Origin of the sequence: Amycolatopsis sp. NPDC051106, from assembly GCF_040682775.1 — a bacterium.
GTDB lineage: Bacteria > Actinomycetota > Actinomycetes > Mycobacteriales > Pseudonocardiaceae > Amycolatopsis.
On sequence record NZ_JBFBBQ010000065.1, the window covers coordinates 1 to 47,850 of the forward strand.

Annotated in this window: 49 protein-coding genes; 33 read left to right on the plus strand and 16 right to left on the minus strand. The window is 70.4% G+C overall.

Annotation, left to right across the window (positions count from 1 at the left end):
- Positions 1-262: 262 nt before the first annotated feature.
- The 5 genes from AB0M83_RS34980 to ugpC all read left to right on the plus strand — a co-directional run bounded on the left by AB0M83_RS34980 (position 263) and on the right by ugpC (position 5,356).
- Positions 263-787: a general stress protein gene (locus AB0M83_RS34980; RefSeq protein ID WP_364523700.1), complete on the plus strand. Its 525-nt coding sequence runs from the start codon at positions 263-265 to the stop codon at positions 785-787.
- Positions 788-1,042: 255 nt separating this feature from the next.
- On the plus strand, positions 1,043-2,365 hold the full coding sequence (locus tag AB0M83_RS34985; protein WP_364523702.1) for an ABC transporter substrate-binding protein: 1,323 nt from the start codon (positions 1,043-1,045) through the stop codon (positions 2,363-2,365).
- Positions 2,362-3,333: a sugar ABC transporter permease gene (locus AB0M83_RS34990; protein WP_364523704.1), complete on the plus strand. Its 972-nt coding sequence runs from the start codon at positions 2,362-2,364 to the stop codon at positions 3,331-3,333. The genes AB0M83_RS34985 and AB0M83_RS34990 overlap by 4 nt, the downstream gene beginning before the upstream one ends.
- Complete coding sequence (locus tag AB0M83_RS34995; RefSeq protein ID WP_364523706.1) at positions 3,333-4,172, plus strand: carbohydrate ABC transporter permease; 840 nt, start codon at positions 3,333-3,335, stop codon at positions 4,170-4,172. Before AB0M83_RS34990 ends, AB0M83_RS34995 begins: the two co-directional genes overlap by 1 nt.
- A 2-nt stretch (positions 4,173-4,174) precedes the next feature.
- The gene (gene ugpC, locus AB0M83_RS35000) at positions 4,175-5,356 is read left to right on the plus strand and encodes a sn-glycerol-3-phosphate ABC transporter ATP-binding protein UgpC (protein WP_364523708.1); all 1,182 of its coding nucleotides are present in this window, start codon (positions 4,175-4,177) and stop codon (positions 5,354-5,356) included.
- 62 nt (positions 5,357-5,418) lie between these two features.
- Here ugpC and AB0M83_RS35005 read toward each other — a convergent pair whose 3' ends face one another.
- The 4 genes from AB0M83_RS35005 to AB0M83_RS35020 form a co-directional block, all read right to left on the minus strand.
- Positions 5,419-5,991, minus strand: a complete 573-nt coding sequence (locus AB0M83_RS35005) for a dihydrofolate reductase family protein (RefSeq protein ID WP_364523710.1) — start codon at positions 5,989-5,991, stop codon at positions 5,419-5,421.
- Positions 5,992-6,005: 14 nt separating this feature from the next.
- Positions 6,006-7,202 carry an RNA polymerase sigma factor gene (locus tag AB0M83_RS35010; protein WP_364523711.1) on the minus strand — a complete coding sequence of 399 codons (1,197 nt, stop codon included), beginning with the start codon at positions 7,200-7,202 and terminating at the stop codon, positions 6,006-6,008.
- A complete protein-coding gene (locus AB0M83_RS35015; RefSeq protein WP_364523713.1) occupies positions 7,202-7,561 on the minus strand; it encodes a YciI family protein in 360 nt (119 codons plus the stop codon). Before AB0M83_RS35015 ends, AB0M83_RS35010 begins: the two co-directional genes overlap by 1 nt.
- 112 nt (positions 7,562-7,673) lie before the next feature.
- Entirely contained in the window at positions 7,674-8,570 is an 897-nt protein-coding gene (locus tag AB0M83_RS35020; RefSeq protein ID WP_364523715.1) for a hypothetical protein, read from the minus strand.
- A 262-nt stretch (positions 8,571-8,832) separates the two neighbouring features.
- On the opposite strand from AB0M83_RS35020, the gene AB0M83_RS35025 reads away from it, so the two are divergent.
- Entirely contained in the window at positions 8,833-9,030 is a 198-nt protein-coding gene (locus AB0M83_RS35025) for a PspC domain-containing protein (RefSeq protein ID WP_284747428.1), read from the plus strand.
- Here the strand turns inward: AB0M83_RS35025 and AB0M83_RS35030 are convergent.
- From AB0M83_RS35030 to AB0M83_RS35040, 3 genes are all read right to left on the minus strand, one after another.
- Entirely contained in the window at positions 9,014-9,268 is a 255-nt protein-coding gene (locus AB0M83_RS35030; RefSeq protein ID WP_364523785.1) for a DUF397 domain-containing protein, read from the minus strand. The genes AB0M83_RS35025 and AB0M83_RS35030 overlap by 17 nt on opposite strands.
- 14 nt (positions 9,269-9,282) lie before the next feature.
- Positions 9,283-10,119 (minus strand): helix-turn-helix transcriptional regulator, encoded by an 837-nt coding sequence (locus tag AB0M83_RS35035; RefSeq protein ID WP_364523717.1) that lies wholly within the window; start codon positions 10,117-10,119, stop codon positions 9,283-9,285.
- Positions 10,120-10,205: 86 nt separating this feature from the next.
- The gene (locus AB0M83_RS35040; RefSeq protein WP_364523719.1) at positions 10,206-10,871 is read right to left on the minus strand and encodes a TetR/AcrR family transcriptional regulator; all 666 of its coding nucleotides are present in this window, start codon (positions 10,869-10,871) and stop codon (positions 10,206-10,208) included.
- Between the two features lie 119 nt (positions 10,872-10,990).
- On the opposite strand from AB0M83_RS35040, the gene AB0M83_RS35045 reads away from it, so the two are divergent.
- The 3 genes from AB0M83_RS35045 (at position 10,991) to AB0M83_RS35055 (ending at position 13,793) form a co-directional block, all read left to right on the plus strand.
- Positions 10,991-12,490 carry an MFS transporter gene (locus AB0M83_RS35045; RefSeq protein WP_364523721.1) on the plus strand — a complete coding sequence of 500 codons (1,500 nt, stop codon included), beginning with the start codon at positions 10,991-10,993 and terminating at the stop codon, positions 12,488-12,490.
- Between the two features lie 65 nt (positions 12,491-12,555).
- Complete coding sequence (locus tag AB0M83_RS35050) at positions 12,556-13,050, plus strand: SigE family RNA polymerase sigma factor (RefSeq protein ID WP_364523723.1); 495 nt, start codon at positions 12,556-12,558, stop codon at positions 13,048-13,050.
- On the plus strand, positions 13,050-13,793 hold the full coding sequence (locus AB0M83_RS35055; protein ID WP_364523725.1) for a hypothetical protein: 744 nt from the start codon (positions 13,050-13,052) through the stop codon (positions 13,791-13,793). The genes AB0M83_RS35050 and AB0M83_RS35055 overlap by 1 nt, the downstream gene beginning before the upstream one ends.
- On the opposite strand, the gene AB0M83_RS35060 is transcribed toward AB0M83_RS35055, so the two are convergent.
- From AB0M83_RS35060 to corA, 3 genes are all read right to left on the minus strand, one after another.
- A complete protein-coding gene (locus AB0M83_RS35060) occupies positions 13,790-14,629 on the minus strand; it encodes a chromosome partitioning protein ParB (protein WP_364523727.1) in 840 nt (279 codons plus the stop codon). The two genes, AB0M83_RS35055 and AB0M83_RS35060, sit on opposite strands and share 4 nt — an antisense overlap.
- Positions 14,626-15,276, minus strand: coding sequence for a metallophosphoesterase (locus AB0M83_RS35065; protein ID WP_364523729.1), 651 nt, complete (start codon positions 15,274-15,276; stop codon positions 14,626-14,628). Before AB0M83_RS35065 ends, AB0M83_RS35060 begins: the two co-directional genes overlap by 4 nt.
- Before the next feature lie 179 nt (positions 15,277-15,455).
- Positions 15,456-16,538 (minus strand): magnesium/cobalt transporter CorA, encoded by a 1,083-nt coding sequence (gene corA / locus AB0M83_RS35070; RefSeq protein WP_364523731.1) that lies wholly within the window; start codon positions 16,536-16,538, stop codon positions 15,456-15,458.
- A 332-nt stretch (positions 16,539-16,870) separates the two neighbouring features.
- Between corA and AB0M83_RS35075 the strand changes: the two genes are divergently transcribed.
- Complete coding sequence (locus tag AB0M83_RS35075; RefSeq protein WP_364523733.1) at positions 16,871-17,374, plus strand: MaoC family dehydratase; 504 nt, start codon at positions 16,871-16,873, stop codon at positions 17,372-17,374.
- A gap of 25 nt (positions 17,375-17,399) precedes the next feature.
- Complete coding sequence (locus tag AB0M83_RS35080) at positions 17,400-18,494, plus strand: DUF2332 domain-containing protein (RefSeq protein ID WP_364523735.1); 1,095 nt, start codon at positions 17,400-17,402, stop codon at positions 18,492-18,494.
- A 724-nt stretch (positions 18,495-19,218) separates the two neighbouring features.
- On the opposite strand, the gene AB0M83_RS35085 is transcribed toward AB0M83_RS35080, so the two are convergent.
- The gene (locus tag AB0M83_RS35085) at positions 19,219-19,632 is read right to left on the minus strand and encodes an NUDIX domain-containing protein (RefSeq protein ID WP_364523737.1); all 414 of its coding nucleotides are present in this window, start codon (positions 19,630-19,632) and stop codon (positions 19,219-19,221) included.
- A gap of 195 nt (positions 19,633-19,827) precedes the next feature.
- Here AB0M83_RS35085 and AB0M83_RS35090 point away from each other — a divergent pair, with 195 nt between their 5' ends.
- The 7 genes from AB0M83_RS35090 to AB0M83_RS35120 all read left to right on the plus strand — a co-directional run bounded on the left by AB0M83_RS35090 (position 19,828) and on the right by AB0M83_RS35120 (position 26,351).
- Positions 19,828-19,992, plus strand: a complete 165-nt coding sequence (locus AB0M83_RS35090) for a hypothetical protein (protein ID WP_360687940.1) — start codon at positions 19,828-19,830, stop codon at positions 19,990-19,992.
- 21 nt (positions 19,993-20,013) lie between these two features.
- The gene (locus AB0M83_RS35095) at positions 20,014-20,574 is read left to right on the plus strand and encodes a PH domain-containing protein (RefSeq protein ID WP_364523739.1); all 561 of its coding nucleotides are present in this window, start codon (positions 20,014-20,016) and stop codon (positions 20,572-20,574) included.
- Positions 20,575-20,614: 40 nt separating this feature from the next.
- Positions 20,615-21,487, plus strand: coding sequence for a PHP domain-containing protein (locus tag AB0M83_RS35100; protein WP_364523741.1), 873 nt, complete (start codon positions 20,615-20,617; stop codon positions 21,485-21,487).
- 2 nt (positions 21,488-21,489) lie between these two features.
- The gene (locus tag AB0M83_RS35105; RefSeq protein ID WP_364523743.1) at positions 21,490-22,119 is read left to right on the plus strand and encodes a MarC family protein; all 630 of its coding nucleotides are present in this window, start codon (positions 21,490-21,492) and stop codon (positions 22,117-22,119) included.
- Between the two features lie 125 nt (positions 22,120-22,244).
- Positions 22,245-24,722: an alpha-L-rhamnosidase C-terminal domain-containing protein gene (locus tag AB0M83_RS35110; protein ID WP_364523745.1), complete on the plus strand. Its 2,478-nt coding sequence runs from the start codon at positions 22,245-22,247 to the stop codon at positions 24,720-24,722.
- Between the two features lie 249 nt (positions 24,723-24,971).
- A complete protein-coding gene (locus AB0M83_RS35115; protein WP_364523787.1) occupies positions 24,972-25,823 on the plus strand; it encodes a PD-(D/E)XK nuclease family protein in 852 nt (283 codons plus the stop codon).
- A 12-nt stretch (positions 25,824-25,835) separates the two neighbouring features.
- Positions 25,836-26,351 (plus strand): hypothetical protein, encoded by a 516-nt coding sequence (locus AB0M83_RS35120; protein ID WP_364523747.1) that lies wholly within the window; start codon positions 25,836-25,838, stop codon positions 26,349-26,351.
- Between the two features lie 16 nt (positions 26,352-26,367).
- Here the strand turns inward: AB0M83_RS35120 and AB0M83_RS35125 are convergent, their stop codons facing one another.
- Complete coding sequence (locus AB0M83_RS35125; RefSeq protein ID WP_364523749.1) at positions 26,368-27,690, minus strand: hypothetical protein; 1,323 nt, start codon at positions 27,688-27,690, stop codon at positions 26,368-26,370.
- 24 nt (positions 27,691-27,714) lie between these two features.
- Positions 27,715-29,187 (minus strand): DEAD/DEAH box helicase, encoded by a 1,473-nt coding sequence (locus AB0M83_RS35130; RefSeq protein WP_364523751.1) that lies wholly within the window; start codon positions 29,185-29,187, stop codon positions 27,715-27,717.
- Between the two features lie 13 nt (positions 29,188-29,200).
- Here AB0M83_RS35130 and AB0M83_RS35135 point away from each other — a divergent pair, with 13 nt between their 5' ends.
- The 4 genes from AB0M83_RS35135 to AB0M83_RS35150 all read left to right on the plus strand — a co-directional run bounded on the left by AB0M83_RS35135 (position 29,201) and on the right by AB0M83_RS35150 (position 31,395).
- Positions 29,201-29,332, plus strand: a complete 132-nt coding sequence (locus AB0M83_RS35135) for a hypothetical protein (protein ID WP_364523753.1) — start codon at positions 29,201-29,203, stop codon at positions 29,330-29,332.
- A gap of 408 nt (positions 29,333-29,740) precedes the next feature.
- Positions 29,741-30,394, plus strand: coding sequence for a ferritin-like fold-containing protein (locus AB0M83_RS35140; protein ID WP_364523755.1), 654 nt, complete (start codon positions 29,741-29,743; stop codon positions 30,392-30,394).
- Positions 30,395-30,513: 119 nt separating this feature from the next.
- Positions 30,514-30,744: a DUF3107 domain-containing protein gene (locus AB0M83_RS35145; RefSeq protein WP_013223016.1), complete on the plus strand. Its 231-nt coding sequence runs from the start codon at positions 30,514-30,516 to the stop codon at positions 30,742-30,744.
- A 195-nt stretch (positions 30,745-30,939) separates the two neighbouring features.
- A complete protein-coding gene (locus AB0M83_RS35150) occupies positions 30,940-31,395 on the plus strand; it encodes a pyridoxamine 5'-phosphate oxidase family protein (protein ID WP_364523757.1) in 456 nt (151 codons plus the stop codon).
- Between the two features lie 101 nt (positions 31,396-31,496).
- On the opposite strand, the gene AB0M83_RS35155 is transcribed toward AB0M83_RS35150, so the two are convergent.
- Together AB0M83_RS35155 and AB0M83_RS35160 are read right to left on the minus strand one after the other, a co-directional pair.
- Positions 31,497-31,814: a DUF4873 domain-containing protein gene (locus AB0M83_RS35155; protein ID WP_364523759.1), complete on the minus strand. Its 318-nt coding sequence runs from the start codon at positions 31,812-31,814 to the stop codon at positions 31,497-31,499.
- Positions 31,811-32,575 carry a TetR/AcrR family transcriptional regulator gene (locus tag AB0M83_RS35160; protein WP_364523761.1) on the minus strand — a complete coding sequence of 255 codons (765 nt, stop codon included), beginning with the start codon at positions 32,573-32,575 and terminating at the stop codon, positions 31,811-31,813. The genes AB0M83_RS35155 and AB0M83_RS35160 overlap by 4 nt, the downstream gene beginning before the upstream one ends.
- 55 nt (positions 32,576-32,630) lie before the next feature.
- On the opposite strand from AB0M83_RS35160, the gene AB0M83_RS35165 reads away from it, so the two are divergent.
- Together AB0M83_RS35165 and AB0M83_RS35170 are read left to right on the plus strand one after the other, a co-directional pair.
- Positions 32,631-33,539 carry a diiron oxygenase gene (locus AB0M83_RS35165; RefSeq protein WP_364523763.1) on the plus strand — a complete coding sequence of 303 codons (909 nt, stop codon included), beginning with the start codon at positions 32,631-32,633 and terminating at the stop codon, positions 33,537-33,539.
- Positions 33,536-34,456 (plus strand): alpha/beta hydrolase, encoded by a 921-nt coding sequence (locus AB0M83_RS35170; protein WP_364523765.1) that lies wholly within the window; start codon positions 33,536-33,538, stop codon positions 34,454-34,456. The genes AB0M83_RS35165 and AB0M83_RS35170 overlap by 4 nt, the downstream gene beginning before the upstream one ends.
- An 84-nt stretch (positions 34,457-34,540) precedes the next feature.
- On the opposite strand, the gene AB0M83_RS35175 is transcribed toward AB0M83_RS35170, so the two are convergent.
- Positions 34,541-35,167: a TetR/AcrR family transcriptional regulator gene (locus tag AB0M83_RS35175; RefSeq protein WP_284747451.1), complete on the minus strand. Its 627-nt coding sequence runs from the start codon at positions 35,165-35,167 to the stop codon at positions 34,541-34,543.
- A 76-nt stretch (positions 35,168-35,243) separates the two neighbouring features.
- On the opposite strand from AB0M83_RS35175, the gene AB0M83_RS35180 reads away from it, so the two are divergent.
- The 9 genes from AB0M83_RS35180 to nirD all read left to right on the plus strand — a co-directional run bounded on the left by AB0M83_RS35180 (position 35,244) and on the right by nirD (position 47,708).
- Positions 35,244-36,257, plus strand: a complete 1,014-nt coding sequence (locus tag AB0M83_RS35180; RefSeq protein WP_364523767.1) for an alpha/beta fold hydrolase — start codon at positions 35,244-35,246, stop codon at positions 36,255-36,257.
- A 79-nt stretch (positions 36,258-36,336) separates the two neighbouring features.
- The gene (locus tag AB0M83_RS35185; RefSeq protein WP_364523769.1) at positions 36,337-37,488 is read left to right on the plus strand and encodes a DUF3152 domain-containing protein; all 1,152 of its coding nucleotides are present in this window, start codon (positions 36,337-36,339) and stop codon (positions 37,486-37,488) included.
- Positions 37,489-37,595: 107 nt separating this feature from the next.
- Entirely contained in the window at positions 37,596-38,771 is a 1,176-nt protein-coding gene (moeZ, locus tag AB0M83_RS35190; RefSeq protein ID WP_364523771.1) for an adenylyltransferase/sulfurtransferase MoeZ, read from the plus strand.
- A 143-nt stretch (positions 38,772-38,914) separates the two neighbouring features.
- Complete coding sequence (locus AB0M83_RS35195) at positions 38,915-39,712, plus strand: TIGR02569 family protein (RefSeq protein ID WP_364523773.1); 798 nt, start codon at positions 38,915-38,917, stop codon at positions 39,710-39,712.
- Between the two features lie 285 nt (positions 39,713-39,997).
- A complete protein-coding gene (locus AB0M83_RS35200; protein WP_364523775.1) occupies positions 39,998-42,046 on the plus strand; it encodes a molybdopterin oxidoreductase family protein in 2,049 nt (682 codons plus the stop codon).
- Positions 42,043-43,470, plus strand: coding sequence for an FAD-dependent oxidoreductase (locus AB0M83_RS35205; protein ID WP_364523777.1), 1,428 nt, complete (start codon positions 42,043-42,045; stop codon positions 43,468-43,470). The genes AB0M83_RS35200 and AB0M83_RS35205 overlap by 4 nt, the downstream gene beginning before the upstream one ends.
- Entirely contained in the window at positions 43,467-44,858 is a 1,392-nt protein-coding gene (locus AB0M83_RS35210; RefSeq protein WP_364523779.1) for a nitrate/nitrite transporter, read from the plus strand. Before AB0M83_RS35205 ends, AB0M83_RS35210 begins: the two co-directional genes overlap by 4 nt.
- Position 44,859: 1 nt before the next feature.
- Positions 44,860-47,367 (plus strand): nitrite reductase large subunit NirB, encoded by a 2,508-nt coding sequence (gene nirB / locus AB0M83_RS35215; RefSeq protein WP_364523781.1) that lies wholly within the window; start codon positions 44,860-44,862, stop codon positions 47,365-47,367.
- Positions 47,364-47,708 (plus strand): nitrite reductase small subunit NirD, encoded by a 345-nt coding sequence (nirD, locus tag AB0M83_RS35220; RefSeq protein WP_364523783.1) that lies wholly within the window; start codon positions 47,364-47,366, stop codon positions 47,706-47,708. Before nirB ends, nirD begins: the two co-directional genes overlap by 4 nt.
- Positions 47,709-47,850: the final 142 nt, after the last annotated feature.

Sequence of the window (47,850 nt, forward strand, 5' to 3'; positions counted from 1 at the left end):
CTACCGAAGCCGCGTAACCTGTTTCGAGAATGGAGAGTCCACATGGGACATGCGTCTGGCGCCAGGAATGAGTCATTCACTGCGTTCGCGAAGCCCGGCCCGCGGCCCGGGCGAGATACCGGGGGTGGGACCGGTGGCGGCTGGACCCGGGCCTCGCCGGGAGCGGGCGCGACCACTGGCTCCGGCCTTTCGGGGTAAGCGGCTCGCACGGTCCGGGCGTTCTTGACAAGATGGACGCCCGAGACCCACGAGTGCGCAGGTGATGATGGTGAGTAGTCCCTTCGGCGGGAACCGGGCACCCGGGAACCTGCCACGCTTGCCGACCCCGCCGACCGGCTGGCCGATCGGGTCGTACGCGACCTACGGCGAGGCGCAGCAGGCCGTCGACTTCCTCGCGGACAGCGAGTTCTCCGTCAGCGACGTCACGATCGTCGGCGTGGACCTGATGCTCGTCGAACGCGTCATCGGGAAGCTGAGCTGGGGACGCGTGCTCGGCACCGGGGCCGTCTCCGGCGCCTGGTTCGGCCTGTTCGCCGGGCTGCTGCTCGGGCTGTTCGTCAACCAGGGCTTCGCGTTGCAGCTGCTCACCGGGCTCGTGCTCGGCGTGCTCTCCGGCCTGATGTTCGCGGCCATCGGGTACAGCATGTCGCGCGGGCGGCGGGACTTCTCCTCGGCGAGCCAGCTCGTCGCCGGCCGCTACGACGTCCTGTGCCAGCCGCGCTCGGCCGAGCGGGCCCGGGAGCTGCTGGCCAAGCTGGCGCTCAAGCCGCCCTCGGCCAACATCTGAGGGAAACCCTGGAAAACCCGGCCAATACCAGGGGAAAATCACAGTTCAGTCTGCGGTGGGCTGAATCGTTACCGATACTGCTTGCGGGGTGTGATCGCCCGGCATAAGTTGTCCGACACCAGTCGGGCGGCCCCGCCTTGCCAGCGTGGCGGCCCGAGCACTAGCACGTCGGGGTGCTGGCGCGGTTCGCCTCATCGCGCTGTGGTGCCCACCGGGCACCGCGGTATCCGGCGTGCACGCGGGTGAGGAGGCCTTATGGGGAAGAGGATCGGCGCGGGCAAACGGGGGCGATCGCCCGGCCGTACCGCGGTCCTGCTGGGGGCAGGGGCTTTGGTGACCGGCATGCTGGCCGGTTGCGGTTCGGGTGGCGGGCTGAAGATCAACGTCTACTACGCGCCCGAAGACAGCTTCCAGAAAGTCGTCGACAACTGCAACCAGGCGGCCGGCGGTCGCTACGAAATCGTCTACAACAAGCTGCAGCGCGGGTCGGACGACCAGCGGCTGCAGATGGCCAGGCGGCTCGCCGCGGGTGACACCGCGATGGACGTCCTGGGCCTCGACGTGACCTGGGTTTCGGAGTTCGCCGAAGCCGGGTGGATCGACGAGTGGAAGGACCAGAACAAGGCCGCGGCGTCCGAAGGCGTCCTGGACGGGCCGCTGGAAACGGCGACCTACAACGGGAAGCTCTACGCGGCCCCGAAGAACACGAACATCCAGCTGCTCTGGTACGACGACCGGATCACGCCGACCCCACCCAAGACGTGGGACGAGATGATCCAGAAGTCGAAGGAGCTGAAGGCGCAGGGCAAGCCGTACAGCATCGTCTTCACCGGCGCGCAGTACGAAGGTCTGGTCGTCTTCTACAACACGCTCGTGGAGTCGATGGGCGGGCACATCCTGTCCGACGACGGCAAGTCCGTGGTGATGGACGACGGCGCGGTCAAGGCACTGGCGCTGCTGAAGCAGATCACCGCGTCGGGGATCACCGACCCGTCGCTGACCAACTCGAAGGAGGACGACGTCCGGCAGACGTTCCAGCGCGGCGACGCCGCGTTCGAACTGAACTGGCCGTTCGTCTACGCCTCCTACGCGAAGGACAAGGCGTCGGACGTCCAGCACATGAAGTGGGCCGTCTACCCCGAGGCGCAGGCCGGTACGCCGGCCAAGACCACCATCGGCGGGTACGACCTCGCGATCAGCTCGCTGTCGGCGCACAAGCCCGAGGCGTACGAAGCGGCGTTGTGCCTGCGGAGTGCGGAGAACCAGAAGTTCTCGGCGATCAACGACGGTGTGCCGCCGACCATCGAATCGGTGTACCACAACGACACGCCGCTCGACCCGTCGAAGCCGGCGGGTGACGACAACCCGAACATGGCGATCAAGTACCCGATGCGCGACTCCATCCTGGACGCGCTGAAGGACGCCGCCGTCCGGCCGCTGACCCCGGCGTACCAGAACATGTCGACGGTGATGTCGAAGGTCCTGTCACCGCCGGCCGAAATCGATCCGAAGGCCACCGCGGACAAGCTGCGCGAGCAGCTCAACGACGCGCTCCAGTCGAAGGGAGTGATCCCGTGACCGTCCAGGACTCGAGCCCGGCGGACACTTCCGGGGCCACGGTCGCCGAGGAGGCGACGTCCCGCAAGAAGGGCAAACCCGCACTGTCCGAAGGGAAGAAGGCCGAGCGGAAGCTCGGGCTCTGGCTGTGCGCGCCCGCGTTCTTCGTGATGATCGCGGTCACCGGCTACCCGATCGTCTACTCGATCTGGCTGTCGCTGCAGCGGTACGACCTGCGGTTCCCCGCGCAGCAGGAGTTCGTCGGCTTCGACAACTACGGGGCCGTGCTGACCAACTCGTACTGGTGGACGGCGTTCGGCACCACGATGTTCCTGACCGTGGTGTCGGTGGCGATCGAGTTCGTCCTCGGCATGGCGCTGGCGCTGGTCATGCACCGGACGCTCGTCGGGCGCGGCCTGGTCCGCACGGTCGCGCTGATCCCGTACGGCATCGTCACGGTCGTCGCGGCGTTCTCGTGGTACTACGCGTGGACGCCGAAGACCGGCTACCTGGCGAACTGGCTGGCCGCGGACGCGGCGCCGCTGACCGACCAGTGGCCGTCGATGTTCATCATCATCGGCGCCGAGGTGTGGAAGACCACGCCGTTCATGGCGCTGCTGCTGATGGCCGGCCTCGCGCTGGTGCCGGACGACCTGCTCAAGGCCGCGGCGATGGACGGCGCGAGCGCGTGGCAGCGGTTCACGAAGGTGATGCTGCCGGTGATGAAGCCGGCGATCCTCGTGGCGCTGCTGTTCCGCACGCTCGACGCGTTCCGGATCTTCGACAACATCTACGTGCTCACCGGTGGCGCGCAGGACACCGGGTCGGTGTCCATGCAGACCTACGACAACCTGGTCAAGGGGCTCAACCTCGGGATCGGGTCGACGATGGCGGTGCTGATCTTCATCACCGTGGCGATCATCGCCTTCATCTTCATCAAGGTGTTCGGCACGGCCGCACCGGGTTCGGACGACGGGGGTAAGCGCTGATGGTGATGGGAACCGTCACGACGGGCCGCAAAGTCAGGTGGGGCCTGGTCGACATCCTCGTGCTGGTGTTCGCGCTGGTGCCGGTGCTCTGGGTCGTTTCGCTGTCGTTCAAGACCAAGGACACGCTGACCGACGGGTCGTTCATCCCGCAGTCGTGGACCTGGCAGAACTACGCGGACATCTTCCAGACGTCGGAGTTCCTGCTGGCGCTGGTCAACTCGATCGGCATCGCGATCATCTCGACGGTGATCGCGGTGGTGCTGGGCACGATGGCCGCGTACGCGATCGCGCGGCTGGAGTTCCCCGGCAAGCAGCTGCTGGTCGGGCTTTCGCTGCTGATCGCGATGTTCCCGCAGGTGTCGCTGGTGACGCCGCTGTTCAACATCGAGCGGAACCTCGGGCTGTTCGACACCTGGCCCGGCCTGATCCTGCCGTACATCACGTTCGCCCTGCCGCTGTCGATCTACACGCTGTCGGCGTTCTTCCGGGAAATCCCGTGGGAGCTGGAGAAGGCGGCGAAGATGGACGGCGCGACGCCGGCCCAGGCGTTCCGGAAGGTGATCGCGCCGCTGGCCGCGCCGGGTGTGTTCACCACCGCGATCCTGGTGTTCATCTTCTGCTGGAACGACTTCCTGTTCGCCATCTCGCTGACGTCGACCACGGCGTCGCGCACGGTGCCGGCGGCGCTGTCGTTCTTCACCGGGTCCTCGCAGTTCGAGGACCCGACGGGACAGGTGAGCGCGGCCGCGGTCGTCATCACCATCCCGATCATTGTGTTCGTGTTGTTCTTCCAGCGTCGCATCGTGGCGGGGCTGACCTCCGGTGCGGTGAAGGGGTAGTCATGGCTGAAATCGTCCTCGACAAGGTGTCGAAGAAGTACCCCGACGGCGCGCTCGCGGTGTCCGAAGTGGACATCACCATCGCCGACGGCGAGTTCATCATCCTGGTCGGCCCGTCCGGCTGCGGGAAGTCGACGACGCTGAACATGGTGGCGGGCCTGGAGGACATCTCCTCCGGCGAGCTGCGCATCGACGGCAAGCGCGTCAACGAGAAGGCCCCGAAGGACCGGGACATCGCGATGGTGTTCCAGTCCTACGCGCTCTACCCGCACATGAGCGTCCGGGAGAACATGGCGTTCCCGCTGCGGCTGGCGAAGGTCGACGACAAGACGGTGCGGGCGAAGGTGGAGGAAGCCGCGGCGATCCTCGACCTGAACGCGCACCTGGACCGCAAGCCGGCCAACCTCTCCGGTGGCCAGCGGCAGCGCGTTGCGATGGGCCGGGCGATCGTCCGGAACCCGAAGGCGTTCTTGATGGACGAGCCACTGTCCAACCTGGACGCCAAGCTCCGCGGCCAGATGCGGACGTCGGTGTCGAAGATCCAGAAGCAGCTCGGCACGACGACGCTGTACGTCACGCACGACCAGACCGAAGCCATGACCCTGGGCGACCGGGTCGTGGTGCTGCGCGGCGGTTTCGTGCAGCAGATCGGCTCGCCGCAGTTCCTCTACGACAACCCGGCCAACCTGTTCGTCGCGGGGTTCATCGGCTCGCCGTCGATGAACTTCGTGCCGGCCACGCTGGAGAACAACGAGCTGCACAGCCCGCTGGGCACCACGCCGCTCACCGACCGGGTCCGGCGGCTGGTGGAGAAGGCGGGCGCGCCCCGCGAGGTGCTGGTCGGCATCCGGCCGGAGCACTTCGAGGACGCGGCGCTGGTCGAGGCCGGGCAGAAGACGGGCGGCGGCACGTTCACCGCGCACATCGACGTTCTGGAGTCGATGGGTTCGGAGAAGTTCGCCCACTTCACGCTCGAAGGTGAGACGGCGACCTCCGCCGAGCTCGCCGAGCTGGCCGCGGACAGCGGTTCGGCCGACGTCCCGGGTTCGGAGTCCCAGATCGTGGCCCGCCTTTCGGCGGAGTCGTCCGCGAAGGAGAACTCGGACCTCGAGATCTGGTACGACGCGGACAAGATCAAGCTGTTCGACCCGGCCAACGGCAAGAACCTCACCTACGAGGACTAGCCCGCTGTCCTGAAGGGCACCCTCATGGCTCTCAAGGCCGTGAAGGTGCCCTTCAGGGCGTTTCAGGGGTGCAGGGTCGGGCGGTAGACGAGCTCCTGGATGTTGCCGTCGAGCGTCCGGGTCTCGAGGAGCTCGAGGTCGAAGTCCTCCGCGCCGGCGAAGATGGGCCCCTCGCCGGTCTTGCCGGTGATGACCGGGTAGAGCGTCACCTGGACGCGGTCGACCATGCCGGCGGCCAGCAGCGCGCGGTTCATCGCCAGGCTGCCGTGCGAGCGCAGCGGCACGTCGGACTCCTTCTTGAGCCGGGCCACGACGTCGACGGCGTCACCGCTCAGGATGGTGGCGTCCGGCCAGCCGAGCGGGTCTTCGAGGGTGTTCGACACCACGGTGGCCGGCAGGTTGTGCAGCCGCGCCACCCACGGGTCGAGGTCGTCCTCGGGAACGGCGCTCAGCATCTCGGCGGTCATCCGGAACGTGGTGGCGCCGAAGACGATCCGCTGCTCCTGCTCGTACTGGGCGAGGCGGTGCGCGAGCAGCTCGGGGCCCTGCTTGCCCCAGTAGCCGCCCCAGTCGCCGTGGTGGTCGCCGAAGCCGTCGAGGCTGCAGAAGACGTCGAAGGTGTAGGTCGCGGTCATGGTGAATCTCCTTTTCAGTGATTTGTCGAAGCCAGGCGCGCTCGCCGGGTCTCCAGGAAGGTGCGTTCGGTTTCGTTGCCGGCCAAGGCGATCGCCTCGTCGTAGGCGGCGACCGCTTCGGCGGTCCGGCCGAGCCGGGTGAGGAAGTCGGCCCGGGTGGCGGGCAGTAGGTGGTAGCCCGGCAGGTCCAGGTGTTCGAGGGTGGCCAGCGCCAGCGCCGGACCGTGCACCTCGGCGACGGCGACCGCGCGGTTGAGCGCGACGACCGGCGACGGGTTCTGCGCCAGCAGCTGGTCGTAGAGCGCCAGCACCTGCGTCCAGTCGGTCGACGGCCCGTCGGTGTGCACGGCGTTGATCGCCGCCTGCAGCTGGTACGGCCCCGGCCGGTTGCGGCGCAGGCACCGCCGCACCAGCGCGTGCCCCTCGGCGATCAGCTCCCGGTCCCACCGCGACCGGTCCTGCTCCGCGAGCACCACCAGCTCACCCGACGGGCTCACGCGGGCGGGCCGCCGGGCTTCGGTGAGCAGGAGCAGCGCCAGCAGCCCGAGCACCTCCGGCTCGTCCGGCATCAGCTCGGCCAGCGCCCGCGCCAGGCGGACGGCGTCGGCGCACAGGTCCGTCCGCAGCAGCTCCCCGGACGTCGACGCGTAGCCCTCGTTGAAGATCAGGTACAGCACGGTGAGCACCGAGGCCAGCCGGCCGGGGAGCTCGGCGGCGTCCGGCACCCGGTAGGGGATGCCGGCGTCGCGGATCTTCTTCTTCGCGCGGACGATCCGCTGCGAGATGGTCGCTTCCGGCACGAGGTAGGCGCGCGCGATCTCCGGCACCTCGAGCCCGCCGAGCAGGCGCAGGGTCAGCGCGGTCTGCGCGAGCGGCGAAAGCGCGGGGTGGCAGCAGGTGAAGATCAGGCGGAGCTGGTCGTCGCGCACAGGTCCCACCTCCTCCAGCTCGTCGGATTGGTGCAGCAGCAACGCCTGCGCGTGCCGGGCTTCGCGGGTGGACTCCCGGCGCAGGCGGTCGATCGCCCGGTTGCGGGCGGTGGTCACGATCCACGCGCCGGGGTTGGGCGGCAGCGTTTCGTCCCACTTCGTGACGGCCACCGCGAACGCGTCCTGCACGGCTTCCTCGGCGAGCCCGATGTCCCCGAGGAGGCGCGTCAGCGTGGCCACGCACCGGCCGTACTCCGCCCGGTAGACGCCGTCGAGGTCCATCAGCGCCGGCGCGAACCGTCGTCGAACGGACGCACTTCGATCGGCTGCTCGCAGGCCAGCGAGCATTTCTCGGCCCAGACCAGCGCCTGGTCGAGGTCGTCGGCCTCGATCACCCAGAACCCGCCGAGCTGTTCCTTCGTCTCGGCGAACGGGCCGTCGGTGAGCGTGGTCGTGCCACCCGGCGTGCGGACGACCGTGGAAGCGTCCGAGTGCTGCAGGCCGCCGACGAACACCCACACCCCGGCGGCCTTCATCTCGTCGGTGACCTTGCCGGTGCGGGCCAGCTGGGCCTGCACGGCTGCTTCGGACTCCGGCGGCGCGCTCTCGTCGAGCTGGACGGCCAGCAGGTACTGCTTCATCTCGGGCTCCTTCCTCCGGGAGACCGCTCGTGCCGGTCTCTCACCTTGGCTACGAACCGGCTCGGCGCCGTTCGACAATCCCGGGAGAAAAGTTTCGAGAAAAGGTGCCGGGCTACGCCACGGGCAATCGCGGGAGGATCGCGTTCGCCGCGGTACGGGCCAGCGCGCACGTGCCGTCGCCGGCCGTGCCCGCCGTCTCCACCACGCTGAGCTCCGCCAGCTCGCGACGGCCCGGCAGGCCCCGTGCCGGCTGCGTGGTGTCGACCAGGCAGAACGCGCCCGCCACGCGGACCCGCGCCTCGCGCCCGCCCACCGGCTCGGCGGGAGTCGTCGGCTCGTCGGTTTGCACCGTCAGCTTGAGGCTCACCTTGCCGCGGATGCAGCTGTGCCCGGACAAGCCGGTCGTCGGCCGGCTCCCGGCGCCCGCGACGGCGTCGAGGTCGGGACTGTCCAGCATCGCGCAGGGCGCCACGAGGCCCCACGAGCGCTCCGGGAACGTCAGCCGCCGCACCTTGTTCGCGGTGACCGCGGTCAGCACCGAGCCGACGGCCGCGTCCGCGACCCCGCAGCGGGCGGCCTGGTCGGTGCCGCCGTCGGTGACCGAGAGGTCGAGCCGGTTGCCGTCGGCGAAGGTGATGGCGCGGGTGCAGGCGCTGTGGTCGTTGAACATCGACTGCTGCACCGCGACGCCGTCGGGCACCGCGCCTTCGTAGGAGTAGGGCTTGATGTTCGGGTCGGAGTCGAAGGCCAGCGGCCCGACGAGGATCGTGCGCCCGCCGGCGTCGGCCCGGCAGGTCTCGAACGTCGGGGTGACGACCGCGCCGGGCGCGACGGCGGGCACGTCGAGCAGGCTGCAGTAGTCGACGGTCTCGAAGTCCCCGAGCGCGGCCGACGCGGTCAGCGGCGTCGGCCCGGACGACGGTTCGGGAGCGGCCTGGGTCTTCGCGCACCCGGCGGCGAGCAGGGCGCAGAGCATGGCGACGACCAAGGACTGCAGACGCGGGTACACGGTGTGCAAGTATCACCGCATCGAGCGGAAAAACCAGCCCTGACGGGGACATCTCTCATTGTTTTTCGCGCCCGGTCACGAGAACGCGCTGGTCACCGGATTCCACGCCGGTTTCCCGGGTTTCGCCGGGCCTGCCGAACGATTTTCGCTTTTGCCATCCCCTAAGGGAAGGATCCTTCCCACGAGCGATGCGGAAGCGGGTACTCCGGTGGTGAAGTGGAGATATCGGAAGTTCTCCGAAGCACGAGGAAAGGGAAAGACGATGAGCGCACCGGTCACCACCCGACGGCTGTCCCGTCCCCGCTACGGCCGCATGATCGGCGGTGTGTGCGCGGGTCTCGCCCAGCGATGGGGCATGAAGACCAGCACGGTGCGGCTGCTGGCCGTGCTGTCGTGCCTGCTGCCCGGGCCGCAGTTCGTGGCCTACCTGATCATGTGGGCGATCATTCCGTCCGAGTGACGGCGGTGGCGACGGTGCCGAGGAAGCCGCGCCAGGCAGAGGCGTCGACGGCGAAGTGCGGGCCGGAGGGATCCTTCGAGTCCCGCACCGCCACGGCGGTGGGAACGAAGGCGACCTCCACGCAAGCAGTGTTCTCATTGCCGCTGTAGCTGCTCTTGCGCCACGCAAAGGCGACCTCGACGCAGGCGGTGTTCTCGCCCTGGCTGTAGCTGCTCTTGAACCAGCTCGCCTTGCTCAGGTCCACAGCCCACCTCAACCGCTCATCTCGTTGGCCAGCCGGAAAACGAGGTCCCTCGACTCGCCTTTGCCGAGCGCCATCTTACTCAGCTTGCCGAACTGCCGGATGAGCTCGGAGACCTGGGTCGGCTTCACCAGCTGCAGGCTGCCGCCCGCGTGATCCACGTAACCGAGGTCGCTGATGGTGTCGTCCGGGAACCGCAGCACCGAGAACGCTCCCCGAAGGCCCGGGTGCACTCCGATGTCCGCCGGAAGCAACTGCACCTGCACATTGTCGAGCTCGGAGAGCTCGACAATGTGCAATAGCTGCGCCACCAGGGCGCTCGGCTTCGCGATCCGCCGGTGCAGGGCCACCTCGTCGATGATGGTGTGGAGGAGCAGCGGTTCCTCGGCGTGCAGCCGCTTCGCACGATGCATGCGCACGTTCAGGTTCCGGTTGCGTTCGCGAGTGCCGCTCTCGGCGAAGAAGGCGGCGGCGTAGTCCTCGGTCTGGAGCAAGCCGGGCACCGATGCCAGCTCGAAGTTCCGCACCGAGACCGCCTCGGCCTCCAGCGCCGGATAGCTGTTGACCGACACCCCCTCGATCCGGTTCTGGTTGGGCCGCCGCGCCTCTCGCGCGATCTCGACCAGCTCCGCCAGATCGTCCTCGGGCACGCGGTAGAGCTCCGCCATCGCCCGGGCGTGCAGCGGGTGGATCGCCCCCTGCCCCTTCTCCAGCCTCGACAGCGTGCTCTTCGAAATGTCGAGGTCACCGCCGGCCTGTTCCAGCGTCAGGCCCGCCTTTTCTCGCCAGGCCTTGAGCTCCCGGCCCAGCTGCAGCCGTCGAATCGCCGGAACGCTGTAATACGCCAACCCGCGCACCTCCCCGTCGCCATGATCGCGCGGGCAGCAGTGTCCGGGCGGGAGGGCGGCGCCGGGATCCCGCGCCGATCACCCCATCAGGGGCGCCAGCAGGACATCGCTTCGTCGACTTCGTCCACGTCGAGCGGCGGGTGTGGCAGCTCCGACGGCTTGCCGGGCTGCGCGCGCAGCCCGTCCAGGAGCATCGCGAGGCAGCGGCGCCACAGGTCCGGCTCCACCGCGGACGTGAACTCGATCGCCGAGCCGACCATCATGTGCAGCAGGGGGATGTCCGTCGGGGAGAAGTCGGGCCGCAGGCCGCCCGCCTCCTGGGCCCGTTCGACGAGCCTTGTGATCAACGGCACCATGCGGGCCTTCGCGTCGGCGACGTGCTCGTGGCCGAACTTGTTGGACAGCATGATCTCGCGCAGGCCGCGGTCGCCGGAGTGGAGCTCGATCGACTTCCAGGTGAAGTCGACGAACGCCTGCCAGGCGTCTTCGGCCTTCAGCGCTTTCTCGGCGAGGTCGCCGATCTCCTCCATCCGCTCGGCGAACATGGCCTCGACCAGGTGTTCCTTGCTGGGGAACCGGCGATAGACCGTGCCGACGCCGAGGCCGGCGTGGTGGGCGATGTCGTCGAGCGTGGCCTCGAGGCCCCGGCGTCCGAAGACTTCGCGGGCCGACGCGAGGATGCGGCGGCGGTTGAGTTCGGCGTCGCGCCGCAGCGGCCGCGCCGGTGCGGCGGGACCTGCGTCCCGTGTCATGCGTCCCAGTCTACCAATGAAGTAGAGGCACCTTCTCCGGTTCTTGTGTACCTTGGGTCGCGTAAGGGGAGATACCTACTCCACATAGCTTCCTGATCACTCCCAGTGAGGGGACACCCATGTCCGAATCCACGCTCGTCGTCGCGCCGTCGGGGGACGCGCGCGCCGCCGAGAACCCCCACCACGCCAGACGGTGGCTGATCCTGGTGATGATCGGCCTGGCGCAGCTGATGGTCGTGCTGGACGCGACCGTCGTGAACATCGCGCTGCCGTCCGCGCAGGTAGACCTGGGCTTTTCCAACGACGCCCGCCAGTGGGTCGTCACGGCTTACGCGCTCGCGTTCGGCAGCCTGCTGCTGCTCGGCGGGCGGCTCGCGGACCTCTTCGGCCGCAAGAACGCCCTGCTCGTCGGCCTGGCCGGCTTCGCCGCGGTGTCCGCGCTCGGGGGCGCGGCGACCAACATCGAAATGCTGCTGATCGCCCGCGCGGCGCAGGGCGTGTTCGGCGCACTGCTCGCGCCGGCCGCGCTCTCGCTGCTCACCACGACGTTCACCGACCCGAAGGAACGCGGCCGCGCGTTCGGCGTGTTCGGCGCCATCGGCGGTGGCGGCGCGGCGGTCGGGCTGCTGCTCGGCGGCGTGCTCACCGAGTACCTCGACTGGCGCTGGTGCATGTTCGTGAACATCATCTTCGCCGTCGCCGCGTTCGTCGGCAGCTCGGTCCTCCTGAGCAACCAGAAGGACGCCGGCCCGCGCCCGAAGCTCGACCTGCCGGGCACGGTCACCGCGTCAGCCGGTCTGTTCGCGCTGGTCTACGGCTTCGCGAACGCCGAGTCGGACTCGTGGTCGGCGGTCTCGGTGTGGGGCTTCCTCGCGGCCGGCGTCGTGCTGCTGGGCGTGTTCGTGTGGCTGCAGCAGCGCGTCTCGCACCCGCTGCTCCCGCTGCGCGTGCTGCTGGACCGCAACCGCGGCGGCTCGTACCTGGCGATGTTCCTGCTCGCCATCGGCATGTTCGCGATCTTCCTGTTCCTGACGTTCTACGTGCAGCAGAACCTGCAGTTCACGCCGATCCAGAGCGGCCTCGGGTTCCTGCCGATGGTCGCGACGCTGATGCTGGCCGCCACGACGGCGACGGCCGTCCTGCTGCCCCGCTTCGGCCCGCGTCCGCTGGTGCCGACGGGCATGGCGATCGCGGCGGTCGGGCTGTTCTGGCTGAGCGGCATCGGTCTCGACAGCACGTACGCGTCCGGCGTGCTCGGCCCGCTGCTGGTGATGGGCTTCGGCATCGGCCTGGCGATGGCGCCGGCGATGAGCGTCGCGACGTTCGGCGTCGAGGCGCGCGACGCGGGTGTCGCGTCGGCCGCGGTCAACACGATGCAGCAGGTCGGCGGCTCGATCGGCACGGCGCTGCTCTCGACGCTGGCCGGCAACGCGGCGACGTCGTACCTCGCGGGCAAGGTCCCGACGCCGCAGCTGGCGGCCGAGGCGTCGATCGAGAGCTACACGACGGCGTTCACCTGGGCCGCGGTGATCTTCGCGGTGGGCGCGGTGCTCAGCGGCCTGCTGCTGCGCCCGGGCGTTCCGAAGGGCGAAGCCGCCCCCGGTGCCGTCCACATGTGATTTCGCTTGAACCTTCCCGGCCCTCCGCGCACTAGTAACACTGAGAACGTGCGAAGGAGGGCCGGGTGGGGGCGTCGAGAGACCTCGATTTCAGCGAGTACTTCGCCGCGCGGGTGCAGCGGTTCCGCCGGGTGGCCTTCGCCTTCTGCGGTGACTGGCACGCGGCCGAAGACCTGGTCCAGGCCATGTTCGTGCAGCTGTACCGGCGCTGGCGGCGGGTGCGCCCGGACACCGTCGACGCGTACGCGCGGCGCATCCTGCTGAACCTGTTCCTGGCCGGCCGGCGGACCTCGGGCCGCGAGTACGTGACGTCCGTGGTGCCGGAACGGGAGTCGCCGCCGGGCCGCGACACCCCCGTGCGGCTCGACGTCGAACGCGCGCTGGCCGACCTCACGCCGCGCCAGCGCGCGATGGTCGTGCTGCGGTTCCTCGAAGACCTCCCGGTGGCGGAGGTCGCCTCGCTGCTCGGCGTCGCCGAGGGCACGGTCAAGTCCCAGACGGCCCGCGGGGTCGAAGCCCTGCGCGCGGTCCTGCCCGCGCCGACGGCGGAGGAGCGGTGATGGAAGACGTCCGGACCGCGTTGACGGCCTACGTGACCGAAGGCGAGCCACCGCTGGGTCTCTCCGAAGACGCCGTGCTCTCGGCGGCCCGCCGATCGCGCCGGCAGCACCTGCTCACGGGCGTGGTGGCGCTGGTCGTGGTGGTGCTCGCGCTGGGCCTGGCCGTGGTGGTGCTGCCGCACCGGGATCCGGTGGCCGCACGGCCGTGCCCGTCGGCGTCGGACACGCGTTCGGCGCTGGTCGACCGGCTGAGCTGCGTCATCGGCCACGCCGTCCGGTCGATGCTCGACCCGGCCGCGCAGATCACGCGCTTGACGATCCCGGGGGAGGCCCCGCCGGAAGACCCGTTCCACCTGATCGCGGACCCCGCCGGGGACGCGCCGCGGGACGCGTTGTTCCACCTGGGGGTCCGGGTGACCGACGCCCGGGGTTCCGGCTCGGTGTACGTCGTGATCGTGCCCAGCGCGAACTCGGGCGGGCCGCCGTGCGAGGAACCGGGGGAGCTCCTCTGCCGCCGGGAACAGACACCTCAGGGCGTGCTGTGGCTGTCGACGCTGCGCTCCGGCGACGTCTTGACCCACCGCGTGGCACTGGCCACCTCGGGCGCGGTCGTGCAGTTTTCGTCGAACAACAGCGGGGTGCTGGAGCGCGCGGGCGTGAGCCTGCCGGCGCAGCGCCCCGACCCGGCGCTGACACTGGCCCAGGTGCGGGAACTGGCGTTGACCCCAGGCCTGGACTTCTAAGGGCGCCGGGACCGCAGCTGCTCGATCACGTCGTCGTCCCAGCGGTGCGTCCGGATCAGGCGGTAGCGCTCCGCCGCCACCCACATGTACGCCTCCGCCTCGGTGCGCTCGCCGATCAGGTCCGCCTGCCGCAGCATGCCGACCACCGGGACGAACTCCTCGTCGAACCAGCGCTGCGCGATGCTCGCCCGGTCGCAGAACTTCCCCTCGTCCTGCATCAGCCGGAAGCCCCACGCCTCCACGTGTTCGCCCAGCTTCGCGTAGTCCCACGGGTCCGACACGATCACCGACGCCCGCGCGTGGCCGGTCAGCGGCACCCGCTCCAGGAACAGCCGCCGGTAGTCCTTGACGATCAGGTCGCCGCGGTGGCGGATCCCGCTCGGGTCCAGTTTGGTCCGGACGACCGTCACCGACGCCTCTATTGTGGACAGTCCCTGGGCGATCGCGACCGAGACCCGGTGGTGGCCGTCGATGATGAAGTGCAGCTCGCCCACGCGGTACACCTCGATCGGCGGGATCTCCTCGCCGCGGCGGGCCGCCAGCGCCAGGCGTTCCCAGCGCTCGCGGACCCGGCCTGATGTCGGGCGGAAGCGGCGGTCGAAGTCGCGGCTGCGGTCGACCGTGCCGGCGATCGAGTCCAGCTTGATCACCCGCAGGCCGATCCGGCTCTCGCCGAGGTAGCCGAGCGCCTCCACCACCTCGTGGAACGGCAGCATGATGTTGACGTCGTCGGGCTCGCGGCGCAGCCACGTCGAGAGCCGCGAGAGCACCTGGCCCCGGCGCGCGCGGAGGAAGTCGTTCTCCGCGTCGGCGCGGGGGAACCCCGTCTCTTTCATGAGAACTCCATGATCCGGTGGCCCACCACGTTGCGGATCCGGGTTTCGCCGACGACCCGGTCCGGCACCGGCTCGCCGTGGGGGTGGATGTGCCCGTGCAGCAACCACTTCGGGCGCAGCACGTCGATCGTCCGGTGCAGGCACGCGAACCCGCGGTGCGGCGGGTCCGCCCGGTCGCCGAGGTCCAGCGGCGGCGAGTGCGTCAGCAGGATGTCGACGTCACGGCCGTCGCGGCGGCGCCGCCACTTCGCGCGCCGCACCAGGCCACGGGCCCGGCGGGCCTGCTGGCGCTGCGTCCACTGGTTCGGCCCGTCGTTGTAGCGGATCGAGCCGCCGAGCCCGGCGACCCGGAGCCCCGCGACGTCGACGACCCGGCCGTCGGCGTTGACCCCGCCCGCCGGGCCCGGCCAGGCCGTGGGGAAACCGTCCTTCATGGACAGCCCGCCGTAGCGCGTGTAACCGCTGAGGTCCGGGTCGTGGTTGCCGGGCACGAACACGCACGGCGCGTCGAGCGCGCTGGCGAGGAACGCGAGGTAGTCGTAGGGGAGGTCGCCGGCGCCGATGACGAGGTCGACGGAGCAGCCGCGGACCGCGTCGGTCCACAGCCGCTCGTCGACCTCGTCGGAAACGACCAGCGCTTTCGGCACGCACCCAGGGTACGACGTGCGGGCGTCACTTCATGCCGTGCGCGAACCCCGGGTCGGCGACGATGACGAAAGTGATGACGACGATCCACAGCACGCTGAGCGCGAGCGCCCAGAACTTCAGGTTGGACAGCATCCGGGACATGGCGGTTCTCCGAACATTCCGGTGGGGAAGAGGGGGACTAGAGCCAGCCGTTCTTCCGGAATATTCGGTACAGCAACAGGCAGATCGCCAGGATCACCGTGATCACCAGCGGGTACCCGAACTTCCAGTGCAGCTCGGGCAGGTAGTCGAAGTTCATCCCGTAGATGCCCGCGATCATCGTCGGCACGGTGATGATCGCCGCCCACGACGTGATCTTGCGCATGTCGGTGTTCTGCTGCAGGGAGATCTTCGCGACCGTCGCGTCGACCAGGGTGGACAGCAGCTCGTCGAACGCCGCGACCCGCTCGGACACGGTCGTGAGGTGGTCGGCGACGTCGCGGAAGTAGGAGCGGACCTCGTCCGGCACCAGCCGCGTGTAGCCCTCGGCCAGCCGCTGGACCGGCGTGGCCAGGGGCATCACCGCCCGGCGCAGCTCCAGCACCTCCCGCTTCATCAGGTAGATCTGCTCGGCGCTCACCTGCGACCGGGGCGCGAAGACCTGCGCCTCCATGACGTCGATGTCGTTCTCGATGCGGCCCGTGACGTCGAGGTAGTGGTCGACGACGTGGTCGGCGATCGCGTGCACGACCGCGGCCGGGCCGAGCTGCAGGCGCTCGGCGTCGTCGTCGAGCTCGCGGCGCAGGCGCGCCAGGCCCGAGTGGTTCCCGTGGCGGACGGTGATCACGAAGTCCCGGCCGAGGAACACCATGAGCTCGCCGGTCTCGACGATCTCGTTCGCCGTGGTGGGGGACTCGTGTTCGACGTACCGGACGGTCTTGACCACCAGGAAGAGCGTGTCGTCGTAACGCTCCAGCTTCGGGCGCTGGTGTGCTTCGAGCGCGTCCTCGACGGCCAGCTCGTGCAGCCCGAACGTCTCCGCGATGCCCTGGATCTGCTGGGAGTCGGGCTCGTGCAGCCCGATCCAGACGAAGCCCTCGTGGCGCTTGCGGACCTCTTTGATCGCTTCGACGTGCGTCCAGCGGCCGGGAAGGCGCTCGCCCGCGACGTACACCGCGCAGTCCACGACGTACGCGGACAGCGGCACCGGGACCGGGCGGACGGGGACGGCGCCCTTGTTGCCGCGGCCGCGAAGGCCGCCGAGCGAGGGAATGGCAGGCATGGGATCTCCTGGGCGTCGTGCGATGGTCGTGCGAGACGACTGACCAGGGGCGGAACGCGTCCGCCCGGCGACACCAGCGTTCCCGGGAAAGGGCCTACCAGGAGATGAGCCGGCCGGCGGGTGTGGTGGGAACGCTGGGAGTACTAGGGAGCGGACTATCGCCACTACTCATCGGGGTTCCTCACCTCCTTCGGGCCGGGTGCAGCGCGGTTGAGACTGCAGAGTGGTGGGGCTCGCGTTGACGCGCGAACACCAATGGTTGAGGGTACTCCTCACTACGGATGCGTGTCGTACCAGGCTCACGCGGTGTTACGCGGAAGAGGAGAAGACGAGTGCAGTTCGGCCGGTACTACGAGGAGTTCGAGGTCGGTGCGGTCTACAAGCACTGGCCGGGCAAAACGGTCACCGAATACGACGACCACCTCTTCTGCCTGCTCACCATGAACCACCACCCGCTGCACCTGGACGCGCACTACGCCGGGGAGACCACCGACTTCGGCAAGAACGTCGTGGTCGGCAACTACGTCTACTCGCTGCTGCTCGGGATGTCGGTGCCCGACGTCTCCGGCAAGGCGATCGCGAACCTCGAGGTCGAGTCGCTGAAGCACGTCAAGCCGACGTTCCACGGCGACACCATCTACGGCGAGACCGAGGTGCTGGACAAGACGCCGTCGAAGTCCAAGGACGACCGCGGCGTCGTGTACGTCGAGACGCGCGGTTACAAGCAGGACGGCCTGATCGTGTGCACCTTCCGGCGGAAGGTGATGGTGCCGAAGCGCTCCTACGGGGAAACTCGGGGCGGGGAGCAGCCGGGCCGGCCGGTGCCACACGAATGAGGCTGTGTACACGGATGAGGCGCTGATGGACCTGGACCGCATCAAGGAAGTTCTCCGCACGTTCGCGGAAGTCGAGGCCCGTGGCGTCTCGCCGCTGTACGAGCACCTGGCGCTGCAGGCGGCTTCGGACGACGACGTCGCCGGGCTGCTCGCCTCGGCCCGTGACGGCGAGGTGCGCGGGACGCTGCTGATGGCGACGGCGCACCGGCTCGTGCAGGCCGACCCCATCCACCCGCTCTCGCGGTACTACCCGTCGCTGGGCGGCTTCGACGGCGTCGACTCGGAGACCTGGCCGCTGTTCCGGTCGTTCCTGCTGGAGCGCGCCGAGAAGGCCCGTGCGCTGATTTCGTCGCGGTACACGCAGACGAACGAGGTCCGCCGGGCCGCGCTGCTGTACCCCGGCGTGGCGCGGGCGGCGAAGGAAGCGGGCGGGAAGGTCTCCCTGCTGGAGGTCGGCTGCAGTGCCGGGCTCCTGCTGGGCCTGGACCGCTTCGGCTACCGCTACCAGTGCGACGGCGGCGAGCAGCTGACGGCGGGCCCGGCGAAGACCCCGGTCGGGCTGCACTGCGCCCTCGACCTGGCGCCGGGCGCGGTGGCGCCGAAGCTGCCGAAGAAGCTGTCCGTGCTGGACCGGGCCGGCCTGGACCGCGCCCCGGTGGACCTCTCGGACGAGGACGAGCTGGCGTGGCTGGAGGCGTGTGTGTGGGCCGACCAGCCCGACCGCATCCGGCTCCTGCGGACGGCGGCGGCCGAGCAGGCCAAGCACCGGCCCCGGCTCATCCCCGGCGACGGCGTCGACGACCTGGCCGCGGCGGCTTCGTCACTGGAGGGGCCGCTGGTGGTGGTGACGAGTCACGCGCTGGCGTACTTCCCGGCCGAGCGGCGTGCCGAGTTCGTCGCTTCGCTGGCTTCGCTGGCGGCGTCGCGGCCGTTGTGGTGGGTTTCGGAGGAGTTCTACGGCGCGGGGCTGGAGCTGGTCCTGCCGGGCCGCGACGACCTCGCCGGCGGCGACGGCTTGGCGACGCTGGGGCTTGTGCGGTGGGAGGACGGGAAGGCGGAGGCCCATGCCCTGGCCCGGACTGCGCCGCACGGGCAGCGGATGACGTGGCTGCCGCTGTAGGCAGGGTTGTTGCCGGGAGTGCCGGGGTGCTGTTCGGGGCGTGGCCGCGAGTTGCCCCGGGGCCTCGCGCCACTGGGCCGGCGGATGACCTGGCTGCCGCTGTAGGCCGGGAGTGCCGGGGTGCTGTTCGGGGCGTGGCCGCGAGTTCGCCCGGGGCTCGCGCCGCTGGGCCGGTAGATGACGTGGCTGCCGCTGTAGGCCGCGAGGTTTCCCCCAGGAGAGCTGGCGTGCCGTTCGGGGCGTGGCCGCGAGTTCGCCCGGGGCCGCGCCGCTGGGCCGGCGGATGGCGTGGCTGCTGCTGTAGGCCGGGAGGTTGTCGCCGGGAGAGCTGGCGTGCCGTTCGGAGACGTGGCCGCGATCTGGCCCGGGGCCCCGCGCTGCACGGGCAGCGGATGACGTGGCTGCCGCTCTGACGTGAGCCGTGAAGGCCCCCTTACCGGCTCTTATGGCCGTGAAGGGGACCTTCACGGCCATCGGGTCCCGCCGGAGCGCCGCAACCGGAGCCGGTTGTCCACAAGCCGGCCGTGATGTGGATGGCTCACGCCGGGCGCGGGTCTTTCCCCGCACTTCGTCGGGCCGCGCCGATACGCTGGAAGCGGGGAGGCCCCCAGGGAGGGTGGGCTGCTGCCGGGGGCTCGGAACCGCACTTCGCCGGTGTCCTGAATGAGTCATTCAGGACCTCCCAACCCCTGAATGACTCATTCAGGACACCGGACCCGGCCCCTCAGGCTCGCGGAAGCGCTTTCCAGTCACTCAAAGTCACATAAAGCAGGTCCACCAGTTCCCCCGCGGCCTCGAGCCTCGAAAGGTCTGCCGCATCGGCCCAACGCGCGTCCGAAGCGTCGTCACCCGCCGTGAGGACTCCGCCGGCCACCGTGCACCAGTAGTCGTGGATTTCGTACAGCCCGCGGCGCACGGTCCCGACCAGTGTGCCGGGAATCACGTCGAGTCCCGTCTCCTCGAAAAGCTCCCTGACTACGGCTACTTTGTCCGTTTCGCCCGGTTCGACTCGGCCACCCGGCAGAGACCATTGCCCCGAACCGGGGTCGTTCGCACGCCGGATGAGCAGCAAGCGGCCGTGTGCGTCGAACGCGATCCCGCCCACACAGCGGATCGTGGCGTCCCCGGGTGCTTCCATGTCCCCAACGGTAGACGTGACCGACTTGAAAACCGATGTCCTGTACACGGAGAGTAGCCATACGGTACACTTCGGACCGCGTGCTGCCCCAAGCGCGGGACTTACCTCCCGCGTGCCTGTTCAGTGCGGTACAACGTAAAAGTCAGGATTTCTGCTGTTGTCCGGTGTCACCGTAAGAGACGGGATTTGATCGCGGTGAACGTGAAGAAGATTGCGGGCCTCGCCGGTATCGCGTTGGTGCTGTTCTTCGTCATTGCCCAGCCGGGTCAGGCCGCTGGCCTTGTCGGCAATATCGTCGACTTCCTCCGGGACTCGGCCGAATCGGTGATCACCTTCGTCAGCAACGTGTTCAAGGGCTGATCGCGGGGCTACCCTCGAACCATGTTCGCGCCTCGCGATCCCGACGAGTACCTCCTCGACACCGAGCGGCGGGTCATCCGGATCCGCCGCCACTGGGCGGTGCTGCTGTGGGACACCTTCGAAGCGGCCGCTCTGCTGGCCGTCTGCGTCCTGGTGTCCTACCTGCTGCCACCGGCGCTGTACATCGGCCAGAACATCCTCTGGTACGTCGCGCTGCTCGTCGTGCTGCGGTTCGCCTACGTGGTGATGGAGTGGTGGGTCGAGCGCCTGGTGGTCACCGACAAGCGGTTCGTGATGACCACCGGGGTGTTCACCACCAAGGTGCTGATGATGCCGATCAGCAAGGTCACCGACCTCAGCTACGTGCGCACCGCCACCGGCCGCATGATGGGCTACGGCACGATGGTCGTCGAGTCGGCCGGCCAGATCCAGGCCCTCAACAAGATCGACTACCTGCCGCGCCCCGAAGAGTTCTACGACACGATCTCGGAGCTCGTCTTCGGCGACAAGCAGAAGCAGGCCGAGCGCTTCTCGATGATCAAGGCCCAGCGGGCCGCCCGCGGCAAGAAGCCCGTCGGCTGAGCCGTCCCCGGCGAGGGTGTGACCGAGCGCATCGTCGACAATGGACCCGATGCGCATCGACCTGCACGCCCATTCCACCGCTTCCGACGGCACCGACTCGCCGGCCGGGCTCGTCGCCGCGGCCGCGAGAGCCGGGCTCGACGTCGTCGCGATCACCGACCACGACACCACCGCGGGCTGGGCCCCGGCCTCCGCGGCCATCCCACCAGGCCTGACGCTGGTTCCCGGCGCCGAGCTCTCGACCGTCTCGATCGACCCCGAGACCGGTCGCCAGATCAGCGTCCACCTGCTGGCCTACCTCTTCGACCCGACGTCCGAACCCGTCGTCACCGAGCAGACCCGGCTGCGCGTCGAGCGCCGCACGCGACTGCGCCGGATGGCCGAACGGATGGCCGCCGACGGCCTCCCCGTCGACGCCGACGAGATCTTCGGCCTCCTTCCGGAGGACTCGCCGCCCGGGCGCCCGCACCTGGCCCAGGCGCTGGTCCGGGCCGGGCTGGTCAAGTCCGTCGACGAGGCCTTCGCCGATTACCTCAGCCCGCGCCGCGGCTACTACGTCGCCCGCCGCGACACGCCGGTCGAGGAGGCCATCGACATGATCGCCGCGGCCGGCGGCGTCACGGTCATCGCGCACCCCTTCGCCTTCAGTCGCGGCGCCACGATCAGCGAGGACACCCTCGCCGGCCTGGCCGCGCACGGGCTCACCGGCGTCGAGGCCGACCACCCCAACCACGACGCGCCGACGCGGGCCCGCACCCGTGAGCTGGCCGGCGAGCTCGGCCTGCTCGTCACCGGGTCGAGCGACTACCACGGCACGAACAAGACGATCGCGCTCGGCGAGTGCACCACTGACCCCGGGCAGTTCGAGGAGCTCGTTTCGCGCGCCACGGGGTTCCAGGTCGTGAAGAGCTGAACATGGCCATCGCCGACTTCTTCGACGCGAAGCTCTTCATGAGCGCGACGATCACCCTGGTCGTCATCATGGACCCGCCCGGCACCGTGCCGGTGTTCCTCAGCCTGGTCGGCCGCAAGCCGCTGGCGACGCGGGCGCGCGCCGCCCGCCAAGCCGTCCTGGTGTCGCTGCTGGTCATCAGCCTGTTCGCGGTCGCCGGCCAGGCGATTCTCGCCTACCTCGGCATCGGCATCCCGGCGCTGCAGGGCGCCGGCGGCCTGCTGCTCCTGCTCATCGCGCTGCAGCTGCTCACCGGCAGCGGTCACGAGCCCGAGGCGGCCGCGGAGGACGTCAACGTCGCGCTCGTGCCGCTCGGCACGCCGCTGCTGGCCGGGCCCGGCGCGATCGCCGCGACCATCGTGTTCGTCCGCCAGGCCGACGGGCACATCGGCGCGTACATCGCCTTGGCGCTGGCGATCGTCACCACGCACTTCGTGATCTACATCTGCATGCGCTACTCCGGCGTCGTCATCCGGCTGATCAAGGAAAGCGGCATCACGCTGCTGGCCAAGGTAGCCGGCCTGCTGCTCGCGGCCATCGCCGTGGAGCTCGTCGCGAACTCCGTCCGGGGCTTCATCGCCGGCGGCAGCTGACCCCGCCTTTCGGGTTGTCCTGCCGGACAGGAACCGCCGGCTTCGTTGACATCGTTGGCACCCCTGCCGCAGATTGAATCTCAGCTCAGCGATTGAAACGATTCAAACGCCTTGCGGAGGCCTCGATGAAGTGGCTCAGAGCAATCCTGCCGGTCACGGTCCTGGTGGCGAGCGGCGTGGTCGCGGCGCCGGCGGCGACCGCCCTGCCCGGTCCGGGATGGCAGAAGTACGTGGTCGCGCCGCCGAGCCGGGACGTGCGGCCGGTGAAGGTGCTGTCCACGACCGGTGACGTCACGAACCCGGACGGCCTGCTCGGCCGCGGCGTCACGACGTTCAAGCGGCAGGCGTCGCCGCCGAAGCCGGCTTGGCCCGCGGGGACCACGGCGGCCGCGTCGTCGTTCCACGCGCCGAACAACGGCGGGAACGGCCAGCCGCGGACGTACGCGCCCAGCAACGCCGTCGACGGCAACCCGGACACGTTCTGGAACGACGACACGATCGGCGCCTACCCGGACGTCCTGACCATCACCTCGGCCGCGCCGGTCGCGCTCCCCGGCATCACGGTTCTGTCCAGTGTGGACGGTGTGCCGCAGGACTACACGGTGGAGGTGCTGGACGCGGGCGCGTGGCGGGTGGCGGCTTCGGTGAGCGGCAACACCGCTGTCCAGCGCGCCGTCGCGTTCGACCGGCCGGTGACGACCGCGCAGGTCCGGATCACCGTCACCAAGGACCAGAACACGCCATCGGGGGAGTTCAGCCGCGTCAACGAGGTCTGGCCCGGCCTGGTCGCCGACCCGCCGGTGCCGGTCGCGGTGGTGGACTTCGGCAAGGTCGTCGCGGGGTATCCGAAGATTTCGTTCGCGGGCGCGTCGGCGAACCACCCCGGCATCCGGGTGTCGACCTCGGAAACCCAGCAGTACCTGGGCGAACGCTCCGACTTCTCGCGCTCGGACTTCTCCGGCGGACCGGGCAGCGACCAGATCGCCGTGCCGGCGACGCCGATGGTCTGGCGGGACACGAAGGGCTGCGCTTCCGGGACCCAGGTGTGCGCGGACGGCCTGCGCGGCTTCCGTTACCTGCGGATCAGCCTCGACGCGCTCGCGTCGGACGCGCCGCTCACCCAGCCTTCCGGTGAGGTGCGGATCAACGGCGTTTCGCTCGACTTCACGCCGTTCCTCGGGACGCCGGACACCTACCGCGGCTGGTTCGAGTCGTCGGACGCCGACCTGAACCGCTACTGGTACGCGGCGTCATACACGAACGAGCTGGGCATGGACACCTTCCGCGAGTCCGATGTGGACCCGCGCGGCGCGTTCTCGCCTTCGCTGGACGGGAAACTGGTGCTGCACGACGGCGCGAAGCGCGACCGGGACCCGTACGTCGGCGACGTCGCGGTCTCCGGGCTGACCCAGTACCTGACGCACCAGGACGGCACGGCGGCGAAGAACGTGCTGGCCGACCTGGCCGACCACCAGCGTGCCGACGGCTGGATCCCGCCCGCGTCGATCAACGACTACACCTTGCCGCTGTTCGACTATCCGCTCTGGTGGGTGACGTCGAGCTGGGACTACGTCCTCTACAGCGGCGACACCGCGTACGCGTCTTCGTACTACTCGCACCTCGTGAAGACGCTCGATGCGTGGTATCCGTCGGTCACCGATTCGCGCGGGTTGCTCGCGAAGGGCCTCAACGGCACTGGTGGCTATGGCGACTACGCGTTCCTGCCGCGTACGGGCGAAGTGACGTACTACAACGCGTTGTACGTCCGGGCGCTTCAGGGCGCGGCGGGTCTGGCGCGCGCGACGGGGCACGCCGCTGACGCGGATCGCTGGCTTTCGCGGGCTTCCGGTGTCGCTTCCGCCGTGAACCAGTACTTGTGGGATCCCGCGGCGGGCGCGTACCTCGACTCGGGGACGGGCGCGGTGCGTCACGGCCAAGACGGCAACAGCCAGGCTGTTTTGGCTGGTATCGCGTCGCCGGCGCAAGCCACTTCGGCGCTGGCGCGGCTCGCGGCGGGCGCGTTGCCGTACGGGAACCCGTTCATGGACAACGACACTCTGGTGTCTGACGGCACGAAGCGCGTGTACGCGTTCACGTCGTTCCCGGAGATCCAGGCGCGGTTCCGGACCGGGCAGCCGGATTCGGCGATCGACCAGATCAAGCGGATGTACGGCTGGATGGCGTCGCACGACCCGGGCATCACGGCGTGGGAAGGCATCGGCGAGGGCGGTTCGCACTACGAGCAGGGGTACACGTCGGCCGCGCACGGCTGGTCGACCGGCGTCGTGCCGGCGCTGACGAACGAGCTGCTGGGCGTCTCGCCGACTTCGCCGGGCTTCGCGACGTGGACGGTTTCGCCGCACCCGGGTTCCGTTTCGTGGGCGCGCGGAGCGGTGCCGACGCCGAAGGGTGCGTTGTCGGCTTCGTGGACCCAGCAGGGTTCGGTGTTCTCGTTGACGGTGACGGCGCCGCGGGGGACGTCCGGTTCGCTGGTGGTCCCGGCCGGCCGGCTGGTGCTGCTGGACGGCCGCCCGATGCGGGCCGCGGCCGGTGGGTCCCTGGCGGTCGGTGCCGGGACGCACACGGTCCTGGTGGTGCGGTAGGCCAAGTCCGTGAATGTCGCATTGAGGAACTCAGAGTCCCTCGATGCGACATTCACGGCGTTCCGGGTCCGGCGCGGAAAGTGTCGGTGACATTGGGGCTTCGCCCCAGGTCGGGGGCTCCGCCACCCGAACCCCCGGAAAAACTGTCGGTGACATTTGGGGCTTCGCCCCAGGTCGGGGGCTCCGCCACCCGAACCCCCGGAAAAACTGTCGGTGGTGGTGCGTAGCGTGGGCGGCGTGAAGGAGCAGATGGGGTTCGACTTCGGCGTCGCGCAACCGGTGCGGCTCACGAAGGTGTCGCCGGCGCGTCTGGCCACCTTCGACGACTGCCCGCGCCGGTACCGGCTCGCGTACCTCGAACGGCCGACCCCGCAGCGCACCGGGCCGTGGGCGCACAGCACGCTCGGCGCGGTGGTGCACAACGCGCTGCGGGCGTTGTTCGACCTGCCGGTGCTCAAGCGGGTGCCGCAGCGGGCGGTGGCGCTGGTGGCGGAGTTCTGGAAGGACGCGGGTTTCGAGAGCGACGAGCAGGCGGCGCGCTACCGGGCGCGGGCCAAGGGGTGGGTGGCGGAGTACGTCGAGGACAACGACGTCAGCCACGACCCGGTCGGGCTCGAGCGGTGGGTGTCGGCGCCGGTGAGCCCGGCGCCGGGGGAGAAGCCGTCGATGATCATCGAGGGCCGCGCGGACCGCATCGACGCGCGTGAGGGCGCGCTGGTCATCGTCGACTACAAGACGGGACGGCGGCCACCGGACGAGTACGAGGCCCGGGCATCGCAGGCGCTGGCGCTGTACGCGGTGGCGGCGGCGCGGACGCTGCGGATGCCGTGCACGACGGTGGAGCTCCACCACCTCCCGACGGGCACGATCGCGGCGGCCGAGCACACGCCGGAGAGCCTGCGCAGGCACCTGCAACGCGCCGGCCAGACCGCCGCGGACCTGAGGCTGGCCACGGATACCCTGGACGCGGGCGGCGACGAGGACGTGCTGTTCCCGGCCCGCCCGGACCGCCGTTGCGCCTGGTGCGACTTCAGGCCGAGCTGCAAGGCGGGGCAGGAAGCGGCCCCGCAGATGCAGCCCTGGGACCTGCTCGCGCCCTGACCGGGAGGAAAAGTGGCTTCACCGGACACCGACGAACTGTCCACGCTGCCGATCCCCGCGGGCGCGCCCGAGGCTGAGTCCGCGGCGGGGGCTGAGTCGCGGGCGGTTCCGCAGCAGCAGACCGAGCCGCTGGCTGTCGAGCCGGACGCGGCGGAGGCGCAGACGGTGCCTCAGGACCGTGTCGAACCAGAACGCATCGAGGCCGCGGATACCCCTTCGACCGATGCCTCGCCGGAGGCAGCTGAACCGGGCAAGCCGCGCGGTCGCTGGTGGCGTGGATTCACCGGCTCACTCGCCGCCGGCCTCACGGTCCTGGCGATCGGAGTTCTCGCGGTCGCGGTGATCGACCTGAACACGGGTGCCCCGGGCCCCGGCGCGGTGCTGCTGATCGGTCACCCGGTGGCGGCGGTGCTGGCGTTGCTGGCCCAGCGGGTCGCGGACCGCCGCAACGGTGTCCCGGCCGCGGGTGCGGGCGTGGCTGTCGTGCTCTTCACCGTCTCGGCCCTGACCCTCTTCTGGCTCACCTGAGCCGAGCGCCGGGCGGTTACTTCAAGGCCGTCAGGGTGTCGCCGCGTTCTTCCAGCAGGACCGGGCCTGCCGCGCCCAACCGGACCACCCCTGTGTACCCGCGGCGATCCACCCCGACTGTGCGGATCGTCGAGCCGTTGTCCTCGTTCAGCACGGCCAAGCCGCCCTTGATCGGGACCACCAGCTGCGTCGCGAACAGGATTCCGGGCCCCGAAGCGCTGCTCAACGTCCACCGCGGCGAAAGGTCGTCACGCGACAACGCCATCACCTTCGACCCGCTGAACCAGTACAGGTTCTGCGTCGTCTGGGTGGTCGCCTCGACACCCGCGGGGGGATCGGCCGCCAGGTCGGCGGCCGGGACGTCCAGCGGGTACGCCGCGCGCTGGGAACCGTCGCCGTTGTAGATCACCAGGAGCTTCTGGTCCGGCAGGACCACCGCCGTCAGGTCGCCCGACATCGCGATCACCCGGGCCCGCTTGCCCGCCAGCACGCTGCTGAACGCCACCGACGGCTCGTCGTCCTTCTCCGGTGCCGCCTTGTAGACCGTCAGGCGGTCGGCCGGGTCGCCCGGGCAGCGCTCGATCACGCCGACCTTGCCCGACGCCGCCGCGACCGTGCCGTACGTGCAGCCCGTGCGGGGCTGCTTGCCCGCGTTGACCAGCGCCGGGACCTGGCCGTACTCGGCGCTCTGCACCAGGTCGTCGCGCCACGTCGTGAGGAGCTTCTTGCCCGTCGCCGTCACGTGCGAGCCGTCGCTCACCAGGCGCGTGCCCAGCTCCGCGTTGCCGTTGCGCTGCGCCGTGATCCGGCCGGTGCCCGGGTCGAGCTGCGTGACCTCACTGCAGTTCTCGGTCTTGTGGTAGACGGCGTTCAACCGTCCCCACGTCTCGTTCACCGTGCACAACGGCAGGTCACGCGTGTAGTGCCAGCGGATCTGCCCGGTCAGCGGGTCGCGGGCGGCGACCTCGCCGCCGTCCGCCGTCGCCACCGAATCGCCCGCCACCACCGGGACCGGCGTCGCGCCGCTGCGGGCGCTCCACACCTCGGCCAGCGAGCCCGGCACCTTGTCCGGCGCCGCGGGCAACGGCGGAGGGGGCGCCGCCTCGGTCCGGTCGGTCGCCGCGCTGTCGCTCGTCACGCCGATGACCAGCGCGACGGCGACCACGGCGACCGCGACCAGCGCCGCGATCACCCGGTCCCGCCCGCGGTTCCAAGGCGAGCGACGCGCCTTGACCCGCGGGGCGGGCGGAGTGCTTTCGACGTCCTCGAGGACGTCCTCCGAGCCGTAGTCAGGGGTCTCTTCAGGCGCGTTTTCAGGCGCCTTCTCGACGTCGCTCACGTGCCCGGACCCCCGCGCTCAGGTTCAGTCTGCCGACGCAGGTGTATCAGACGTCGCGGCGGGACGGCGACGGCGCCGCCGCCGAGCGGGCCGCTCGGCGTTGTCGCCGGCTTCCTTCTCGGTGGCCGGGCCGGTCGCTTCCGGCGCGGTACCGCGAGTGCGGCGACGCGTCCGGGTGCGTCCCTCCGAGGCGGAAGCGTCATCCGGCGAAGAAGGGGCAGCGGCAGCGGCGTTGTCCGCGGCCTCGGTCGCCTGCGAGCCACCGCGGGTCCGCTTGCGCGGGGTGCGGTTGCGCTTGCGCGGGGCTTCTTCCGAAGCGGCGGCAGCGTCGTCGGCCTTGCCGCGGCCACGCGGGCCGCGGCGCTTGCCGCCCAGGTCCTCTTCCTCCTCGGCGGCCAGGCCGGCCCGGGTGCGGTTGGCCAGCGGCAGCCGGCCCTTCGTGCCCTCCGGGATGCCCAGGTCGGCGTACAGGTGCGGCGACGACGAGTACGTCTCCACCGGCTCCGGCTTGTCGAGACCGAGGGTGTCCGAGATCAGCTTCCAGCGCGGCATCTCGTCCCAGTCGACGAGGGTGACGGCGACGCCGGTCCGGCCCGCGCGGCCGGTGCGGCCGATGCGGTGGACGTAGGTCTTCTCGTCGTCCGGGCACTGGTAGTTGATCACGTGCGTGACGTCGTCGATGTCGATGCCGCGGGCGGCGACGTCGGTCGCGACCAGCACGTCGACCTTGCCCGAGCGGAACGCGCGCAGCGCCTGCTCGCGCGCGCCCTGGCCGAGGTCGCCGTGCACGGCGGCGGCCGCGAAGCCGCGCTCGACCAGGTCGTCGGCCACCTTCTGGGCGGTGCGCTTGGTGCGGCTGAAGATCATCGTCAGGCCGCGGTCGGCGGCCTGCAGCACGCGGGCGATCACCTCGGGCTTGTCCATCGAGTGCGCCCGGTAGACGAACTGGGTGGTGCGCTCGTGGATCGCGCTCGCGTCGTTTTCCTCGGCGCGGATGTGCGTCGGCTGCCGCAGGAACGTGCGGGCCAGCGTGATGATCGGGCCGGGCATCGTGGCCGAGAACAGCATGGTCTGCCGCTCGTCCGGCACCATCCGCAGGATGCGCTCGATGTCGGGCAGGAAGCCCAGGTCGAGCATCTCGTCGGCCTCGTCGAGCACCAGGCCGCGGACCTTGCCGAGCACCAGGTGCTGCTGCTCGGCCAGGTCGAGCAGGCGGCCCGGGGTGCCGATCACGACGTCGATGCCCTTGCGCAGGGCCTCGATCTGCGGCTCGTACGGGCGGCCGCCGTAGATGGCCAGAGTGCGGATGCCGAGGTGCTTGCCGGCGCCCTTGAGGTCGTTGGCGACCTGGATGCACAGCTCACGGGTCGGCACCACGACGAGCACCTGCGGGGTGCCGTCGCCCGGCACCTGCACGCGGTGCAGCAGCGGGACGCCGAAGCCCAGCGTCTTGCCCATGCCGGTGCGGGCCTGGCCGATGAGGTCGTCGCCGGCCATCGCGAGCGGCAGCGTGAGCTCCTGGATCGCGAAGGTCCGCTCGATGCCGGCCTCGCCGAGGGCCTTGACGATCTCCGGCTTGACGCCGAAGGACGCGAAGGTCGGGGCTTCGGGCTCGACCTCGACGCCCGCCTGCAGCGGGTGAGAGGTGTCGAGCGCGGCCGGGCCGGTCTCGCTGTGTTCCAGCGCGACGGCGGGGGTCAGTTCGGTTGTGGGAATTTCTGCGGTCAGGGTGATCGCCTCTCTCGTGACCAGCGCGCACAGCCGTCGGTCCGCTCGACACTCGACCGGGAGTAAACCCTGGTCCCTGGCGCTGAACTGGAGCGCGGAACCGGTCCGTCCCGGGAATGCCGGAAGAGGCGTGCACGCACATTGCAGTACGTCGGCAAGCCAACGTGACCTGCCTGTTCCGACGCCGGTATGGCGTACGGAAGCTTCTATATCATTCGCAGTGTACCTGGTCAGCAGTTTTTCGACAGTACCCGGCACGCCGGAACCCGTGTGATCGGTCTCGTCCCGACACGCCCGGGCGCTTCGGCGATACCCTGCCCCCGTGACCGAGCCGAAAGAGATCTCAGAAGGCGTAGTCGACCTTCTGGGTGTGATCGCCTACCTCGAACTGTCCGCGTTCGACCGGATGGCCGAAGACGCGCGCAGTGCCCCGACCCTGGCTGGGCGGGCCGCGCTGGCGCAGATGGCGGCCGCGGAGATCGGTCACTACGGCCTGCTCGCCCAGCACCTGGCCGGTCACGACGTCAAGATCGAAGACGCGATGACGCCGTTCGTCGCCCAGGTCGACGCCTGGCACGCTTCGACCCGGCCGAAGTCGTGGCTGGAGTCGCTGGTGAAGGCCTACGTCGGCGACGGGCTGGCCGCCGACCTCTACCGCGAGATCGCCAGCTGGCTCGACCCGGAGACCAAGGACCTGGTGCTCACCGTGCTCGCCGACACTGGGCACTCGGCGTTCGCCGAACGCGAAGTCGCCGCCGGCATCGAAGCCGACCCCAAGACCCGCGACAAGCTCGCCCTGTGGGGGCGCCGCCTGCTCGGTGAGGCGCTGACCCAGGCCCAGTACGTCGTCGCCGAGCGCGACGGGCTGGCCGAGCTGATCATCGGCGGTTCCGGGGACCTCTCCGGAATTGCGGCGCTGTTCCGGCGGTTGCAACAAGGGCACACGAAGCGCATGCAGGCGCTCGGCCTGGGCTGATCCCGATGGAGTACCCGGAAGTGACGACGCGGTCGAGCGCGGACATGCGCCACCGGAACGAGCCCGTTCGGTTAGCCTTGCCGAGCACATCCCTTACGAATTTCCAGCGGAGGTCCCACGTGGAGGTCAAGATCGGCATCAAGGACACGCCGCGCGAGCTGGTGGTGTCCAGTGGCCAGTCTCCCGAAGAGGTGGAGAAGCTGGTCGCCGAGGCCCTGACGGCCGGTGACGGGCTCTTCCGCATCAACGACGAGAAGGGGCGCAAGTACATCGTCCCCTCCGACCGCATCGCGTACGTCGAGATCGCCCCGTCCGACGTCCGCAAGGTCGGCTTCGGCGTCGGCGACTGACTCGTCTCGAACGGACGAAGGCCACCCCGGGAAGTTCCGGGGTGGCCTTCGTCCGTTCCGGGGCCCGGTTTTCGATCCGGTGACCGGGTTCACCGGATCGAACGGTCCTCCTTGGTGTGTCGCGATTCCGCCGCCTAGCTTCGGCTGGCGATCCGGCGCCACGGGGCCCGGACGGACACTCCGGGAGCAACCAGGATGACCACTGTCGAGCCGATGGCCGGCGACGTGGCGGATCTCGTGCGCAACACCCTCTCCGCGCACAAGTCGATGTTCCTCGCGACATCGGGCAGCGACGGCCCGTGGGTCGGCGGGGTGTACTTCGCGGAAACGGGGCCGTTCACGCTGAACCTGGTGCTCGAGGACCGGGGTCGCACGCTGGCCGCGGTCCGCGAGCACCCGGTCGTTTCGGTGGTGGTGTCGACGGGCTCGCCGATGCAGCCGTTCCTGCAGGCCCAGGCCCTCGCGGAGGTCGTCCCGCCCGACGACGAGGCGCTGGTGCGCTCGATCCTGGTCGCGAAGGTGCCGGAGGCGGCGCCGTTCCTCGACGCGCCGGTCACGGCGATCCGGCTGAGCGTCCGCAAGTGGCGGGCGACGGACATCCCGAACGGCTGGCTGCCGGGCCGCGAGCTGCCCGGCCCGCGCACCCCCTGAGCCGCCCGGCGCGGCCACCGCGCGGGGTGGCCGGGCCGGTTCCGAAGTCCGTGAATGTCGCATTGAGGACTCAGAGTCCCTCAATGCGACATTCACGGCTTTCAGGCGTTGAGCTCTTCGAGGGACGTGGGGACGTGGAACGGCGGGGTGCTCGTCCCCATGACGCGGTAGCGGCCCCACGGGTCCGGGTCCGACAGCTCGCCGGTGGCCGTGTACTCGCCGGCCTGGATGGACACCGGCTTCTTCTTGCCGCCCGCCAGCTTCGTCAGCTCCTCGTTCACCGCCACCCGGCCGTACCAGCGGTAGAAGCCGTCGATCGGCTGGAAGTAGCCGCGCAGCTCGACCGTCACCGGCAGGGACACGCCGTCGACCTCCAGCGTGGCCGGACCGCTGTAGCCGTCTTCGTCGTGCTCGCTCATGACGTCTCCTCCAGCGAATCGGATTCCGCGCGGCCCAGCTGGACCACCTTGTTGGCTTCCAGGGGCAGGTTCGGGTCGATGACCACGCCGTTCTGGCGGGTCAGCCCGTCGATCGCCGCCCAGATGATCTGCGTCAGGTATTCGACGACCGCGTCGCGGCTCATCGACCGGCGATCCAGCCACCACTCGCCGGTGTTCTGGACCATGCCGACGATGCCGTGCGCCCACGGCTCGGCCGCGCCGGAGTCCATGTTGAACATCCGCATGTAGTCGCCCAGCAGCGCCGTCAGCGCCGTCGCGATCAGTTCCTTGTCCTCGGCCACGACGTCCGACGACACCGGCTTCTCCGGCCGTCCGTGCGCGAGCAGCCGGTACAGGTTCGGGTGCTCCTCGATCACCGTGAAGAACGCGTCGAGGGCCATCCGGATCCGCGGGACCGGCGCGAGCTCGGCGTTGATCGCCGGGATCAGGCGCTCGAAGAGGATCTCCGTGCCGCGCTGGCCGAGGGCCACGTAGAGGTCGGCCTTGTCGTCGAAGTGCCGGTACAGCACCGGTTTCGTGACGCCCGCCTCCGCGGCGACGTCCTCCATGCCGAGGTCCGGGCCGTGGGTGTCGAGCGCCCGCAGCGCCGCCTCGACGAACTCCTTGCGCCGCGCGATCCGGTGCTTGCGCCAGCGGTCGCGCCGGGCGTCGCCGGTCGCCCCCTCGTCGCGGGCGGACGGCTTGCCGGAGCGCTTGACACGTTCGATCACGAGGCTCATGCTACGCACAGGTAACTGTTACCTCAAGTTACACATGGCGGAAGGGGTGTCGGCAATGACGCGGACGCTGAAGGAACCGGATCGCGAAAAGACCGCGGAGCGGCTGCTCAAGTCGTCGGCGAACAAGTTCTACGACCCCGACGTCGACATCGACTGGACGGCGCCCCTGGTCGAGGGCAAGCGCTTCATCCTCGACGAGCGCTCTTCGCTCTACGGCACCGAGCTCTGGGACAAGCTGACCCCCGAGCAGCGCATCGAGCTGGGCAAGCACGAGGTCGCGAGCGTCGCGACGACCGGGCTGTGGTTCGAAATCCTCCTGATGCAGATGCTGCTCAAGGAGGTCTACGAGCAGGACCCGACGTCGGCGCACGCGCAGTTCGCCCTCACCGAGATCGCCGACGAATGCCGGCACTCGACGATGTTCGCGCGGATGGCGTCGCGGATCGGCTGCCCCGCCTACGGCCCGGTGCCGTGGCTGCGGAGGCTGGCGAAGCTGATGCCGACGATCTCCTACGGCCCGGCGCGCTACGGCGCGATCCTGGTCGCCGAAGAGGTGCTCGACCGGCTGCAGCGCGAGCAGATGAACGACGACGGCGTCCAGCCGCTGGTCCGGATGGTCAACCGGATCCACGTGCTGGAGGAGGCGCGGCACGTCACCTTCGCCCGCGAAGAGGTCACGCGCGGCATGGCGAAGCTGTCGAAGGCCGAGATCGCCTACCAGCAGTTCATCATCGCGCTCATCTCGTACTTCGTGACGCGGGCGTTCATCAACCCGAACGTCTACAAGGCGGTCGGCATCCGGCCGCGCGACGGCGTCGAAGCGGCCCTGAACAACCCGCACTGGCAGGGGACGATCGCGTGGGCGGGGGAGAAGATCATGCCGTTCCTGGAGGAGTCCGGCCTGGTCGGGCTGCCGGGGAAGTACTTCTGGCGCAAGTCGTTCCTGCTCCCGGCGGGCCGGTGACCACCGCGTCGCGGCTGCGCGACCCGTCGATCGAGCACCGGTTCGTCGCGAGCGACGGCGCCGCGCTGCACGTCTCGCAGTCCGGGCCCGCCGACTCGGCGGTCACGCTGGTGCTGGTGCACGGCTGGACGCAGGACCACCGGACGTGGGACTTCGTGCTGCCGCACCTCGACCCCGGCGTGCGCGTGCTGCGCTACGACCTGCGCGGCCACGGCGGCTCGGCGCACGCCCGCCCGGGCTCGGCGACGATCGCGCGGCTGGCCGACGACCTGGCCGAGGTGATCGCCGACCGCGTGTCGGAGGGGCCGCTGGTCCTCGCCGGGCACTCGATGGGCGGCATGACGCTCATGGTGCTCGCCGAACGGCACCCGCAGCTGGTCGCTTCACGGCTTGCCGGAGCGGCGTTCGTCGCGACGTCGTCGGGCGACATGGACAAGTTGACGTTGGGCTTCCCGGGCCTGGTCGGCCGGGGCGTGACGCGCTTCGAGCCGCGGGTCGCCCGCCTGCTCGCCCGGCTGCGGTCGGACACGCTGCGGCTGCGGCCGGGGATGGTCCGCTCGGGTGCCCGGCGGCTCGTCTTCGGCGATCGGCCGGGGCGGGCGCAGGTGGACAGCGTCGTCGAGCAGCTGCTGGCGGCGCACCCGGCGAGCGCGGGGTTGTTCCTGGACGCGATCGCGGCCCACCGCGGCGTCGGCGGCCTGGGCGCGCTGTGCGACGTGCCGTCGGTGGTGCTGGCGGGGGAGAAGGACCGGCTGTGCCCGCTGGCGCACGCGAAGGTGATCGCGGACGAGCTGCCGCACGCGGAGTTCGTCCGCTACCCGGGAGCGGGCCACATGCTCCCGCAGGAACGCCCCTTCGAGGTAGCCCGCCGGATCAACGCGCTGCTTCGCACGGCTGCCCTCGTTGACGCCCGGTAAACAATGCATCTTTCCTAGGGAAAGTTCCGCTTTCGGGGGCCGAAAACGGAACTTTCCCGACGAAAGTGACGGCGTTGGGCCGGGTCAGGAGTCCTTGAGGGGGAAGCCGCCGCCGATGCCTCGCCAGGCCAGGTTGGCCGTCAAGGCGACGGCCTCCTCACGGCTCATCGACTGGTGGTGCTGCAGCCAGAACCGGGCGCTGACCTGGCTCATCCCGACCAGCCCGACCGCCAGCAGCCGCGCCTTGTCCTCGTCGAGGCCCGCGTCCGCCGTGATCGTGTCCGTGATCGCGTCCACGCTCGCCGACGTCGCGCGGTCGACCGCTTCCTGGACCGCCGGCTCGCCGCGCAGGTCGGACTCGAACACCATCCGGAACGCGCCCGCGTCGTTGCTGACGAAGTCGAAGAACGCGCCGACCGTCGCCGGGACGCGCTGACGGTTCTCCGTCGTCGAGTCCAGCGCCGTCTGCACGCGCTTCACCAGCTCGTCGACGTGACTCTCCAGCAGCGCGATGTACAGGTCCAGCTTGCCGGGGAAGTGCTGGTAGAGCACCGGCTTGCTGACACCGGCCACTTCGGCGATCTCGTCCATCGCGGCGGCGTGGTAGCCGTTCTCGGCGAAGACCCGCTGGGCCGCCGCGAGGAGCTGGGCCCGCCGTTCCGTCCGGGGCAGGCGCACCCCGCGCTGCTGCAGCCGCGTCATCTCCGTCATGCCCATCCTCCCGTCATCGTCCTTCGACGGGCGGGGTCGCCACCGCGTGAAGTCGTCCTGAAGATTACTCGCCGGTATGTATGCCTTGCCAAGTGTCGGGCATCCTGGATCCGTGAACACCGCCGCGACCACCCGGGCGCCGCTGACCCACGTGCCCCTTTCGACCAGGGAATTGCCGTCCCTGGAACCGATCCTGCCGCCCTGGCCGGCGACTTTCGAAGAAGTCGGCACGGCCCGCCTGCACGTCCGCCGCACCCCGGGTCCGGACGGCGTGCCCGCGGTCTACGTCCACGGCCTCGGCGGCTCGTCGACGAACTGGACCGACCTGGCCGCGCTGCTCGCGCCGGTCGCCGGCGGCACCGCGCCCGACCTGCCCGGCTTCGGCTACTCGGAGCCCGAGAAGGGCTTCGACTTCAGCCTCCAAGCGCACGCCGAAGTCGTCGCGCGGCACATCGAGGACGTCGGCGCGCCGGTGCACCTGCTGGGCAACTCCATGGGCGGCGCGATCGCGCTGATGATCGCCGAACGCCGTCCCGAGCTGGTCAAGACGCTGACCTTGATCTCGCCCGCGATGCCCGACCGCCGCCCCGACCCGCGGCGGCTGTCGGACCCGCGGATGGCGCTGGCCTACCTGCCGCTGGTCGGCGCGCGGGTGCGGGCGCAGCTGGCCGCCCTCGGCCCGCGGGAACGCGCCGCGCAGGTGATCAAGCTGTGCTTCGCCGACCCGTCGCGGTTCCCGGAGAGCCGGCTGGACGAGCTGGCCGAGGAGCACGGCGCCCGCGCCGGGTTCACCTGGGCCAACCCCGCCATGGCGCGCAGCACGTTCGCGATCTTCCGGGCGTGGTCGACGCTCGGGAAGGCGTCGCTCTGGTCGTCGGCGCCGCGGGTGCAGGCCCCGACCCTGGTGGTCTGGGGCCGCGAGGACCGCATCATCTCCGTGCGACGCGCGATGCGGACGGCCCGGGCGATCCCGAAGGCCCGGCTGCTCGTGTTGCCGCGAACCGGGCACGTCGCGCAGATGGAGCGCCCGATCGTCGTGGCGAAGGCCGTGCTCGGCATGTGGGAGCACGTGGAAGCCGGGACTTGGTAGCCCGATCGGGCGGCAACAACCCCCGAGTGGACCGCCAGTCGCCGATAACGGTTCGGTGGCGCTGTGGCACCCTGGTGCGGTGGACCGGGTGAAGCACGACGCGCGAGGCGAAGATCGGCGGGCTCCCCACCGCGCGTCGGCGCGACGCGCGCCGGAGCCCGGGGACTCCCCGCGGACCGGTCAGTACCGCCCGGCCCGGCAGCCGGCCCAGCGCGTCGGCGAGGACCGCTACCGCCCCGGCGGGCGGCGCACCAGCGCCGAGCCGCTGAGTGCTTCCTGGAAGCCGCACGTCGAGACCCCGCGCGAGAAGCCGGAGCCACCGAAGGCCGGCGGCTTCGCGAAGTTCACCAAGACCTACGGCTGGCGCGTCTACGCCCTGCCGATCCTCGTGGTGCTGACCGTGCTCGTGGTCGTCAACACCGCGAACAGCCCGGCCGAGCCGATCGCCGAACAGGGCACCCCCGCCGGTGTCGAGTCGGCGGGCGGCGACGCGGCGGGCGGCGCCATCGACGGCAACGGCGAGCAGGCCATCCCGGAGAACCCGGCCACGCCGGTCGACCTCAAGGTGCCGACCGCCGACCTGCCGAACGGCATCCCGTTCACGCAGGCGGGCGCCGGCAAGTGGCACGTCGTGCCGGGCAGCGGGCCGAAGGTCGGCACCGGGAAGCTGTACACGTACACGATCGAGGTCGAGGACGGCATCGACCCGGCGAGCTACGCCGGTGACGACGCATTCGCCACCGCGGTCGAGGGGACGCTGTCCAACCCCACCCAGGGCTGGACCTGGGACGGCAAGATCGCGTTCCAGCGCGTGGACGCGAACTTCCCGAACCCGACCTTCAGGGTGAGCCTCACCACGCCGGAGACCACCCACCGGCCGGACGCCTGCGGGTTCCAGATCAAGTTCGAAGCCTCCTGCTACCGCAAGAGCCTCGGGCGCGTGCTGATCAACCTGGCCCGCTGGGTGCGCGGCGCGAAGGCGTACGGCGCCGACATGACCGGGTACCGGCAGTACGCCATCAACCACGAGGTCGGGCACGCACTGGGCAACCAGCACGTCGGCTGCGGCGGCACCGACCAGCCGGCGCCGGTGATGATGCAGCAGTCCTTCGGCGTCAACGACGACTACGTGTCGATGCTCAACGACATCCCCGGCGGCGACAAGGGCAAGGTCGCCAAGGACGGCCGCATCTGCAAGACCAACTCCTGGCCGAACCCCACGCCGCAGTAGCTCGGAAAGCGGTGGGTTGTCCCACCATCCGGACGCGGGAAGGTCTATTTGCCCGCGCGCGTTGTGCATAGTGGGATGGACGCGATCCGCGCGAGATGGAGGACCCGATGTCAGCACTGCCGCCGCTCGTCGAGCCGGCTGCCGAGCTCACCAAGGAAGAGGTGGCCCGGTACAGCCGTCACCTGATCATCCCGGACGTCGGGGTGAACGGGCAGAAGCGGCTCAAGAACGCGAAGGTCCTGGTCATCGGCGCCGGCGGCCTCGGCAGCCCCGCGCTGCTGTACCTGGCCGCGGCCGGGGTCGGCACGCTCGGCATCGTCGACTTCGACGTCGTGGACGAGTCGAACCTGCAGCGCCAGGTCATCCACGGCCAGTCCGACGTCGGCAAGCTCAAGGCCGCGTCCGCGCAGGAGTCGATCGCCGAGATCAACCCGCTGGTCAAGGTGCACCTGCACACCGACCGGCTGGACTCGTCGAACGCGCTGGAGATCTTCGGGCAGTACGACCTGATCGTCGACGGCACCGACAACTTCGCCACGCGCTACCTCGTGAACGACGCCGCGGTGCTGCTGGGCAAGCCGTACGTCTGGGGCTCGATCTTCCGGTTCGAGGGCCAGGTCAGCGTGTTCTGGGAGGACGCGCCGAACGGCAAGGGCCTCAACTACCGCGACCTCTACCCGGAGCCGCCGCCCCCGGGCATGGTCCCCTCCTGCGCCGAGGGTGGCGTGCTGGGCGTGCTCTGCGCGTCCATCGGCTCGATCATGGTGACCGAGGCGATCAAGCTCATCACCGGCATCGGCGAGACGCTGCTCGGCCGCCTGATCAGCTACGACGCGCTGGAGATGAAGTACCGCGAGGTCAAGATCCGCAAGGACCCGGAGACCCCGAAGATCACCGAGCTGATCGACTACGAGGCGTTCTGCGGCGTGGTCTCCGACGAGGCCGCGCAGGCCGCGACGGGCAGCACCATCACCCCGGCCGAGCTCAAGGCCAAGTTCGACAGCGGCGAGAACTTCGCCCTGATCGACGTCCGCGAGCCGCACGAGTACGAGATCGTGAACATCAAGGGCGCGACGCTGATCCCGAAGGACCGCATCCTCTCGGGCGAGGCGCTGGCGGAGCTGCCGCAGGACAAGCCGATCGTCCTGCACTGCAAGTCGGGCGCGCGGTCCGCGGAGGCTCTCGCCGCGCTGCACGCGGCCGGCTTCAAGGACGCGACGCACCTCGGCGGCGGCGTCCTCGCGTGGGCCAAGCAGATCGACCCGAGCCTGCCGACCTACTGACAGTGGTGGTCCGTGAAGGCCTCCTCGAGGGACGTGAAGTCCCTCAAGGAGGCCTTCACGGCATTTCGGGCACGCCGCAAAACCGTGCGTGACCAGCGCGTCTTCTCGAACGTGGACCACCCGGCCGGGTACCGTCACCAGTTGTGCGGACCACCCTCGAACGTCCTCCGGCGCACGTCTGCGCGGCCTTCGGCGGCGTTGACGACGCCGCCGAGCCACTGCCGGATTCGACGGCCTGGCACTGCGGTGACCTCGTGTTCAAGCCGGTCACCGACAAGGCCCGGACCCTGTGGACCGCCCGCGCGCTCGACTACGTCCACGAACCGGGCCTGCGGGTCGCGAAACCGGTCCGCTCCAGCGACGGCCGCTGGATCGTCGGCGGCTGGACGGCGTCCCGGTTCGTCCCCGGCACGCCGGAGCACCGCGGCGACGCGTCGGTGCTGGCGGCGGTGAAACTGCACCGCGCGACCATCGGCCTGCCCCGCCCGGACTTCCTCGCCGGCCGGCGCGACATCGACGCGGTCGCCGACCGGGTCGCGTGGGAAGAGCTCGAGGTCCCCCTGGAAGAGACGAAGGGCGGCCGCTGGTTCGAGGTCCTCGCCGGGGCCCGCCGCCCGATCAAGCTGCCGTTGCAGGTCGCCCACGGCGAGCTCCTGGCCGGGCTGCTGTTCGACGGCGACGCGGCCCCGGGCGTCGTCGACTTCGTCCCGTACTACCGGCCGGGCGAGTACGGCGCGGCGATCGTCGCGGTGGACGCCCTGGCCTGGGGCGGTGCGACGCGCGAGCTGCTGGAGCGGTGGGCGCACCTGCCGGAGTGGCCGCAGCTGCTGCTGCGCGCGGTCCTGTTCCGGCTGGCGTCCAACGCGCTCAACCCCCGGTCGACGCAGGCGTCACTGGACGGCCTGCGAGCGGCCGCCCGGGAAGTCAGCGGCGTGCTCTGAGCAGTGTGACCCGCCCCACGGGCGGTTCCGCGTTACGCGGGCGTGAACGGCACCGGCCCGAGCCGGGCACGGCACCTCCCGCTGGGCCGAATCCCTGCTGGGACGCGACGCGGCCGCCACCCCGATCATCGCGGCAGCGCACCGGGGCCGCGGCCGCGGACCGCCATCTCACCGCCGGGGCCGCGTGACTTCCGCTGCAATGTCAACTGCCTGAAACATTCGGTCGAATCCGGTTAACACGGCCTCCTTAGCGTCAGGGCAATCCCGAACGCCGAGGAGGTGCCCGTGCCGCAGGTCGACACCCACTGCCCGTACTGCGCGTTGCAGTGCGGCATGACCCTCGACGGCGCCCGCGTCACGCCGCGGGACTTCCCGGTGAACGCCGGCGGCCTGTGCCAGAAGGGCTGGACCGCCGGCTCGCTGCTGACCTCGCCGCGACGGCTGACCACCCCGATGATCCGGGTGGACGGCGCGCTCGAGCCCGTCAGCTGGGACTTCGCCCTCGACTTCGTCGCGCGCAGGCTCCAGGACCTCCAGCGGGACCACGGCCCCGACGCCGTCGCGATCTTCGGCGGCGGCGGGCTGACCAACGAGAAGGCCTACCTGCTCGGCAAGTTCGCCCGGGTCGCGCTCGGCACCTCGCAGATCGACTACAACGGCCGCTTCTGCATGTCCTCGGCCGCCGCGGCCGGGATCAAGGCGTTCGGCGCGGACCGCGGGATGCCCTTCCCCGTCACGGATCTCAAGAACGCCGACGTCGTGCTGCTCGCCGGGGCGAACCCGGCCGAGACGATGCCGCCGTTCACCCAGCACCTGCGCGGCACCGACCTGATCGTCGTCGACCCGCGGCGCACCCCGACCGCCGAGCTGGCGAGCCTCCACCTGGCCCCCGCGCCCGGGACGGACCTCGCGCTGGCGCTCGGCATCCTGCACGCCGTCGTCGAAGGCGGCCACCTCGACCAGTCCTATGTGGATGACCGGACCGGCGGCTTCGCCGAGATGTGGCGGATCGCCGCGTCGTGGTGGCCGGAACGCGCCGAGCGCGTCTGCGGGGTTTCGGCCGCGGACATGCGCCTCGCCGCCGCCAAGCTGGCCGCCGCCCGCAACGCCTACGTCCTCACCGCCCGCGGCGCCGAGCAGCACGCCACCGGCACCGCGACCGTCGGCGGCTGGATCAACCTCGCGCTCTCCCTGGGGTTGCCGGGCCGGCCGGGCTCCGGTTACGGCTGCCTGACCGGCCAGGGCAACGGCCAGGGCGGCCGTGAGCACGGCCAGAAGGCCGACCAGCTGCCCGGCTACCGCAAGCTCGAAGACCCGGCCGCGCGCGAGTACGTCGCCGGCGTCTGGGGCGTGGAGCCGGAAAGCCTGCCCGGGCCCGGCCGGTCCGCCAGCGAACTCCTGGAAGCGCTCGGCCAAGAGAACGGACCGAAGGCGCTGATGGTGTTCGGCAGCAACGTCGTCGTCTCGGCGCCGCGGTCCGAGCGTGTCCAAGATCGACTGTCGTCATTGGACTTCCTCGTCGTCGCCGACTTCGTGCTGTCGGATACCGCGGCCATGGCCGACGTCGTCCTCCCGGTCACGCAGTGGGCCGAGGAAGACGGGACGCTCACCAACCTCGAAGGCCGCGTCCTGCTGCGCCGCAAGGCCCTGGACCCGCCGGTCGGCGTCCGGTCCGATCTGGACGTCCTCAACGGACTGGCGAACAGGCTGGGGCAGCCGGAGAACCGGTTCCCGGCTGACGCCGAGACGGTCTTCGAAGAGCTGCGGATCGCGTCCAAGGGCGGGATCGCCGACTACTCCGGCGTCAGCTACGAGCGGCTCCGCAACGGTGAAGCCCTGCACTGGCCGGTCCCGGAGAACGAACACCCCGGCACCCCGCGGATGTTCCTCGAGTCGTTCGCCCACCCGGACGGCCGCGCGCGGTTCGTGCCGGTCGAGCACACCGGCCCGGCCGAACTGCCGGACGACGAGTTCCCGCTGCAGGCCACCACCGGCCGCGTGCTGCAGCACTACCAGTCGGGCGCCCAGACCCGGCTGATCGACGAGCTGAACGACGTCGTCCCGGAGGCGTTCGTCGAGGTCCACCCGGACACCGCGAAGCGGGCCGGGCTCGAGGAAGGCGACCCCGCCCGGATCCGATCCCGCCGAGGCGAGACCGTCGCGAAGGTGCGGTTCGTCCAGAGTCTCCGGCCCGACCTCGTCTTCGTGCCGTTCCACTTCCCCGGTGAGCAGCGCGCGAACCTGTTCACCAACCCGGCACTCGACCCCGTCAGCCGGATGCCGGAGTTCAAGGTGTGTGCCGTTTCCCTGTCTACTGTGGATGGTGCCGCATGAGCCCCCGTGAAGTCGTCATCGTCGGGTACGGCATGGCCGGTGCCCGGCTGGCCGACGAAATCCGCCGCCGTGACCCGATCGCCGAGCGGGTCCGCCTGACCGTGCTCGGCGCCGAGAAGCACGCCGCCTACAACCGGGTGCTGCTGTCCGCCGTCGTCGCCGGCGGGATGAGCGCCGAGAGCGTCCGCCTGCACGACGACGAATGGGCCGCGCGCCACAACATCGACCTGCGCCTCGGCGTCGACGTCACCCGCATCGATCGCGAGAAGCGCTGTGTCGAGCTCGGCGACGGCGCATGCGTGGACTACGACGCGCTCGTGCTCGCCACCGGCGCCAACCCGTGGATCCCGCCCGTCGAAGGCCTCGAAGCCGGGCCGGGCGTGGTCGCGTTCCGCAGCCTCGACGACTGCGCCAAGATCCTCGACGCCGCCCGCTTCGGCGCGCCGGTCGCGGTGCTCGGCGGTGGCCTGCTCGGCCTCGAAGCCGCCCGCGGCCTGGCCGGGCGCGGCAACCAGGTGACCGTCGTGCACCCGCTCGGGCACGTCATGGAACGCCAGCTCGACGCCGCCGCCGGGCACGTGCTGGCCCGGCAGCTCACCGACATGGGCGTGACGTTCAAGTTCGGCGCCACCGCCGCCCGCTACCTGCCCGGCGACGGCCTCAAGCTCGACGACGGCACGCTCGTCCCGGCCGACCTGGTCGTGGTCGCCGCCGGTGTCCGCGCCGAGACGAGCCTGGCCGTGGACGCCGGCCTCGACGTCGACCTGGGGATCCTCGTCGACGACACCCTGCGCACCAGCGACGGCCGTATCCACGCCCTCGGCGACTGCGCACGCCACCCCGGCGCCCCGGCCGGGCTGATCCAGCCGGCGTGGGAGCAGGCCGGCGTGCTAGCCGACGTCCTGACCGGCACGAACGCCGCCGCCCGCTACCGCGGCACCACGGCGGTCACCCGCCTCAAGGCGCGCGGCATCGACCTCGCCGCGCTGGGCGAGACGCAGCTCGACGCCGGTACCCCGGACGCCGAGGTGCTGACCTTCAACGACCCCACCGGCGGGCGCTACGGCAAGCTCGTCGTCCGCGGGAACCGCGTCACCGGCGCGATCCTGCTCGGCCTGCCCGACGCGGCCGCGTCGATCACGCAGTTCCACGACCGTGGCACGCCGCTGCCCGACGACCGCCTCGGAGTCCTGCTGGGCCGCGCGCTGCCCACCGGCAGTGCCCCGGCGGCCAGCCCGGCCGACCTGCCCGCGGCGGCGGTCATCTGCCGCTGCAACAACGTCACCAAGGGCCGGCTGATCGAGGCCTGGAAGGCCGGGGCCACCGACACTCCCGCACTGGCGCGGGCCACGCGAGCCACGACGGGCTGCGGCGGGTGCACCGACGCCGTCGGCGGCATCGCCAACTGGCTCGCGGCGCAATGACCACTCGAACCCGCACTGAGGAGAACACCGTGGCACACCAAGGAAAGCACTGGATCGAGCACTGGGAACCGGAGAACGAGGAGTTCTGGGAGTCGACGGGCAAGAAGGTCGCCCGCCGCAACCTCTGGTTCTCCGTGTTCGCCGAGCACATCGGCTTTTCCGTCTGGACCCTGTGGTCGGTCATCGTCCTGTTCATGGGCAAGGACTACGGCTTCTCCGCCGCCGACAAGTTCCTGCTCGTCTCGACGCCGACGCTGATCGGCGGCCTGATGCGGCTGCCCTACACCTTCGCCGTGGCGAAGTTCGGCGGTCGCAACTGGACGGTCGTGTCCGCCGCGCTGCTGCTGATCCCGACGATCCTGGCCGCGGTCGTGCTGCACCCGGGGACGTCGCTCGGCACGTTCCTGCTGGTCGCGGCGCTCGGCGGGGTCGGCGGCGGCAACTTCGCGTCGTCGATGACGAACATCAACACCTTCTACCCGGAGAAGCACAAGGGCTGGGCGCTCGGCCTCAACGCCGGTGGCGGCAACCTCGGGGTGGCGGCCATCCAGCTGGTCGGCCTGCTGGTGATCGGCACGGCGGGCGCGACCGCGCCGCGGATCGTGCTCTTCGTCTACATCCCGCTGATCGTGGTCGCGGCGGTGTGCGCGTACTTCTACATGGACAACCTCGCCACCGTGAAGGGCGACACCAAGGCGATGCGCGAGGTCGTCAAGGACCCGCACACGTGGGTGATGTCGTTCCTCTACGTCGGCACGTTCGGCTCGTTCATCGGCTACAGCTTCGCGTTCGGCCTGGTGCTGCAGAACCAGTTCGGCCGCACCCCGCTGCAGGCGGCCGCGGTGACGTTCCTCGGCCCGCTGCTCGGCTCGCTCTCGCGGCCGGCGGGCGGCTGGCTGGCCGACCGGATCGGCGGCGGCAAGATCACCTTCTGCACGTTCGTCGGAATGGCGCTGGCCACGGTCGTGCTGATCCTCGCGTCGACGTCGAAGTCCCTGGCGCTGTTCACGATCGCGTTCATCGTGCTGTTCGTGCTCACCGGCGTCGGCAACGGCTCGACGTACAAGATGATCCCGGCGATCTTCCGGGCGAAGGCCCGCACGGCGATCGCGAACGGCGCCGAGGAGGCGGCTGAACTGCTCAAGGCGCGACGGCTGTCGGGTGCGCTGATCGGCCTGGCCGGCGCGATCGGCGCCGAAGGCGGCCTGTTCATCAACCTGGCGTTCCGGCAGTCGTTCGCCGACGCGAAGAGCGGCGTCCCCGCCTTCATCGGATTCCTGGTCTTCTACGGGCTGTGCTTCGCCGTCACCTGGGCGGTCTACCTGCGCAAGCCCGCCGAACAGCCCACGAGTGAGCGCGGTCTGGCGCTCGCGGGAGCGGAGGTCTGAGATGCCCACCCTGGTCGTCGCCGGACACGGCATGGTCGCCCACCGGCTCGTGGAGGCGGTGCGCGCGGAAGACCCTTCCGGCAACTGGCACATCGTCGTCCTGTCCGAGGAGCCGCGCCCGGCGTACGACCGGGTGGCGCTCACGTCCTACGTGGACACCTGGGACCCGGCTTCGCTCGCGCTGCCCGGTTCGGACTACGCGGGTGACCCGCACGTCGACCTCCGGCTCGGTGAGCTGGCGGTTTCGGTCGACCGGGACGCTCGCACGGTCACCACGGCGTCCGGCGCCGTCGTTTCCTACGACGCGCTGGTGCTGGCCACCGGCTCGCGGCCGTTCGTACCGCCGGTGCCGGGCCACGACCTGGCCGGCTGCTTCGTCTACCGGACCATCGAGGACCTCGACGCGATCCGCGCGGCGGCGGTCGACAAGCCGGGACGCGGGCGCCGCTCGGCCGTCGTGATCGGCGGTGGCCTGCTCGGCCTGGAAGCCGCGAAGGCGTTGCGGGACATGGGACTTTCGCCGCACGTCGTCGAGATGGCACCGCGCTTGATGCCGCTGCAGGTCGACGAAGGCGGCGGGTCGCTGCTGCGGCGGCTCATCACCTCGCTGGACGTGACTGTCCACACGGGAACGTCCACCGACGCCATCGAGGCCGACGGCTCGCGGCTGGTGGCGCGCCTGGGCAACGGCACCGAACTCGACGTCGACCTCGTCGTGTTCTCCGCCGGCGTCCGGCCGCGCGACGATCTCGCCCGCCAGTCGGGTCTCGAAGTGGGCCCGCGCGGCGGGGTGCTGACCGACGCTTCCTGCCGGACGAGTGACCCGGCGGTGTACGCGATCGGGGAGTGCGCGGCGGTCGACGGCCGCGTGTACGGCATCGTGGCGCCCGGGTACGCGATGGCCGAGATCGTCGCGGCCCAGCTCACCGGCGGTTCCGGCGAGTTCCCGGAGCCGGACACGTCCACGAAGCTGAAGCTGATGGGCGTCGACGTGGCGTCCTTCGGCGACGCCCACGCAAAGACCGAGGGCGCGCTGGAAGTCGCGGTCAACGACGCGGTCGCCGGCACGTACAAGAAGCTCGTGGTCACCGACGACGGCAAGACGCTGCTCGGCGGCGTGCTCGTCGGCGACGCGACCGAGTACAACACCCTGCGCGCGCTGGTCGGCCGTCCGCTGCCGGCCGAGCCGGGCGCGATCCTCGCCCCGGCCGGTGGCGGTGCCGCGGTCGGCGTCGACGCCCTTCCGGACGCGGCGCAGATCTGTTCGTGCAACGCGGTCTCGAAGGGCGCGATCACCCGCGCGATCCACGAGGACGGCTGCGACACCGTCCCGAAGCTCAAGGCGTGCACCCGCGCCGGCACCGCGTGCGGCTCGTGCGTCCCGCTGCTGGGCAAGCTGCTCAGCGCCGCCGGCGTCGAGCAGTCGAAGGCGCTGTGCGAGCACTTCCCGCAGTCGCGCGCGGAGCTGTTCGAGATCGTCCAGGCCACCCGCATCACGACGTTCAGCGAGCTGATCGCCCGCTACGGTTCGGGCAGCGGGTGCGCGATCTGCAAGCCGGCGGTGGCGTCCATCCTGGCCACGCTGGGCAACGGCCACGTCCTCGGCGGCGAGCAGATGACGTTGCAGGACACCAACGACCGGTACCTGGCGAACCTGCAGCGCAACGGCACGTACTCGGTCGTCCCGCGGATCCCCGGCGGCGAGATCACGCCGGAGAAGCTGATCGTGATCGGCCAGGTGGCCCAGGACTTCGGGCTGTACACCAAGATCACCGGCGGCCAGCGGATCGACCTGTTCGGGGCCACCGTGGACCAGCTGCCGCTGATCTGGCGGCGGCTGGTCGACGCCGGGTTCGAATCCGGGCACGCGTACGGCAAGGCGCTCCGGACGGTCAAGTCGTGCGTCGGGTCGACCTGGTGCCGCTACGGCGTGCAGGACAGCGTCGGCCTCGCGATCGAGCTGGAGCTGCGGTACCGCGGGCTGCGGTCGCCGCACAAGCTCAAGTCGGCGGTCTCGGGCTGTGCGCGGGAATGCGCGGAGGCGCGCAGCAAGGACTTCGGCATCATCGCCACCGAGAACGGCTGGAACCTCTACGTCGGTGGCAACGGCGGTACGACACCCCGGCACGCCGACCTGCTGGTGTCCGATGTGGACACCGCGACGCTGATTCGCACGATCGACCGGTTCCTGATGTTCTACGTGCGCACGGCCGACCGGCTGCAGCGCACGGCGCCGTGGATCGAAGAGCTCGACGGCGGCCTCGACCACCTGCGCGCGGTGATCGTCGACGACTCGCTCGGCATCTGCGAAGACCTCGACGCGGCGATGGCCAAGCACGTCGACAACTACGCCGACGAGTGGAAGGGCGTGCTGGAGGACCCGGAGAAGCTGGCCCGGTTCACCTCCTTCGTCAACGCGCCGGGCACCCCCGACCCGGCGATCTCGTTCCGCTCGGAGCGCGAGCAGAAGGTGCCGGTCATGCTGGGTGTCCCGGAGGTGCGGCGATGACGACGTCGATCGAACGAACCTGGACGGCGGTCTGCGCCGCCGAGGCGGTCCCCGAGTACGCCGGGGTGGCGGCACTGCTCGACGGCGGTGTGCAGGTGGCGATCTTCCACCTGCCGGGCGACCGGTGGTATGCACTGTCCAACTGGGACCCGTGCAGCGGCGCGGCGGTGCTCTCGCGCGGCATCGTCGGGGACGCGGGCGGGGTCCCGGTCGTCGCGTCGCCCGTCTACAAGGAACGGTTCACGCTCGACGGTGGACAGTGCCTGGACGCCGAGGACGTCTCCGTTCCGGTGTACGAGGTGCGCGTGCGAGAGGGCGTGGTCGAAGTGGAGAGCCCGTGACCGGTGTTCTCCCGCTGACCGGGTTCGTGGTCGGCATCACCGCGGCGGGGGGGGGCGGGGGGGGGGTCGCGGCGCGGGGGGGGGCGGGGGGGGGGTGGGGAGGCGGGGCCGGCGACCAGAGAGAGGGGCGGGACACCGAAAA

Excerpts from the sequence above, each read along its gene's own strand:
- AB0M83_RS35105 (WP_364523743.1), top strand. The coding sequence starts at position 21,490 with ATGGCCATCGCCGACTTCTTCGACGCGAAGCTCTTCATGAGCGCGACG.
- AB0M83_RS35055 (WP_364523725.1), top strand. The coding sequence starts at position 13,050 with ATGGAAGACGTCCGGACCGCGTTGACGGCCTACGTGACCGAAGGCGAG.
- AB0M83_RS35040 (WP_364523719.1), bottom strand. The coding sequence starts at position 10,871 with ATGACACGGGACGCAGGTCCCGCCGCACCGGCGCGGCCGCTGCGGCGC.
- AB0M83_RS35160 (WP_364523761.1), bottom strand. The coding sequence starts at position 32,575 with ATGAGCCTCGTGATCGAACGTGTCAAGCGCTCCGGCAAGCCGTCCGCC.
- AB0M83_RS35150 (WP_364523757.1), top strand. The coding sequence starts at position 30,940 with ATGACCACTGTCGAGCCGATGGCCGGCGACGTGGCGGATCTCGTGCGC.
- AB0M83_RS34985 (WP_364523702.1), top strand. The coding sequence starts at position 1,043 with ATGGGGAAGAGGATCGGCGCGGGCAAACGGGGGCGATCGCCCGGCCGT.
- AB0M83_RS35060 (WP_364523727.1), bottom strand. The coding sequence starts at position 14,629 with ATGAAAGAGACGGGGTTCCCCCGCGCCGACGCGGAGAACGACTTCCTC.
- AB0M83_RS35015 (WP_364523713.1), bottom strand. The coding sequence starts at position 7,561 with ATGAAGCAGTACCTGCTGGCCGTCCAGCTCGACGAGAGCGCGCCGCCG.
- AB0M83_RS35005 (WP_364523710.1), bottom strand. The coding sequence starts at position 5,991 with ATGACCGCGACCTACACCTTCGACGTCTTCTGCAGCCTCGACGGCTTC.
- nirD (WP_364523783.1), top strand. The coding sequence starts at position 47,364 with ATGACGACGTCGATCGAACGAACCTGGACGGCGGTCTGCGCCGCCGAG.
- AB0M83_RS35080 (WP_364523735.1), top strand. The coding sequence starts at position 17,400 with ATGGACCTGGACCGCATCAAGGAAGTTCTCCGCACGTTCGCGGAAGTC.
- AB0M83_RS35205 (WP_364523777.1), top strand. The coding sequence starts at position 42,043 with ATGAGCCCCCGTGAAGTCGTCATCGTCGGGTACGGCATGGCCGGTGCC.
- AB0M83_RS35085 (WP_364523737.1), bottom strand. The coding sequence starts at position 19,632 with ATGGAAGCACCCGGGGACGCCACGATCCGCTGTGTGGGCGGGATCGCG.
- AB0M83_RS35045 (WP_364523721.1), top strand. The coding sequence starts at position 10,991 with ATGTCCGAATCCACGCTCGTCGTCGCGCCGTCGGGGGACGCGCGCGCC.
- AB0M83_RS35010 (WP_364523711.1), bottom strand. The coding sequence starts at position 7,202 with ATGGACCTCGACGGCGTCTACCGGGCGGAGTACGGCCGGTGCGTGGCC.
- AB0M83_RS35115 (WP_364523787.1), top strand. The coding sequence starts at position 24,972 with ATGGGGTTCGACTTCGGCGTCGCGCAACCGGTGCGGCTCACGAAGGTG.
- AB0M83_RS34980 (WP_364523700.1), top strand. The coding sequence starts at position 263 with ATGATGGTGAGTAGTCCCTTCGGCGGGAACCGGGCACCCGGGAACCTG.
- AB0M83_RS34995 (WP_364523706.1), top strand. The coding sequence starts at position 3,333 with ATGGTGATGGGAACCGTCACGACGGGCCGCAAAGTCAGGTGGGGCCTG.
- AB0M83_RS35110 (WP_364523745.1), top strand. The coding sequence starts at position 22,245 with ATGAAGTGGCTCAGAGCAATCCTGCCGGTCACGGTCCTGGTGGCGAGC.
- AB0M83_RS35130 (WP_364523751.1), bottom strand. The coding sequence starts at position 29,187 with ATGGCCGGCGACGACCTCATCGGCCAGGCCCGCACCGGCATGGGCAAG.
- corA (WP_364523731.1), bottom strand. The coding sequence starts at position 16,538 with ATGCCTGCCATTCCCTCGCTCGGCGGCCTTCGCGGCCGCGGCAACAAG.
- moeZ (WP_364523771.1), top strand. The coding sequence starts at position 37,596 with ATGTCAGCACTGCCGCCGCTCGTCGAGCCGGCTGCCGAGCTCACCAAG.
- AB0M83_RS35155 (WP_364523759.1), bottom strand. The coding sequence starts at position 31,814 with ATGAGCGAGCACGACGAAGACGGCTACAGCGGTCCGGCCACGCTGGAG.
- AB0M83_RS35210 (WP_364523779.1), top strand. The coding sequence starts at position 43,467 with ATGACCACTCGAACCCGCACTGAGGAGAACACCGTGGCACACCAAGGA.
- nirB (WP_364523781.1), top strand. The coding sequence starts at position 44,860 with ATGCCCACCCTGGTCGTCGCCGGACACGGCATGGTCGCCCACCGGCTC.
- AB0M83_RS35100 (WP_364523741.1), top strand. The coding sequence starts at position 20,615 with ATGGACCCGATGCGCATCGACCTGCACGCCCATTCCACCGCTTCCGAC.
- AB0M83_RS35180 (WP_364523767.1), top strand. The coding sequence starts at position 35,244 with ATGTATGCCTTGCCAAGTGTCGGGCATCCTGGATCCGTGAACACCGCC.
- AB0M83_RS35175 (WP_284747451.1), bottom strand. The coding sequence starts at position 35,167 with ATGACGGAGATGACGCGGCTGCAGCAGCGCGGGGTGCGCCTGCCCCGG.
- AB0M83_RS35165 (WP_364523763.1), top strand. The coding sequence starts at position 32,631 with ATGACGCGGACGCTGAAGGAACCGGATCGCGAAAAGACCGCGGAGCGG.
- AB0M83_RS35095 (WP_364523739.1), top strand. The coding sequence starts at position 20,014 with ATGTTCGCGCCTCGCGATCCCGACGAGTACCTCCTCGACACCGAGCGG.
- AB0M83_RS35025 (WP_284747428.1), top strand. The coding sequence starts at position 8,833 with ATGAGCGCACCGGTCACCACCCGACGGCTGTCCCGTCCCCGCTACGGC.
- ugpC (WP_364523708.1), top strand. The coding sequence starts at position 4,175 with ATGGCTGAAATCGTCCTCGACAAGGTGTCGAAGAAGTACCCCGACGGC.